General features: G+C 64.9%; 52 protein-coding genes, 1 tRNA gene and 3 pseudogenes (1 of these 56 running past the window's edge). 27 read left to right on the top strand and 29 right to left on the bottom strand.

From position 1 onward, the window contains the following. From U4012_RS33155 to U4012_RS33140, 4 genes and pseudogenes are all read right to left on the bottom strand, one after another. A protein-coding gene (locus tag U4012_RS33155) for a type VI secretion system Vgr family protein (RefSeq protein ID WP_321803924.1) crosses the window boundary here: on the bottom strand, positions 1-2375 show its 5' portion. The gene continues 133 nt to the left of window position 1, outside the view; only the first 2375 of its 2508 coding nucleotides appear in the window; it begins with the start codon at positions 2373-2375; its stop codon lies beyond the left edge, outside the window. A gap of 1291 nt (positions 2376-3666) precedes the next feature. Beyond that, positions 3667-5943 (bottom strand): hypothetical protein, encoded by a 2277-nt coding sequence (locus U4012_RS33150; protein ID WP_321803922.1) that lies wholly within the window; start codon positions 5941-5943, stop codon positions 3667-3669. 309 nt (positions 5944-6252) lie between these two features. Continuing rightward, positions 6253-6528, bottom strand: coding sequence for a hypothetical protein (locus U4012_RS33145; RefSeq protein ID WP_321803920.1), 276 nt, complete (start codon positions 6526-6528; stop codon positions 6253-6255). 178 nt (positions 6529-6706) lie between these two features. Then, a pseudogene (locus tag U4012_RS33140) lies at positions 6707-7298 on the bottom strand (recombinase family protein). Between the two features lie 345 nt (positions 7299-7643). Here U4012_RS33140 and U4012_RS33135 point away from each other — a divergent pair. Then, positions 7644-8528: a hypothetical protein gene (locus tag U4012_RS33135; RefSeq protein WP_321803918.1), complete on the top strand. Its 885-nt coding sequence runs from the start codon at positions 7644-7646 to the stop codon at positions 8526-8528. Between the two features lie 155 nt (positions 8529-8683). Then, positions 8684-10615 (top strand): hypothetical protein, encoded by a 1932-nt coding sequence (locus U4012_RS33130; protein WP_321803916.1) that lies wholly within the window; start codon positions 8684-8686, stop codon positions 10613-10615. A gap of 395 nt (positions 10616-11010) precedes the next feature. Here the strand turns inward: U4012_RS33130 and U4012_RS33125 are convergent, their stop codons facing one another. The 3 genes from U4012_RS33125 to U4012_RS33115 all read right to left on the bottom strand — a co-directional run bounded on the left by U4012_RS33125 (position 11011) and on the right by U4012_RS33115 (position 12423). Further along, the gene (locus tag U4012_RS33125) at positions 11011-11376 is read right to left on the bottom strand and encodes a zinc ribbon domain-containing protein (RefSeq protein ID WP_321803914.1); all 366 of its coding nucleotides are present in this window, start codon (positions 11374-11376) and stop codon (positions 11011-11013) included. Positions 11377-11393: 17 nt separating this feature from the next. Next, positions 11394-11783 carry a hypothetical protein gene (locus tag U4012_RS33120; RefSeq protein ID WP_321803912.1) on the bottom strand — a complete coding sequence of 130 codons (390 nt, stop codon included), beginning with the start codon at positions 11781-11783 and terminating at the stop codon, positions 11394-11396. 109 nt (positions 11784-11892) lie between these two features. Beyond that, a complete protein-coding gene (locus U4012_RS33115; protein ID WP_321803910.1) occupies positions 11893-12423 on the bottom strand; it encodes a hypothetical protein in 531 nt (176 codons plus the stop codon). Positions 12424-12894: 471 nt separating this feature from the next. On the opposite strand from U4012_RS33115, the gene U4012_RS33110 reads away from it, so the two are divergent. After that, a complete protein-coding gene (locus tag U4012_RS33110; protein ID WP_321803908.1) occupies positions 12895-13116 on the top strand; it encodes a hypothetical protein in 222 nt (73 codons plus the stop codon). Positions 13117-13351: 235 nt separating this feature from the next. Further along, positions 13352-13486 carry a hypothetical protein gene (locus tag U4012_RS33105; protein ID WP_321803906.1) on the top strand — a complete coding sequence of 45 codons (135 nt, stop codon included), beginning with the start codon at positions 13352-13354 and terminating at the stop codon, positions 13484-13486. A gap of 25 nt (positions 13487-13511) precedes the next feature. Here U4012_RS33105 and U4012_RS33100 read toward each other — a convergent pair whose 3' ends face one another. Further along, complete coding sequence (locus U4012_RS33100; protein WP_321803904.1) at positions 13512-13961, bottom strand: hypothetical protein; 450 nt, start codon at positions 13959-13961, stop codon at positions 13512-13514. 258 nt (positions 13962-14219) lie between these two features. On the opposite strand from U4012_RS33100, the gene U4012_RS33095 reads away from it, so the two are divergent. The 4 genes from U4012_RS33095 to U4012_RS33080 all read left to right on the top strand — a co-directional run bounded on the left by U4012_RS33095 (position 14220) and on the right by U4012_RS33080 (position 15759). Further along, complete coding sequence (locus tag U4012_RS33095; RefSeq protein ID WP_321803902.1) at positions 14220-14414, top strand: hypothetical protein; 195 nt, start codon at positions 14220-14222, stop codon at positions 14412-14414. Between the two features lie 485 nt (positions 14415-14899). Then, positions 14900-15070 (top strand): hypothetical protein, encoded by a 171-nt coding sequence (locus U4012_RS33090; RefSeq protein WP_321803900.1) that lies wholly within the window; start codon positions 14900-14902, stop codon positions 15068-15070. Continuing rightward, complete coding sequence (locus U4012_RS33085; RefSeq protein WP_321803898.1) at positions 15063-15359, top strand: hypothetical protein; 297 nt, start codon at positions 15063-15065, stop codon at positions 15357-15359. The genes U4012_RS33090 and U4012_RS33085 overlap by 8 nt, the downstream gene beginning before the upstream one ends. Positions 15360-15498: 139 nt before the next feature. Continuing rightward, a complete protein-coding gene (locus U4012_RS33080; RefSeq protein WP_321803896.1) occupies positions 15499-15759 on the top strand; it encodes a pyocin activator PrtN family protein in 261 nt (86 codons plus the stop codon). Positions 15760-15975: 216 nt separating this feature from the next. Here the strand turns inward: U4012_RS33080 and U4012_RS33075 are convergent, their stop codons facing one another. The 8 genes from U4012_RS33075 to U4012_RS33040 form a co-directional block, all read right to left on the bottom strand. Next, a complete protein-coding gene (locus U4012_RS33075) occupies positions 15976-17784 on the bottom strand; it encodes an AAA family ATPase (RefSeq protein WP_321803894.1) in 1809 nt (602 codons plus the stop codon). 670 nt (positions 17785-18454) lie between these two features. After that, complete coding sequence (locus U4012_RS33070) at positions 18455-18859, bottom strand: hypothetical protein (protein ID WP_321803892.1); 405 nt, start codon at positions 18857-18859, stop codon at positions 18455-18457. Positions 18860-19419: 560 nt separating this feature from the next. Then, a complete protein-coding gene (locus U4012_RS33065) occupies positions 19420-19749 on the bottom strand; it encodes a hypothetical protein (protein WP_321803890.1) in 330 nt (109 codons plus the stop codon). Beyond that, positions 19746-21461, bottom strand: a complete 1716-nt coding sequence (locus tag U4012_RS33060) for a DUF927 domain-containing protein (RefSeq protein ID WP_321803888.1) — start codon at positions 21459-21461, stop codon at positions 19746-19748. The genes U4012_RS33065 and U4012_RS33060 overlap by 4 nt, the downstream gene beginning before the upstream one ends. Beyond that, the gene (locus U4012_RS33055; protein ID WP_321803886.1) at positions 21449-21712 is read right to left on the bottom strand and encodes a helix-turn-helix transcriptional regulator; all 264 of its coding nucleotides are present in this window, start codon (positions 21710-21712) and stop codon (positions 21449-21451) included. Before U4012_RS33055 ends, U4012_RS33060 begins: the two co-directional genes overlap by 13 nt. A 95-nt stretch (positions 21713-21807) precedes the next feature. Continuing rightward, the gene (locus U4012_RS33050; protein WP_321803884.1) at positions 21808-22518 is read right to left on the bottom strand and encodes a transcriptional regulator domain-containing protein; all 711 of its coding nucleotides are present in this window, start codon (positions 22516-22518) and stop codon (positions 21808-21810) included. Further along, the gene (locus tag U4012_RS33045) at positions 22508-23731 is read right to left on the bottom strand and encodes a tyrosine-type recombinase/integrase (RefSeq protein WP_321803882.1); all 1224 of its coding nucleotides are present in this window, start codon (positions 23729-23731) and stop codon (positions 22508-22510) included. Before U4012_RS33045 ends, U4012_RS33050 begins: the two co-directional genes overlap by 11 nt. Positions 23732-23858: 127 nt before the next feature. Continuing rightward, positions 23859-23949, bottom strand: a tRNA-Ser gene (locus U4012_RS33040). A gap of 325 nt (positions 23950-24274) precedes the next feature. Between U4012_RS33040 and U4012_RS33035 the strand changes: the two genes are divergently transcribed. Further along, entirely contained in the window at positions 24275-24910 is a 636-nt protein-coding gene (locus tag U4012_RS33035; RefSeq protein ID WP_321803880.1) for an HAD family hydrolase, read from the top strand. A 49-nt stretch (positions 24911-24959) separates the two neighbouring features. Here U4012_RS33035 and U4012_RS33030 read toward each other — a convergent pair whose 3' ends face one another. Next, on the bottom strand, positions 24960-26072 hold the full coding sequence (locus U4012_RS33030) for a fatty acid desaturase (RefSeq protein WP_321803878.1): 1113 nt from the start codon (positions 26070-26072) through the stop codon (positions 24960-24962). Positions 26073-26298: 226 nt separating this feature from the next. Between U4012_RS33030 and U4012_RS33025 the strand changes: the two genes are divergently transcribed. Then, entirely contained in the window at positions 26299-27336 is a 1038-nt protein-coding gene (locus U4012_RS33025; RefSeq protein ID WP_321803876.1) for an AraC family transcriptional regulator, read from the top strand. An 85-nt stretch (positions 27337-27421) separates the two neighbouring features. Here the strand turns inward: U4012_RS33025 and U4012_RS33020 are convergent, their stop codons facing one another. The 6 genes and pseudogenes from U4012_RS33020 to cysD all read right to left on the bottom strand — a co-directional run. Continuing rightward, positions 27422-28471 (bottom strand): lactonase family protein, encoded by a 1050-nt coding sequence (locus U4012_RS33020; protein WP_321803874.1) that lies wholly within the window; start codon positions 28469-28471, stop codon positions 27422-27424. Further along, a pseudogene (locus U4012_RS33015) lies at positions 28458-28652 on the bottom strand (MFS transporter); the annotation flags it as partial. The gene U4012_RS33020 and the pseudogene U4012_RS33015, both read right to left, overlap by 14 nt. Next, a complete protein-coding gene (locus U4012_RS33010; protein ID WP_321803934.1) occupies positions 28631-28768 on the bottom strand; it encodes a hypothetical protein in 138 nt (45 codons plus the stop codon). The pseudogene U4012_RS33015 and the gene U4012_RS33010, both read right to left, overlap by 22 nt. A gap of 276 nt (positions 28769-29044) precedes the next feature. After that, positions 29045-30232, bottom strand: a complete 1188-nt coding sequence (locus U4012_RS33005) for a helix-turn-helix transcriptional regulator (RefSeq protein WP_321803872.1) — start codon at positions 30230-30232, stop codon at positions 29045-29047. 133 nt (positions 30233-30365) lie between these two features. Then, positions 30366-32279 carry a sulfate adenylyltransferase subunit CysN gene (gene cysN, locus U4012_RS33000; RefSeq protein ID WP_321803870.1) on the bottom strand — a complete coding sequence of 638 codons (1914 nt, stop codon included), beginning with the start codon at positions 32277-32279 and terminating at the stop codon, positions 30366-30368. After that, positions 32279-33199, bottom strand: a pseudogene (gene cysD, locus U4012_RS32995) (sulfate adenylyltransferase subunit CysD); the annotation flags it as partial. The pseudogene cysD and the gene cysN, both read right to left, overlap by 1 nt. A gap of 189 nt (positions 33200-33388) precedes the next feature. On the opposite strand from cysD, the gene U4012_RS32990 reads away from it, so the two are divergent. The 4 genes from U4012_RS32990 to U4012_RS32975 are packed head-to-tail and all read left to right on the top strand — an operon-like array spanning position 33389 to position 37524. After that, complete coding sequence (locus U4012_RS32990; RefSeq protein ID WP_321803868.1) at positions 33389-34498, top strand: DUF1214 domain-containing protein; 1110 nt, start codon at positions 33389-33391, stop codon at positions 34496-34498. After that, a complete protein-coding gene (locus U4012_RS32985; RefSeq protein WP_321803866.1) occupies positions 34495-35688 on the top strand; it encodes a sulfotransferase in 1194 nt (397 codons plus the stop codon). Before U4012_RS32990 ends, U4012_RS32985 begins: the two co-directional genes overlap by 4 nt. Before the next feature lie 40 nt (positions 35689-35728). After that, positions 35729-36520 (top strand): SDR family oxidoreductase, encoded by a 792-nt coding sequence (locus U4012_RS32980; protein WP_321803864.1) that lies wholly within the window; start codon positions 35729-35731, stop codon positions 36518-36520. Positions 36521-36537: 17 nt separating this feature from the next. Next, positions 36538-37524, top strand: a complete 987-nt coding sequence (locus tag U4012_RS32975; RefSeq protein WP_044847643.1) for a hypothetical protein — start codon at positions 36538-36540, stop codon at positions 37522-37524. 69 nt (positions 37525-37593) lie between these two features. Here the strand turns inward: U4012_RS32975 and U4012_RS32970 are convergent, their stop codons facing one another. Together U4012_RS32970 and U4012_RS32965 are read right to left on the bottom strand one after the other, a co-directional pair. Beyond that, a complete protein-coding gene (locus U4012_RS32970; RefSeq protein ID WP_321803862.1) occupies positions 37594-38046 on the bottom strand; it encodes a nuclear transport factor 2 family protein in 453 nt (150 codons plus the stop codon). Positions 38047-38059: 13 nt separating this feature from the next. After that, positions 38060-38539: an SRPBCC domain-containing protein gene (locus U4012_RS32965; protein ID WP_124572084.1), complete on the bottom strand. Its 480-nt coding sequence runs from the start codon at positions 38537-38539 to the stop codon at positions 38060-38062. 370 nt (positions 38540-38909) lie between these two features. Between U4012_RS32965 and U4012_RS32960 the strand changes: the two genes are divergently transcribed. After that, positions 38910-40394 carry a deoxyribodipyrimidine photo-lyase gene (locus U4012_RS32960; RefSeq protein WP_321803859.1) on the top strand — a complete coding sequence of 495 codons (1485 nt, stop codon included), beginning with the start codon at positions 38910-38912 and terminating at the stop codon, positions 40392-40394. Between the two features lie 34 nt (positions 40395-40428). On the opposite strand, the gene U4012_RS32955 is transcribed toward U4012_RS32960, so the two are convergent. The 3 genes from U4012_RS32955 to U4012_RS32945 form a co-directional block, all read right to left on the bottom strand. Further along, positions 40429-40551 (bottom strand): hypothetical protein, encoded by a 123-nt coding sequence (locus tag U4012_RS32955; RefSeq protein WP_044847646.1) that lies wholly within the window; start codon positions 40549-40551, stop codon positions 40429-40431. Then, complete coding sequence (locus tag U4012_RS32950; protein ID WP_321803857.1) at positions 40542-41774, bottom strand: MFS transporter; 1233 nt, start codon at positions 41772-41774, stop codon at positions 40542-40544. Before U4012_RS32950 ends, U4012_RS32955 begins: the two co-directional genes overlap by 10 nt. Positions 41775-42090: 316 nt before the next feature. Further along, the gene (locus U4012_RS32945) at positions 42091-43032 is read right to left on the bottom strand and encodes a LysR substrate-binding domain-containing protein (protein WP_321803855.1); all 942 of its coding nucleotides are present in this window, start codon (positions 43030-43032) and stop codon (positions 42091-42093) included. A gap of 118 nt (positions 43033-43150) precedes the next feature. On the opposite strand from U4012_RS32945, the gene U4012_RS32940 reads away from it, so the two are divergent. After that, positions 43151-44212, top strand: coding sequence for an alpha/beta fold hydrolase (locus U4012_RS32940; RefSeq protein ID WP_321803853.1), 1062 nt, complete (start codon positions 43151-43153; stop codon positions 44210-44212). A 143-nt stretch (positions 44213-44355) separates the two neighbouring features. After that, positions 44356-45108: a 4'-phosphopantetheinyl transferase family protein gene (locus U4012_RS32935; RefSeq protein ID WP_044847650.1), complete on the top strand. Its 753-nt coding sequence runs from the start codon at positions 44356-44358 to the stop codon at positions 45106-45108. 21 nt (positions 45109-45129) lie between these two features. Here U4012_RS32935 and U4012_RS32930 read toward each other — a convergent pair whose 3' ends face one another. Continuing rightward, complete coding sequence (locus U4012_RS32930; RefSeq protein ID WP_321803850.1) at positions 45130-46050, bottom strand: glutamate/aspartate ABC transporter substrate-binding protein; 921 nt, start codon at positions 46048-46050, stop codon at positions 45130-45132. A 225-nt stretch (positions 46051-46275) separates the two neighbouring features. Here U4012_RS32930 and hutH point away from each other — a divergent pair, with 225 nt between their 5' ends. The 10 genes from hutH to U4012_RS32880 all read left to right on the top strand — a co-directional run. Then, complete coding sequence (gene hutH / locus U4012_RS32925; RefSeq protein WP_321803848.1) at positions 46276-47799, top strand: histidine ammonia-lyase; 1524 nt, start codon at positions 46276-46278, stop codon at positions 47797-47799. A gap of 4 nt (positions 47800-47803) precedes the next feature. Then, entirely contained in the window at positions 47804-48499 is a 696-nt protein-coding gene (gene hutC / locus U4012_RS32920) for a histidine utilization repressor (protein ID WP_044847652.1), read from the top strand. Between the two features lie 39 nt (positions 48500-48538). Continuing rightward, entirely contained in the window at positions 48539-50227 is a 1689-nt protein-coding gene (hutU, locus tag U4012_RS32915) for a urocanate hydratase (RefSeq protein WP_321803845.1), read from the top strand. Between the two features lie 2 nt (positions 50228-50229). Further along, complete coding sequence (locus tag U4012_RS32910; protein WP_321803843.1) at positions 50230-50841, top strand: HutD family protein; 612 nt, start codon at positions 50230-50232, stop codon at positions 50839-50841. A 4-nt stretch (positions 50842-50845) separates the two neighbouring features. Next, positions 50846-52069, top strand: a complete 1224-nt coding sequence (gene hutI, locus U4012_RS32905; RefSeq protein ID WP_321803841.1) for an imidazolonepropionase — start codon at positions 50846-50848, stop codon at positions 52067-52069. 151 nt (positions 52070-52220) lie between these two features. After that, positions 52221-53597, top strand: a complete 1377-nt coding sequence (locus U4012_RS32900; protein ID WP_321803839.1) for a formimidoylglutamate deiminase — start codon at positions 52221-52223, stop codon at positions 53595-53597. 60 nt (positions 53598-53657) lie between these two features. Continuing rightward, a complete protein-coding gene (hutG, locus tag U4012_RS32895; RefSeq protein ID WP_321803837.1) occupies positions 53658-54455 on the top strand; it encodes an N-formylglutamate deformylase in 798 nt (265 codons plus the stop codon). A 730-nt stretch (positions 54456-55185) separates the two neighbouring features. Next, a complete protein-coding gene (locus U4012_RS32890) occupies positions 55186-55992 on the top strand; it encodes a gamma-glutamyl-gamma-aminobutyrate hydrolase family protein (protein WP_321803836.1) in 807 nt (268 codons plus the stop codon). A 12-nt stretch (positions 55993-56004) separates the two neighbouring features. Next, complete coding sequence (locus tag U4012_RS32885) at positions 56005-57342, top strand: glutamine synthetase family protein (RefSeq protein ID WP_044847659.1); 1338 nt, start codon at positions 56005-56007, stop codon at positions 57340-57342. A gap of 38 nt (positions 57343-57380) precedes the next feature. Further along, the coding region (locus U4012_RS32880) for an aminotransferase class III-fold pyridoxal phosphate-dependent enzyme (RefSeq protein ID WP_321803835.1) at positions 57381-57671 on the top strand (291 nt) is incomplete at its 3' end.

Genomic DNA, 57671 nt, shown 5'->3' with positions numbered 1-57671 from the left:
ACGTTCTCGATCAGCCCGCCCTTGATGCGGATATACGAGCCACCCGCGCCGATCCACACTTCCTCCGCAGCCGTCAGAATCAGACGTCCGTCCGCACTTTCGATCTTTACGTCTTGCAGGCCGACCAGTGAAACGGAGCCGCTCTGCGCCTGAATGTCCACCGGCCCCTTTGCGGCGAAAATCTTGATGCCGAGGTTCTGCGCGAACAGGCTGATCTTGTCCAGCACACTGGCCAGCAACGCCTTGCCGGCCGCCAGGTTGATGTTCCTGCCTGCCACGACGTTCGCGTGCTGGTTTGCCGTGACATGCACCGATTGCTGCGTCGACGCGGCGATCCCTTCAGGACTCGATAGCAGCATCACCGGCTTCGCAAAACCATTCGCGTTGCCGGTGCCGCCGCCGGCTGTGCGGCCACCGCCGGTCGCGCCAGCGATCGTGCGCTGCGTCGCGTCGGTGAACGACTTCAGCGCGGCCTGGCCGTCGTGCAGGCTTTCGGCGCGGTTCGTTTCGCTGGCCCTCGACGCGGCTTCGAACACGGCCTCCGCACCGGCGAGCGGCTCGGTTGCGGCCGTTACGTTCAGCGGCTGCGCGGTGGCCGGCTGCGTCGACACATAGAGGCCTTGCTCGGCGCGCACCGCGCCGTACGCGCCGGATTTCAGGTCGAACCCGTTGCCAAGGAACGTGCCGCGCGTGTTGTCGCTCTGCTCGATCAGATAGCCCAAATGCAGATGAGAGCTGTAGCTCGACGAGTAAAGGTGGACGCGGTTCTGACCGCTCGAGTCATCCATGACGAACTGGTTGAAACCGTCGCCACCATATTCGCGGGAGCGGAAGCCGGACAGCAGGCCATGGGTATGCCATACCGGCATCGTTGCGCCACCATGCAATCGCGAGATGATGACCGGCCGGTCGCAATCGCCGTTCACGAAGCCCAGGAGCACCTGATCATCTTTGCGCAACGGAAAATAACCGCCACGCCTTGCGCCTGCGTCCGGCATCGCCGCCCGGATCCACGACGTCGACTTCGTATTGCGATCGTTCCGGCTGTTCGATGTCCGGACCCGCACACGGTTGCCGTCGTCCGTGACGATTTCCTCGTTGCGGTCGGTTACGACGATCGCCGTCTGCAAGTGCATCTCCGGCTTCTGATGCTCGAACGGGCTGCGAAAGGGTGTCTTGCGGCGCTGCGCTTCGATCTCGACGTGAAAGAATCCGACGCCGCCATCGCGGTGGCTCACGGTCGTACCGGCCCCGGTGGACTGGGCCTGTTCGATTTCGCTGCGCAGGCTGCGCGGGAATCGCGTGAGCGCATCCATTCCCGGCACGTTGTTCTGGATCAGCCAGTCGCTCGCGATGATCGACAACTCGCGCTCGTCCGCTGGCAGCGCATCGAAGAGAGGATGCCCGGATACCCTGAACCAGTAGCCGGGCAGCGCGTAGCGCGGACTGCCGATCGCGAAATAGCGCTTCGTACGCGAAGCCCATTCTTCGGTTCGAATGCGGGCCTGTTGTTGTCCGACATCGGATTTGGCCCAGGTCTGCGAGCCCGTATACAGATAGTCTTCGCCTTGACCGGGCAAATCATCCAGATCCGCCGCCGGCGTGCTGACCTGTTTGTCGAGGTCCGGCCGCTTGTAGTCGGCCGTTCCGAGCGTGAGTGTCGCGCTCTGGACGTCCTGCTGTTCGCTCAACTGGGTGAGCCCGTCGAAATCCTCGTCGGTGCCCGCGTGGCTGAACTTTATCTCCGCATTCGGCAGAGAAGGTCCGAAATACAGGTCGTCCATCATGATGACCTTGTGCGACTTGCCGTCCTGCGCGAAATCGAAGCGCGGAAACACACCGACTTCCTCCAGGCTCCGATGCACGAAATTCCAGTCGGTTTCCCACTGCACGCGGTGCGAATACGAGCGCATCGCCGTGCGCAGTTCCCGACCATGGTTGCCGGAAGCTTGCGGATGCTTGTCGAATACGTCGGTGAGAATCTGCCAGCCGCTGGCTTCCTGCCAGTCGCGCCGATCGCTGCCGAGTTTCAAAAAGCTCAACCAGGAGGAGAACTGGAGCTGGAAATACGAGACGGCCCCGTCGTTTCCGACGCGACGGGCGCGTTGCACGTAGCCGTGGATCGGCAGATAGCGGCCGCCCGTCTGGCGGATCCACAGCGTGACAGGTTGCAGCATCAGGGCGTTGAGCTTGATTTTGTCGCCCACGACGGACGATGCGTCGACGGTCACCTCGAAATTGCGGCCGAGCCGTGCGTTGATCTTGACGTACAGCGGCACGAGCCAGTCGTCGCCGAGCGGCGTGTCAAGTTTGATGACGCGATCGAACTGCGCGTAGCCGCCGCGCAGCACCTTCAGCAAGACTTCCCGGCCCATTCGGTCACCCCGGTTCATGGAAAACGCGCCCGACCGTCACCGAATATCTGAACATCGGAGCTGCGTAATTGCGGCAAATTTATCTTTCGGAATAAACGGAGATATATTTGAGATGTTCTATTTAAATAGGTGTCGCTCCATCGAGCATTGGAGGCGGTGAGCCCCGCGCTTGATTGCTCAGAAAATCATACCGAAGCCAGTTCGGCGCGGTAACTGTGTGACAACGATCTTTGAAGATTTTCTCAACGCTGCTGCCGGCATCTTTTTGAGAAGATTCGATGCTTATCGAGAGATGCGGCTGGCTTTAATAAGAAAACTACGACTGTACGAAGCCCCGGATCAACGTTTTTCGGTGCGTGCACTATGTTTCGCCGATTCGGCTAGTACACGTCTGCAAGCCTCATCGACTGTCAGCGATCCCGTGATAAGTGAATACTCTGAATCAACGAAGTTCACAAATCGTTACGTAAAGTTGGGCGGCGATTGAAATTCTGGCAACCCATCGTGGTTATGCGCGAGCTGTTGCATTCGATTGGGACGAAATTGAAGGGGGCAGTGAAATTTGCAGGACCGTACGTCCATTGGTTTGATAGAGCGACGCCATTTTGTTTCGTGCAATACCTACGCGCATATATGGCGAATCTATCGGGCGGCTAGATGAATAAGGAGAATGCTGTCGAACCCGATGGATACCGACAGCACGTCTCCGAAGCGACGGGCGATCGGCAACCACACGCTGTCGGTCTGGTACGCCGTGACGAAAACGTTGATGTCGGGTCGACGCTCTAACGCCTCCAGGGGGCGCGCCGGCGTGACAGGGGCACGGAACAACCGCGCGGCGACTGGCCCATTGCCATGATCGGTCGCGGAAGCAGGGAAGAGGGCGGCCAACGCGACTTGATTCCACGTCGCATGTCGCAAAAAAGCCCCGCAAAATCGATCGATCTTGCGGGGCCTTTTCATTGATTCTGGCGGAGAGAGGGGGATAGGCTCCCCGCGTATGGCAATCCTCGACAAATCAATGGCTTGGCCCCATTGACGAAATATCAGTGTACCAACGGCTGTGTACCAGTCAAGCTTGCAACCGGTTTCAAATGTAGAACGTTGGACTCGGTCGGATAGACGATGTCCTGATCGTCGGGTTCAGTTCGGGCCGAGAGGCGTCGCGCCACTGCTTGCGGAAGCGGCCCGCTTTGAGGCTCCGCAAGCGGACGCGCCGGCATCATCGAGCCCGACGCCGACCTTAGGAGATAGGGAACGATGGACTGCCTGAACTCGGCCCTCGGTATCGCTACGGTTTCCGCTGAGCGATCTCTGCTTCCACCGCGCTTAGGCGTGCTTCCAACTCGGCAGTCAACCTGTACGCATTGCGAATCGTAGAGACCCTTTGTAGGGCGTCGTCTTCCGCTCCACGAGTTTCGCCGAGGATCTCCGCTACGAGAATCTGTATATCGACCCATTCCGGATGGCTGGAGGCGAGTCCATCGGCAATCTCAAACGCAATACGATGCTCCTTCTTTAGAAGAAAGCACATCGCAAGGTGGCGCGTCGCCTGCGCGTGGCCAGCGGTAACGATTGAGCCGTAACAACAACTATCGACCAGTGCGTTATAAAGCGGATTCTTGTCGCCACCATCTAGATCGAGCGCCACTAGGATGCAGACGCCAACATAGTCGTTGGTGTCGACAAGTTGCTTAAGCGTGGTCGCTTTTGAATGATTGTCATCGTCCTTCAAATGAAGCAGACATTGGGATTGGATCTGATTTTGAAGTTCAATATAGTTGTCTTTAAATGGAGAAGACAACGAACCAATTCCCGGTCCGCTGAGGATGCTGGCAAAAGCGAGCAAACATATAAATCGCTCAGAAGGCGACATTGGCTGAATCAGTGAATCTACATAGGCATCGTATTCCACGTTCACGTGCCCACGGTGATTCACCCTATGAACGCCTTCGGTTTTCACGAAGGTCTTGTAGCGAGCGAGCGTCGCATCGAGACGAATAGGCCAGCTTTTGGAACTGGCGCATTCTTGGAGAAACTTATTCACCGACTCATGCGGAGCACTGCCAAGCTCGCCGAGTACGTGACAGACCAACAATCGCCTTGACGCCGGAGCGCCTTGACCATAGCGGACGAGAATCTCTGCTAGCGGGTACGGCCAACCGCTTCGGCAAGAAAGAATGAGTTCAAGAATTCCCCTGAAGTCCGAATCCGAAAGTTGTTCTGCCAAAGTCGCCGCGAGAAACTGATGTACCTTTCGGAACTCGTGCTTGGATAGTCGATGGCCCGAGCCGAAATTCTCGATTTCGTCGATCGTCTCCACCGACTGTGAGGCTTGGAAAGCATTCCAAAAGAACTGCCGTGCATCGCCTCTTTGCACCTCATCGCCGTCGAGCCACTGAATGAGATACTTGCGATAAGCTTCTTCGTCGTTGATTGGAGGCGCTTCTTGCGGCGGTTGAGTGGCGATATTTTCGCCAGAGAACGGTACCACCTGCCCGCCACCAGCGGTAACACCATATATGCGCTGACCATCGGCCGCATACATTCGCAGAAATAGGACGCTATGACATGCTTTTATGAACGAGGCACTGACGCGTTCATAAAAGCTAAGTCCCTGATTTAGATCGTAGGCGTCTAGGTTCCCAATGAGTGATGGGAGCATATGCGCATCGCCGATTTCGAGATGGGCGCCGATGACGTTACGAACGTTGCGCGCCGTTTCGAGTTCGGACTGGAAATTCGAGGCGGCGACAAATTGATCAATCGAAGCCGACGACTGGCCGCTCTCCCGAACCAGTTTGTCCAATCCGTCCATTTGTTGGGGGGCTCCGACCGCAACTGGACGGGTCACAAGGCAATCGCAGAAGCTGACAATGTCTGTGACGATCCGGGCCTTGAGGATTCGAGCGATAGACTGATGAGCAGCGAACTTTGCGAGGAGTTCTCTCTGCATGCTGACCCAGCGACGTATCAGTGCGAGCTGAGCTGCCCGCGCATGCACTGGGGTCGTATTCAGTGCTGCAGTTGTATTGCTGCGGGCCATCGCCAGTGAGTCCACACCCATCTCGACTCGCTTGCTTTGATCAATTGTTCGTTGGTACTGGTGCAACGCTTCAACAACGCGTGGATCGGCAAGCTCGGGCGGGGCCGTGTACGAAACGAATCCAGCTAAGTTAAAGGGCGCCAAGCTTTCGTAAATCTCCTGAGCGCCCTCTACGAAAAACCCGATTTTCACTATCTCAATGTCGTTCCAAAGCTCAATCCGTTTGCCAAAGTCAAAGTCTTGTACGTGCGCGCCAAGCCGATCTCTAGATACTTTGAAATATTCAGCGAAGTTGCTGGCATAAGCTTCCTTTATCTCATGAAATCGCCTTGTGTCATGTCCCCCATTTTTGAGCGGTTTCCGCAGGCCTCGCGCGTGCTCGATAAAATTTTCCGCTCGCACCAGAATGTGACGGGCAAGGGTACGTGCAACGAAAGGGTCGTCGACATGTGTCGCGAGATGAAATGCAATTTGCATCTCATCAACTAGGAATTTTAATTTCTCAACTCGATTACTTATCACGATACGGGCTCCGGTATATATGCTTCTTATGACACGGTTGCTTCGCCGCTGACATACTCACCTACTGCTGGCCCGCGACCAGGAACAGACAGCGGGCATCCTTTGGCGCTAAGTGCCGGCCGCCTTACTTTGCAGATGTCTTGTTGGTCGTGCTGGCAGTAGCCGCTTTGTACCAGAAGTCGCGCAACCGGTTTCAAAAGGCAGGTCGCAGCGCGTACTGCGTACATGCCGCATGTTACTTGTTGTCCCGGGCCGCCAGCCTGCTAGCGCGCCGGCGCTGCGATGCAGTCCGCTAAGCCTAGATCGGGCTCAGCGCCCGAACGAAGCCGGCAGATCGATGTCCTCCGGGCGGCGCGACAGCACGGCGTGGACCTCAGACAAAAAGGTGTCGTTGTAGAGGCGCAGCCCGCCGCTGCGCGGGTCTTGGCTCCGATAAGCGAGACGGTGGGCCAGCAGGATTTCGGCGTGTAACGGATCGACGCTGTAGACCACTCGGCCGGATTCAGTGACCGGGATGCCGTTCGGGACGTTGCTGAACTGTTTGAACAGGCGTCGCGAGGACCGCCGGATGGTGGTGATGCTCATTTCTACGTTTTCCTTATTTTGAAACCGATTGCACAAGAGAGGAAAGCAGTCGGCATTTTGGCCGACGAGGATGACGACCCTTGCATTGGTGGAGCAGTGTCATGAGGAGGGAAGGGTGGTCTGTGGGACCGAACTGCTCGGCCGCAGCGACCAAACTGCGCGGTCCCACAGACCACCCTCACCGCACGCTGACCATATCGCCGCGCGCACGCAACCGCATGATGGTCTGGCGGCTCGTATTCAACTCGCGGGCGACGGCGGCCACTGGCTGCCCCTCGGCAAGGCGCGCCAGTGCCAACGCTTCCTGCTTGTCGCTCAACGCCTTGCCGGCCCAGCACTTTGCCGGTCTCACGCGCACGAGCGAGCCCGGCGGCGGTGCGCTCCAGCAGCAAATCACGTTCGAACTCTGCGACCGCAATCAGCACCATCATCGTCATCTTGCCGGCTGCGCTTGTGAGGTCCGCCCCGCCCAGCGCGAGGCAATGGACGCGGACGCCCACCGCCGCCAGCTCCTCGACCGTCGCCCGGACATCCATCGCATTACGGCCAAGCCTGTCGAGTTTGGTGACGATCAGCACGTCGCCTTCTTCCAGCCGATCGAGCAGCTTCGTGAATCCGGCCCGTTGTTTCGCTGCAATCGAGCCGGACACGCACTCGGCAACGACGCGGCGTGGGTCAATGTTGAAGCCGGCTGCACGGATTTCGACGACTTGATTGTCTGTTGTCTGCTCGGCTGTCGAGACCCGGCAGTAGGCAAAGACTCGGCTCAACTTCGCGCCCCCCCATCGAACAAAGATGGCCGAACATTAACCCCTTGGTGCCGTGCGTCAAGCTTGTCGTCGAGATGCCATACCCCGATGGTCAACTAACGACACGCTGCGTGAATCCGAGTTGCCGCGCCGGCAACGAGCGGCCTCTCTCAAAGAGCAACGGACACTTGATCGGCGGCGCGGGGTAACGCGTTATCGGCCCTACAGCGGGCCGGATCATGGGACGTGAGAGGCGCATATCTCCCGCCTCACGGCAGCCCAGCCATCGCCCGATTTCGGGGTTGGACGCGCCGCGTTCGGGCCGCGATACACTAGTTGCATCTGCATTCAATCGCGCGTGCAAAGATGGGCCTTATCTATCTCGATCACAACTTCGTCTCCGACATCGCGGGGCATACTCGCGTCGCCGACGCGGACGCTGAACGCGGTCGTGTCGCGGAGACCGTCAGGGCGGACGAGCACCGCTTTGCAGTATCGGTCTGGAACATGTACGAGACGGCGCGGGCTGGCCGCCAGGAAACGAAGGACGGCTGCATTGAGTTCATTACGAATATCCGGCCGCTCTACTGCGCAAACCCGCGTCTCGTTCAGGTACAGGAGGTCGTACGATATGCGGCTCTCCGGTACGACGACCACCCATACCGCATCGAGGAGGTCAGCCCATTCTTCGACACGCCAGCGCAAATGTGGGCAACCTTCGCCAGCCCGCGCAACCCCGCGATTCCTTTCGTAGGCGAGAGCTTCCGCGACGGCGTGGAGATGCTGACTAATTCCAACCTGCGCCGACATCTTGACGTCGCGCTCGATGATGGACCAGCGGCGGCTGCGGCTGGCCGTCAAGCGTTTATCGATGGCGTCGTAGAACGCGACGAGCAGCTGATCGACCAGCAGTGGTTGATGGAACTGCTGCCCGAGCGGAATCAGGCGGACAACGCATGGATTGATCAGCGGCGACGCGAAGTGTTGGTCAACTTCCTCCTTGAGCACATCGACGACGCCTACCTGCACTGCCCAGCGTTCCACGCTGAGGAACAGACCTATCGGCATCGAATCGCAGGTCAGCGCAGGCTCAGACGATCGGACGGCATTGACGTCCAGTTCGGCGTGCTGGCGGTCGCCTACTGCGACGTGATCGTCACCTCGGACGGAGCCCTCCGGGAAATGCTTGTCGCCGTAGCTGCGAGAATTGGCTCCCGATGCAGGGTGCTTTCGCGACTGGCCGAGATATAGGCAGATTGAGAAAAATATATTTCACGATCGGTTTCGGCCTGACGCCGATCGGCCGCAACGCAAAGCGGACCTCACTAAGGAGTTGGCCGCTTTGACCTAGAATCCGTGGAATTCAAATCTCTCGGCATACGCCAACCGACTAAGGAGCACGTGAGATGGCAATCGCCCAAGAGGTCCTTGAGACTGGACGCCAAGTCGCCGCCGTCTGCGCAGGGACTCTTTCAGCCGCCTTGCGAGCGGGAATCGAACGGTACGTCGGATGGCCGTACAAGGTAGCGTCTGCCAGCGTTATCGATGCTGACGGCGCGGTGTCAGATACCTTCGCAGCTGTCGTGTACGCGGCGAAGGAAACGTCGCCGGCTGCAACTCCTGCGCAAGTGCCGGCGGATTCTACGGCAGTCGTTGCTGACGCGACCGACAGTCTGACGATCGACAACTTCCGAGCAGCTTACGCGCGCGTTGCACGCGCGAAGCGGCTGAAGAAATCGCCAGCACCGAAGCTGGATACGCCGACGACGACCGTAACACTCGGCGTGATCTACGCTCAGAGGTCGGATTTGCCGCTGGAGGCTTTTGCCGAAGAGCTTGAGCGACTCAACGCCGCGACTCCGAGCAGGGAATGGCCTGACATGATCGTCGTTGCTTCGATGGGCGCGATCCAATATGCGGCGCAGTTTCCGGGAGAGTCACTGAGCGGCGACTATCTGCCGCCAGCAGAAGGTGCGCTCAACAACTACATACCGGCGGTGTACGTCCTGATCGTTCTGAGGCCGACGGGCGCGTTCACCTTCAACAAGATGATGTCTTTTGTTGTCGCTCACCTGGGCATCTTCTCGCCGGGCGCGAAGCTTTCCAACTTCATCGAATTGCTGGACGGCGTACCGAACACGGCTGTGGTGGTTTGCGGCTATCAGTACGACCTCAAGGGCAACCTAAGTCCCGTTCCACGCAATCAGTACCAAGACCGCTTTGTGCCAGCGCCGCCGTTTCAGATCACGGACCGGCGCGGGCAACACATGGCCACGATTCAACTTATCCCGTGGCAGGACGGGGGCACGATCCTTCTTAAGGGTAAATTGCCGCTGCTCGGCCTGCTGCCGTTCTTCGGGAGGCACGACATACTGAAGGCCGGAGTTATCACCCGGCCGGATGATTTACAAATTTCGTATGTCCTACCAATTACATCGGCAGATTTCGGCGACATGCTGACTCGGTTTCAGCAACGGTCAAACATGCTGGTAAATCAACCGCAGAGTCAGTGGATCGTTCAGAAGCTCGCCGACGAGGGCTCGGCGTCACCCTTCATGGCGCGTCTGTTCATGGGCCTCATGCGGCTGCGCGACGCCGTTTATCCCGATCCTGTGGCGCGCGAAAGCTTCGACAAGGCTTTTGACTTCGTCCCAAACTCGCTATTCACGGCGCGAACGGCGGCTAAAGAAATATCCGAGCTCTGGGCAGGGCATGCGCGCAAAGTCGCCGCCGGGGAAGTCGTGCGGCGGCAAGGTGTGGCAATCCACATTGACGAAAACATCGACAAGGAACTTAGGAAGCAGGTGGAGCACTTCCTCAACAGTGCCGCGCGCGTCATCAAGCAAGGCATGCAGGGACTCACGATGCACCTCGGCATAGACATCGGCTTCATGTTCAAGCAGCAACCTGCTTTTGAGCGCGGTATTGCTGCACTGAAGGCAACCGATCCGCTGCTAGCAGATTATCTAGAGAAGTGTCGGCAGACGTGGTCAGAGCGGCTTATCAAGAGTCGCAACGATCTGGAGCACAACAACTGGTCCTTGCCACGCGTCACGTATGACACCTCGGGCGCGAACATCGTCGCAGTCGAACCCGTCGTCGCCGGCCAGCCGGTCACGGAATTTGTGCAAGCGATGCTTGACCGCGTGTGTTGTTTTGTTGAGAACGTAACTGCACATTGCATACAGCAAAAGATGGCCGCGCCGATTACCATCACGGAAATCCCGTTGGCGGAGCGTCGTTCGGAAGCGCCCGAGCGCTTCCAGCTCACTCTTGCCGTAGGCGGCCAGCCTCGCTGGAATATTTCCTACAAGTCCTCTTTGTTCGAAGAAGTGTAGGAGCGGGCAATGCGTTGAGGCCGCGTCGCCCATCCAGGGGTCGTCAATGTCCGCACTTGGCCCGACATGGGACCCACACGCGGCGCGCTGCGGGCGAAACCAACCGGACCGAAGCGAAATTTCCTCGCCCGGCGAGCGAAACTCAGCTGGTCCGCCTCGTGTCCGAAAACGATGTGCAAAACATTGGAAGAGTGTACGCGAGCGCTGGGCAGGCTTTTGGACACGTCATCGGCAGATGTCCAAAAGCGGACGGTTTTGGACCGACACGCGCGGTGCGATGGATCAACGCGCCGGTCAGTTGGCTCAAACGTCGTGCCGGCGCTCCCGTCCAAAAGCGCGCACTCCGGCACGTCCCATCAAGCTTGGACCTAGGTTACCTTCCCTGACGTTGTGCCTCATTCCGCCGGATCGAGCGCCGAGCCGCAATGCTTGCATTTGACGGCTTCGTTCCGCACCGGCTCGGCACAGAACGGGCACTTGCGGTAGTCGCCAAACTTTCCGGTCTCGGCCGCGATCTGCTGCCCGTTCTTGGCGAGCAACACCACAACGAGCGCGACAACAGGCACGAGGAACGCCAGCGTCGCAGCAAGGGTGCCGTTCGCGGTCCCCTGTGTCACCACCGATGTCCCCATCACAACCACCGGGCCAAGGACGACAACGGCGAGGAAATACACCCATCCGCGCAAGCCCTTCTTCTTCGCGATGGCCGCCACGAGCAGAGCAAAGACTGCGTACAGGATGAAGCCTGTCAGTGGTTCCATGAGATGCGTCTCCTTGATCAACGTGAGCCGGCCATATTGACCAACGCGTTAAATTCGTAAGCAGCATAGTCGGCATCACACCCCGGATACGAGTAACAACTGAAAGAGGCGACGATCTGATATGAACCGTCAGGCATCGGCCGTTTCGTCGCGGTGCCGAGCATCCGCCCGTAGTTGTTTTCCGTGAATGTTTCCAAGCGTGACTCGGTCACAAGGCGCAGCTTCATGCCGCTCGAATTTTGAAGTGCGTCTCCAGCCGCTATCCACATCGATTCACAGGATTTTGCGCTCGCACAGGTGATCGGGACGGCTGTGGAGGAGCGGCTTTTCGGAGGCGATTGCAGGCCGGCACAGGCCGCAAGGCTGGCAGCAAGCAACAGAGGGAAAAGGACTTTGAGCGAACTCATTATGTGGCTCCGTGGTTTCAGGTGTTGTTGTGGAAATGAAGCTGTACAGGCAGGTCTGGCATCAGTGACGTGATGTCACGGCGACAGCCCTTACTTGTTCTGCGCCGCGTTAGCGGCGGTCGAATTCGTTTTCGGGCACGACGACCCAAGGAGGATGTGGCGCATGTTCGAGCAAGTGGACGACGCGGCAATCTCGGTCAACAGTCGCGACGTCGCCATCAGGTGAAAGGCTCTTGGCCCACGTGTCGGGCAGCGCCTCGTTAGCGAGAAATGCGGCCCATGCTTTCGGAAAGCGGGCGCGAGTGTGAATCAGCGTGTGCGCGCGCTTCGAGACGGGGTATGCGGTCCACGGCCGCAAGTAGTCCTCGTCGTGAAGGGCCGCGTCGCACACCGCGCCCGTCACCGAACACACGCCGTCGTAATGGAGCCAGCCGTTCTGTCGATAGAAGTGATTCAGTTGCCAGCCCCGGATGCGCGCGCCGCCGCTGAACCCGTTATACGGCCCTATGACCGGCCAGCGCCATTGGGGCAACCGGAACACCGTCTGCGTCTTATCAAAGGCAAGGGTGACGAACTGGAAGCGATGCACGACGGGTTCAATGTCACCACGACCTCCCCAGCGACAAATACTGTCACTCATGTTCTTCGTACGTTAGATGTCGGTTGCCCATTCTTCGAGTACGCCGGCCAAGGTTATGAGGTGCGGGGCCATGTCCTCGGGCTTGTGCAACCGGTTTCAAAAATAGGCCCAAAAACGATGACGTGGGCCTCCTTTGGTGTCATCGGCCCGTTGTTGCCTATAGGCAGCCTCTTGCCGCTTTCTCCTGAGCCCAGAAGTCAAGCGGCGGCTCCCTTAGTTCGACGTGTGCGCCGGTCGCTGTCGTGGTGACATCGAGGAGTGCCCCGGTGTAGCTCCGCACCCGGTAACCGTCCGGGCGTGAGAAGCGGTGCGCATTGGGCGTAATCTCGGCCCATTGTTCATATACGCAGGTCGAGTACACGTCGGCGCTCTTTGTGGTCTCTGCGGCAAAGGTCAGCGGCCTCTGTTCAACCGATTCGGTTGAGATGCACCCCGACAGCGAAAAGAGAAGCGCAGTGGAAGCGCCAACGCATGCGATCGATCTTTTTCTCATTCTTTCCTGCGTCGTTGTCGATGGGCCTAGCGTCGTTCGACGTGGGCACGCCCTACGTGCCGAACGACATGATCGCGCAGATCCACCAGGGCGAAGCGATCGTGCCGGCACACCTGAACTCGCCGTACAACCCGGGCAACGTCAACGTCTCGAACCAGTTCGTGCTGCCTGGCGGAACTGACCTGCGCACGCAAAGCTAGATCGCGGCGATGGCCGGCGCGTCAATCTCGCAGGCTATGCGGAGGAACGGCTGATATGGGGCGCCCTCGTAGAACGCGTATGCCGCGCGGCGCGCCGGCGCCGCAGCTTGTCGCGGGCATCGTCTTCGCCGCAGCGATGGAATGGGGCAACGTCGAGACAGTGGGCGTTGCGTTTGAGCATCGCGGTCGCACATGGGCGGTTCATCGCCCAGTGGGCTGATGCGGCGGTTTCTGCGTGTCCGACGTGCTGACCGGTCGGCGCATTCCTGGCGTCGAATGCGCGACTGTCGAATTCGCCCGGGCGACGGCGATAGCCGAGATCGACAGCATCGACGCGCCGCGATGGGTAAAGGCGCTCGGTGCCGTCTAGGCGGTACGCGTTGCCACAGGTCGCGTCAGCTCCAATTTGGCTGCGGGCGCCCCTGCGCGATGTCGTAGATGTTTTCGAGTGCAATGGCCTCGGCGGCGCGAAATATCGGGCACTGCTGGGAATTGAGTTCGCCGAGGAGGTGCCGACGCAGCCCTGCAGGCACCGCGAATCCCCTGACGTCGCGCGCGCCTTGCGCACCCTGTCGGCAGAGCGGGCATAGAGCGCGCGGCCAACGCGGGTCGCCCATTTCCGCGCCGGGCCGAACCTGGGCAGTCTCCATCACTGCCGTCAAGGCCGCACGCCGCCAGGTCTCCAGCTGGACGTCGTCGCGGACGCCCAGATACCCACTCAGCAGGTCCTGCGGGTCCATGAGGTCAATGAGGCTCTCGCGCGTGACGAACAACGTGTCCCTGAGCCGCCGATTCTCGTTCTTGAGCCTATCGAGTTCCGACGGCTGCCGGTAGACGGGCAGCACGGGAGCTTTTCGTTTGGATGGCATTTCGATGTCCTCTGGGGGAGGGCGGTGCGGCCGAATGGGGCGTGTAGGCACGGATGGTCCACTCGGGGATACTGCCAACGATAGCGTACCTTCACGCGATGCAAGTGGGTGCTCCAGCGTGACAATTACGTGAATTTTGAAGGTGGGGTATTGAAGGGAAACATTGCGCCCTTAATTTATAGGGGCCGCAGGCGCCACACGCTGTCGCGGTCAACTCTTACGTAAGGAAAAACAATGTCCCTGAAACTGAATAACGTTGGCTTCAACCGCCACGCCACCCCGGTCCACCTCATCGCGATGCTCCAAGACGACAAGGGCAACTCGATCAGCGTCAACTTCCCGTTGGAGCCGCATCATCAACTTGACAAGCTGACGATCGCGGACATCGAGCACCTCGCGCACGAAGCTGCCAAGCGGCTGCACCCGTAATCGCGCGTCGCTTTAGGCATGCGTTCCGCGCCCGCGCGCGGCGTACCGCGTGGGCGCTACCCTTCGACCCGATCCAACCGCGCGCGCATCGTGCACGGGACGAAATATGGATTGTTGGCATCTTTCGCGCGAAGATCTGCCGCGGCCGCCGATCTACCTCGCAACGAGGAAGCGGAGGTAACGCCGGGCGCGCGGGCTGGCACTTGACGCGCCCCGATTCGCGGACTAGAGTGGAATCGCCGCTGAGACAACAGCGGCTCGGGTTTGGCGACCTGATCAACTCGTGGCGCAAGCAAGCCGCGCCGTTATTCGCGCGGCTTTTGTTTTTGCGCACGCCTTTGCACGCCTTCAATGGGCGGGCCTGGGCAGGGAGACCTTCGGGTCTGCCGGTTTCCACGGGTACCGGTTCGCCAACCCCGCTCAGTGCCCGCTCACCCGTTTGGCGACGGGACCGGGTTCGTTGAACTACCCGTGGAGGCCGCACCATGCGCCAAGCCCTCGCTCGTCCCGAGCAATCGCAATCCCCCCTCGAAATCATCCGTGCAGCCCTGCGCGCGGCCGCGCTCGCTTCGTCCGACAGCGCGGCGCTCGACGTGACTGGCGACGCGCTGCGCCGCCTCGCCGAACTGGCCCGCGTGGAGGTGCATCATGGCTAAGGCGCGCTGCCGCCCCGGTGACATGGCGATCCTGCTCAGGTCGGTACACGCCGAGAACATCGGGCTGATCGTCAACGTGACCGGCCTCACCGACGTGGATGCGGGCGAGACGTATTGGCGTGTCGAGACGTGCGGCCGGCTGATCCGACTGGCCCACATCGACGACTATTCGGACGCCGGATGCGACCGAGTCTCGGATTTCACGCCTGACTCAGCGCTCATGCCGATCCGCGATGACGGCCGCGAGCCCGAGGACCGCGCCATCATCGAAGAGGCGCTGCACCGGTAACGGTCGGCGCGGCCGAATCCCCCGTCGCCAGGGGCCAAGGCAATTTCAGAACCCTAGAGGCCCCTCTTTTTTACGGGAGACGGGGCGGCGCTAACACATGGGCCGCAGTTGCGGCTCCTTTCATCGAGAGGGTGGCGCAATGAAAACGTCCTTCCTGTTGCTCGCGCAGTATGACGGCCAGGCGGTCGTGCCGATCGCCGACGTGTGCCGCGACTACTTCGCGCCGCTCACCGTCGCGACGCTCCTGCGAAAGATCGGTGCCGGCGAAATCCGCCTGCCGATCGTCCGGATGGAGAAGTCGCAGAAGGGTTTCAAGGGTGTGCACATCGAGGATCTGGCTGCGTACATCGACGAGCGACGCGCCGCCGCCGTGAAGGAGTGCCGTCAGCTTTGCGACTGACGATCACGAATCCATCGCGCAAGTTGCGGAAATGCAACTTCGATTTTAGGGGGGATGTTTGGCGGGTAGAAATGAAAAACGGGCCGAGAGGCCCGTATTCATTGATGTCCTGGCGGAGAGAGGGTCCGCCAACAACCCAATTATAGAAAGCCATTCATCTAAGTGAGTGAATTCTACCCATCTTTTTACCCACCTATCGCCAGCGCTTTGGACTAGTCACGCCTCAACTATTTCTTCAATGATTGAGAACACTGTTCCGAAGTTTACAAAATCTTCGAGCTCGCCGTGCTCACACAGCCAGTCGCAGACATTGCGCTTCTCATCCCTGTTTACGGACTTGGACTGCGGTGTCACAACCTCTTCACCTCTGATCCGGCTCGTACTTTCGGGGCAGACGTCTATGAAGCGAGGGTTGGCTGCCTCAAGCTTCTCGATTGTCTCCCTTGGGAAGAGATTCTCTACGCCAACTTGGATAGGGTTTTCTCTTATCGTTGGAACAACACGCCGAAAGACTCTGTTGTTATTGGAGTTTTGCTTGTTCGTATCGCAATCATATATCAATATTATTTTTCCCGGTATGGCCGAGGATATTTGATTGTTCCATGACCTCCATATTTTATCCAAATTCCCATATCCGTCCGCATCTGCAAGCTCAACCCGATCGAGAATTTCTTGTTTATTCAAAAGGGCAGCGGCGCGCTCCAAATATCTAATATCGTAATCGCCCTCAACATAAACTATTGGCCTCGACAGTCGGACCAGCTCGGAGCTTACATCTTCTCTGTACTTTTCCGTTTCTTTGAATGCCTTGTGGGCCTCGACAAATTCGGAAAAATCGGATGCGACGATCCTATTTCCCCGAGGCATGTCAACGATATTGAATCCATTTTCACCAAGCTTCGCCTCCATTCCCATTAGAAAAAGAGGGGAGTGCGTCGTTATGATAAACTGAACCTTCGGGAATGATGCGATCAACTCGGGAAGTACTGAAATTTGATGTTCCGTGTGAAGATGTGCGTCAATTTCATCGATAACAACAACCCCCTTTACGTCAGCTAAATCAGAGAATTCGCCACCAGAAAGATCGTAATCTCTTAAAATTGACAAAAACAAATTCAACAATTGCGCTTCGCCGGTGGATAGCTGAAACAAATTGGGGATCCATGCGGCCTCGTCTTTCATTATCGAAATTTGTCGATTTTTTCTGGTTCCAATCCCGAGGCGAATGTTTCCGGTTTCCCTCAAAACGACTTTCAGTAGGCGCAGTATCGCATCATAGATTGCATTGCTTTGGCCTCTGTATCCTGAAAAAACTTGGACCAGTTGTGGCTGCCGCCCATAGGCCAATTGCGAGCTGAGGGGCGATATCTGTATCTCAAAAGCCTGCCGGTCAAACAGGAGATCTAGCAGCCAATCACGATTTTCTTTCAGGGGTGATGTGCAAATAATGGCTCGGTTCGAGTAACCAGAAACCCTCTTTAGCTCAGTGTACCTTGCTCTTGAGGTCAAATTATCTATATTTAGCCAGCCGGGGTCTTCAAACCTATTAACTGGGAAATAAAGGGCGCACTGATTTTTTACAAATTTATTCGTCTCGTCTAGGTGTTGATTAAAATTCGCCCAGAATCGAGATGTTTCATTGATGGGGATGTTGGCCCAGTCTTTTCTCGCTGGGCTGAATGAAAAATTCTCTTCGAAATATTTCCTGGTGTTCAGGAGTTGCCACTCGGTAAGATTTATTTGCCCGGTGAAATTGATGTGGCAGAAGGAATAGTATTTTCCGCTCTTAATGTAGCTTGGGCTTCTGTATTTATAAACTTTTCCTTTCTCGACCTCGGAATCATCAAACACTTCCTGCTTGGCTGCCAGCATGCAATTCACAATATTGGAGAGAAGAATGCTTTTTCCGGATCCATTCTCCCCAACTATAATCATCGGCTTTGGATTTTCGACTCCGTCGTAAAATTCAATTTTCACGTGATCAATTGGTCCGGTATTCTCTATCTCAATATCCTTGAAATACATAAAGCGCTCCTCTTTCGCGAATAATTTTTTAATAAGGCTGCTGATGCACGGTTGTCAACTAGCCAGCAATTGACAACCGCGAGCCCAGCCTGCCAACCAAATCAAATTGATACACGTAGGATCGAACAGGGGGTCGCGCGTTACCCGCATGGGGGCCCGCCGGGTAGGGACCCAAAAATCGGGCTGCCCGGTCATGCATCGCAGGCACGTTCATCGCCTTCCGGATCGACGTGCACCGGAACGCCGGCAAATCGGATATACCTCCCGCCTGCATCAGGCCGCGAGCCTCCCAAAGCGGCGCTATGCGCTTGCGCACCAGCGGGCAAGCTGACTAGATAGCGTGCGTCGCTTTGAGCGCGACAAATAGCGCCACGTCGACGGCGATCTGCCATGCGATGAAGCGGACTTTAAGCCCATGCAGCGCCCGCGTTAAATCCGGCGCCATGACGGGCGTGCGATTCCCCTTTGCTTGCATAGGCCGAGTATTCATCACGCTCACCCCCGCTTCGGTTCAAATTTCTATTGTTGTTACGTCGACGCCACATTGCAAGCCAGCGCACTTGCTTGGCGACGATGCCCAGTCGCTCCGTTGCTGCCGGGCCAATCCCCAACGGCCGCGGACCACCACCGCTAGCGCCCGAGGCAGGACACGCATGCCGCACCTTCAATTTCAGCACATTTGCGATGCTCCGTGACCATCGGATGGCGGCGATCGAAACAGGGGGGCAATATAGACGCGCGAACCTTGATGAGCTCCGAACCATAGCGCGTCACCATCGGTATGCGCGGTGAATCCAGAACAATGAAAATTCATCGATCGACCGCCCCCGATCTTCGTCCAAGCCCAATAGACCGTGTCGTGATAGTTCGCGAAGGTGTCGTAGCCTGGTGCGTAAACCTCGAGAATTCCGTCGCTATGGGCGACCAGCAGTTTGATATCTTCCCCGAGTACCTGCTGAGGGTCCCGCTTGCCGGATAGCCGGGCGCCGAGGATTGCCGCGTAGACACGATTCAGCCGATCACGGCCCGCATCCCCTTCCTGCACATCAGACACTAGCCTTGTTTGTTCGTGCATGTAGGTTCTCCTGACATAAGGCGTCTATGGGTTAGCGTTCTCTCAACAAGATCCTGCCGCCGACATACAAGCGCCCGAATTTGGCCCGGCAACCTGCGTTTTCGTTGCGCTCGCGTTTAATTGCGCATCACCGCACAGCCAAACGCCAGCGCAACACCGCGTACGACAGGCACACGGCATGGTGATCCGCGCCCCCCCCTTGCCAGATAAGGCACAGCGCGATCGTCACACCGAAACACCGATTTTCGCGACAAATAGAAAGACGGGACGGCTGAAAATGATGAAATGCAGTTCGACGGAATACTAGAGACTGTACATGTATATATGAGAATTAACATTCCATCTCTACCTTTCCCGCAACTCCTGTACCGGCGTTGCTCTCTGCCTCGCTCTGCCGGAAATCGCGTGTTCCGGTGTTTTCGTGTTCCGAATCCCTCAAGCCCTTGTCGGATAAGGGCTTGAGGCGCAACACCATAGGTGTCTAGCGCGTGTACCGCGCGCCGATAGACGGGTTCCAGCCGCACAAACAAAAACCCCGGCCATCTCTGACCGGGGTTCATTCAGGCTCGACACGCGCGCCGCCTATCCCACCTGCGCTGCACGCATTGCCGCCTATCCACTCGAGCGGATTCTCGATTCAGTTCGTCTTCGATGGCGTCGCGAAGCTCGCCCTCTTGCTCATCCGTTATCCATCGGTGCAACGCCGACGCAAATCGCTCGATTCGGTCCTCGCCCAGCTCGACCCCGTAGACCATTGAGAATGCACGAATGGCGAATTCCGCGTCGTGCATGGTAGGCATATCGTCGCTCGGCCGATACCAGCGGTAAAGCCCGCGCATGATGGCGCGCATCTCGCGCCGCCCGTAGTCGTAATCCGGCCCGCGCGTCATTCTCCACCCCACATCGCATCAGTGAATACGTACACGCGCATGCGCCTAGCCTCGCCAGGAATGCGCTGAGGCTTCGTCGCCTTGCCGCCTGAATCGATCGAAATCCAGCCGTGGGCGCGCAGCACTTCCCGCACAACCTTCGGCGAATAACCGTCGCACAGCTCGCGCTCGAACACGCTGGGAAGCACCCAGTGTTGAACGGCCGATACCGGCTCGCCCGATTCCGCCACCACGCGCTTTCGATACCCCGCTCGATTGATCGTCGGGCGCGACTCTGCGTCATCCAAATTCGTGAATCGGCTTTCGCCGTGCGCCTCGAAAAACGCCCGTACTTGCCGTAGAATCGCCGCCGCCTCACCGCTACCCGAGCCACCGCGATCCTCGAGCCAGCTTCGGAAGCAAGCCGATGCAGCCTCAAGGGATTCGCCGGACGGCCACCCGGTGATTCCTGCCTCAGTTGCCAACTCTCCAGCTACACCGACGAGCGCAAATCGTTCCAGTGAGCGAAGCACCTGCCCATCTGCGCCGTCCGGCGTGTTTTCAGTTACAAACTTCCTGATTTCCCGTGACGTACGTCGACAAATCCCGTCGCGATCGGCGGCAATCCACTCGATAAACTGTCGACCGGCCACACCGTAATTGCTGCGCGCGCCGTCGACAATCTCCGCCGACAATTCTGCACCGCCCTTGTAGCCGTGCAACTCATCGAAAACGCCGCGCCCTTGGCCGGCATTCGCATCGATATCGATCATGCGCACTTCCTGCCCGGCCCGCACTCGCTTGCCCGCGCTCGCCATATGCTGGGCAAGCGCAACTTCGCCCGTCATCAGGAAAACGAGCCGCCATGCGCGCGCCTCGCGCGCGTCTCCGCTGCGATCCGCGCGACGCTTGCCTTCGCCGTTCCCCAGCATATAGGCGACTTCACCCACTGCATGCGCATCCATCTGGCCCACCTCATCCAGAACAAGCAGCGCGTCGTTATGCTCGGACGCAACAGCTTCCAGGGCGTTGTCAGTGGCCCGGCAGCTTTGCATGTAGCTCGGCGCACCGAAAACGCTCACCGCCGCGCGCGCGAGCGTCGTTTTTCCGATGCTCGACGATCCGTAGAAATTGAACCCGCCAGAACTCACCCCGGCGACACCGACCAACGGACCAGCAAACGCGCTCGAGATCGCGAACATCAGGCGCGGATTGCCACGGCCGAACCGGGCAATGTTGCGTTGCCAACTTTCCTGCGTGCCGCTTTGTGCGAAATGCGCCTTCGCGGCTTTCGGCGGATCATAGAACAGCAGCTCATCTGGATTGCCCAGCACGTCGCCGCTCGGCGTCACGTACGCGCCGCAGTGCCAGCCGGGCTGCGTGACCTGGCGCACGTATGCGCTCGGCCGCGACTCTGTCAGATACGCGCTCAACTGGCGGCGCGCAGCGTCGCCGCTGCTGACGTGAACCCGCTTACCATCCAGATAAGATGCGAGCTCGACACCGCGCCCGAAGATATCGGACGAGCTGGCGACCCAGCGGCGCGCAACCCCATCCCATCCGGAAGCCGCGAGCAGACGGCCGCTGATATCACCGTCAGCGTTGTGCACGTACGCCACAACATCAAGCGGGCCGCACACGAACATCGGATCCTCGCCTCGAGTGGCGCGCCACACGCCTCCGGCATTGCGAAGAAAGCCGGCCGGCACTGCCGCCGCCTTCAGTTGCTCCATACGTCACCCCGCAGCTCGCGCGGCTGAGACTTCGCGCCGCTTGCTACAGCATCGGGAGCGCGCCAGTCGGCTGGATCGCGAAGCCATGCCTCGATTTCCGATGCGCGCCACGCGACCGCCTTCAATCCAAGTCTGATCGCGCGCGGAAACGTACCGTCTCCCATGCGCCGGTAGATTGTCGCGCGGCTAAGGCCCGTCATCGCCTCGACGCGCGTACGCTTGATAACCGCCAGCCCTTCGATCCCGTTCATACATAAGCTCCATTAAGCATCGGCGAGACAGATCGCCGACATGAAGCGAATTCTTGATGAACGGCGGCGCCGCGTACACGCAAATAGCGCGCGCGCTATTTTCCTTCCAATTTGCGGCGAGTCTTGCCCCACGCTTCGCGGGTAATTCGCGGGATCCAGATGTAGCCGTCATGGATCAATTTCTCGGCCGAATTGATCCATTTCCGCACCTGGCCGTCGTCGGCTTTAAGGCCCTCGCGCGACAGCACTTCGGCGATTTCCTTAACACGCTTGCCGGCTTCTATGCCATCGAACGCCCGCAAATACTGCGCATAGCTCTCAGTCTGGATGCTCGATTTCGGCGCCGGCGCGATTCCGGCGTCCCGCTGGCGGTCTGCGAACGACTGTCGAATCGCGTCCAATTGAGCCTCAATCGGCGCGCGCAGATCGAGCGAGAATGCTATCGTCGTTTGGGAGGCGGGGTGGACAAACAGTGAATCCGAATCGAAACCCAGCTTCTGCGCCAAAACCGGAGAGTCTAGGCGGCGCACCACATCGACGGCCGATTTAAACCTAACTGGTGCATCGAGCTCATGCGCGGCGATCTCCGCGGCGGAATAGACGTGCCCGACGCCCCATTTCACCAAGCACGCGCGCAGCGCGTGATCATCCAGTGACGCGGCGGCGCGGTATTCGCTTCGAAAAGCCTGATTGCGCCTCAGGAATTCCCACGCCCATCGATCAGCGCTGAAACTGTCGTCCGGGTAAGTGGCCGGGTCGCGCCAATTTGCGCGTCGCTCGATATGAGGATGCAGGTCAAGCGGCACGTTCGCGCACCTCCCCGATCTGAAAAACCTGGCCCGGCTGGCTCGCTGTGAAATCCGCCCACGCCTGCATCATCAAGCGCCGGCGGTCGAACATATCCCCGCGCTGATAAGCTCGCTCGGTTTCGCTGCCCACGATATGCGCGAGCGCCGCCTCAGCCAGTTCGCGCGGAAACTGCGTGCGCTCGGCCGCCCAATCACGGAAGCACGACCGGAACCCGTGAACAGTCAAATCGGTGCGTTTCAGTCGCTTTAGCACGGCAAGCATCGACATATTCGATATGCCCTTGCCGGCACGCGTGCCGATGAACACGTGATCGTTATCCTGCTCGCGCGGCAGCGTCGATAGCAAACGTACCGCGGCGTCGGACAGAGGAACGCGGTGCGAGCGCTTCGCTTTCATCCGCTCGGCCGGGATCGTCCACACGGCCGCGTCCAAATCTATCTCCGACCACAATGCACCGATGCTTTCGCCAGTGCGGCACGCCGTGAGAACCGTGAACTCCAGGCATCGCGTCGCCGTGCCCGCCGCGCCAGCAAGCGTCGCCATGAATGCCGCGACGTCCCCGTATGGCAGCGCGGCATGATGCTCAACGCGTTTCACCTTGGACGGCTTCGGCAACAGCTTGTCCATGTGCCCCTTCCACCGAGCCGGGTTCTCGCCGGTACGGTAGCCGCGCACGGTCGCCCAATCCAGCACCGCCTCGATACGCTGACGCACTCGAGTAGCCGTTTCGGTTTTCGTAGCCCATAGGTCGCCGATCGCCTCGATGATTTTCTCAGTGGTGACGTGATCCACGGGAAGGTGTCCGAACACTGGTCCTGCATAGGTAGTGAGCGTGTTTGTCCACTGATCGGCGTGCTTGGCGTTGCTCCAGGCGGCGCGGTTTGCATCAATGTATTTGTCCGCGCACGTCGCGAACGTCGGCGCAGCCGGTTTGAACGCTGCCCGCTCGATGATGCGCTGATCGATCGGATCAACGCCATCGGCAACCAGCCGGCGACACGCGAGCGCTTTTTGCCGAGCCTCAACGAGTGTGAACGTGTCAACGCTGCCGAGCCCCATCTCGCGCCGCCGCTTACCGATTGTGAATCGGAACACCCACGACTTCGTGCCCGCCGGGCTGACTTGTAGCCAGAGGCCGCCGCCGTCGCCGAGATAGCCAGGCTTCGCGTGTTTGATCTGCTGCGCAGTTAGCTTGTGGATTGCACCCATCTTCCTACCCATGTTTTTGGGCGGGAATATACGCGATTTCGTGAGACCGAACAAGCAACAAAAAACCCCCGAAGCCTTGTGCTGTCGGGGGTTTCGAGAACATCGCAGAACTGCGAAGTATGTGTCCTGGCGGAGAGAGGGGGATTCGAACCCCCGATAGGCGATTAACCTATACACGCTTTCCAGGCGTGCGACTTAAACCACTCATCCATCTCTCCGGAAGAACGAGAGTATAGCAAACTCTGGCGGCCTCCCGCCACTCCCTTCGACGATCGGCCGGAACCGGCCCCAAAACCTTCCAGCGACGCTCGCACGACGTGCATTCGGTGCGGGTGTGGGGGCGGCCGGGGAGACGTGGCTGAACCGGGTCAGCGGGTCGTTGCTGCCGATGCTCGCGGGGTATGTCGCGTTGTATCGGAAAAGCGCGAACTGACGCGATCGCGTATCGAGCCGTGCCGCCAGTCGCGCCGCTGCCCGCACCCGCACGCACGGCGTCCCGACTCTGCTATCTTCCCGGGCATCTCATCGCTTTCCCGCCTCTCCATGACCGACCGCATCGTCGCCGCATTCGATTTCGACGGCACCATCACGACCACCGACAGTTTCCGTCATTTCGTCCGCTACGCGGTCGGCACGCCGCGTTTCGCATGGGCCGGGTTGCGCGCGCTGCCGTGGATCGTCGCGATGAAGGCGGGCCTCTTGTCGCGCGGCGATGCGAAGGCGAAGTTCGCATGGTTTGCGTTCGGGCCGATCCGCGAGGACGCGCTCGACGCGCTCGCGCGCCGCTTCGTCGATGGTTATCTGCCGAATCTCGTGCGTCCGGACATGCTGGAACGGGTGCGCGAGCATCAGGCGCGCGGGCATGAAGTCGTGCTGGTCAGCGCGTCGCCGTCGCTGTATCTGGAGAAGTGGGCGAAGACGGTCGGCATCGGCACGGTGCTCGCGACGCGACTCGCGTTCGAGCGCGGCACGTTTACCGGGCGGCTGAACGGCGAGAACTGCTGGGGGCCGCAGAAGGTCGTGCGCTTGCGCGGCTGGTGGGGAAATCAGCCGCCCGCGAAGCTGTTCGCGTACGGCGACAGCCGCGGCGACAAGGAAATGGCCGAACTCGCGAACCGGGCATGGATCCGCGGGCACGGAGCGATGCCGGCGATCGGCGCTGAAGGACTGACCGACTGACCGACTGACCGACTGACGTGACCCGCGCGGCGAGCCGCGCCGCCCGCCGTTACGCGTCGGCGCGTTGCGCGCCGCGCGTACCGCGAATCGGACGATACGCGCCCCAGCGATTGGCGCGCCTGAACGTGCCGACATCGTTGAACCGCACGCCGACTTCACGCAGCGCCGCATGCGCAGTGCGCGCGGTCAGCTGCCGGATGTAGAACGGATCGCGCACCACGAAGTGATGGATCGCGTGCGTGCTGCCGAAGTTGAAGCAGAACAGCTGGAACGGCAGCATCCACCACGGGTTGAGCACCTGGGTCTGCTGGATCACGTTGCGCGAATCGATGTCGCCGAAGTAATGCATGTTCGAGCTGACGAAGTTGATGCAGAAGCTGCGTACGAAGTTCGGCCCGAGCCACACGACCGCGAGGAAATCGACGACGCTCATCACGCGCTCGACGACGGCCGGCACGGTCACCGCGTAGCCGAACGCATGCAGCGCGAACAGGCCGGCGTGATACACGATGAACGCGTGCCACAGCGCGTAGTACGCGTGACCGACCGGCATGTAGGACGAAACCTGCTCGATGCGCAATTGCGCGCGCTCGGCCGCATCCTGCACCGGCTGCGCGGCCACGTACTGCTTGACCTTGCGGCGCATCGCATCCGGCCGCAGCACGACGGCGAGCATGCCGTCCGCGATCATCAGCAGGCGCTTCACGCCCCAGCGTTCGCCGTTGGTGATGCCGAATTCCTCGAGATCCGATTCGCCGCCCGATACCTTGTGGTGATGCAGGTGCATGCGCCGGCGCGTCCACGGGTTGATCGTGCCCGGCCGCGTGAGCCAGCACAGCGCCATCATCAGGTGATAGGCCCACGGCGTCTTCTTGAAGTACATCAGGTGGATCAGGTCGTGCTCGAGTTCGTGGATCAGCGACGTGACGAACGCGGCGAGCGGCAACGCGACGTACCACGCGATCGCGCCGCGCGCATACAGCCACGCGATCGCGACCATCGCGCCAACCGACACGGCCATCACGGTCGCGCCGACGAGGTTCTGGTTGTCGAGCAGCGGAAAGCGCGCGCGGATCGCATCGCTCGCGGCGTTGACCTCGCGGCGGACATACGCGACCTTGTCGGCGTCGTGGCGAAAGACGGTTCGTGCGGGTTGGCTCATCGACCGGAATCCGTGCGGAAAGAGTGGGGCGCAATGCCGATGTGACAAGCATAGGCGCGCCCCGGAGCGCACGCGAGGGCCGCCGGTGCCAATGATGGTGTCATTTCGGGTCACGGTGGCCGGTGCACGGGCGTGCGATGCCGCATCGGGCGGCTAGAATGCCGCTGCGGTGTCATTACGGGCCAGCAGCGCTACAATCCGCCGAAACCGCTCCGGAGTCCGCCGCATGGCCCTGTCCGCCCCGGATGCCGCGCGCCAGCTGAACAAGGCGACGGTATCGTCCGCGTATGCGCTGTTCATGCTGATGCTCGCCGAGGAGCGCGGCATCGATGGCGGCCGGATTCTCGCCGGCTCGGGCGTCGAGCGCGAGCGGCTCGCGCAGCCCGACGCGCGCATCACGCCGCTGCAGCAGGCGGCGATCGTGTTCAACCTGCTCGAGGCGACGGGCGATCCGTCGATCGCGATCGAGATCGGCCTGCGCAGCAGCCTCACGAAATCCGGGCTGATCGGCTTCGGGCTGATGAGTTGCGCAACGCTCGGCGAGGCGATCGCGCTCGGCATCCGCTACCTGCCGACGCGCGTGCCGTTCTTTTCGGTGCGGCTCGCCCAGCTCGACGGGATCGTCGACATCGACGTGCTCGAGGCGTTTCCGCTCGGCCGGTTGCGCCAGTTCGCGGTGGAAAACTTCCTGGTCGAGACGGCGATCCTGTTCAACTCGCTGCTCGATCCCGCGCCGGGGCGCACGCTGCAGTCGCGTGCGGAGCTGCATTTCGAATGGCCCGAGCCGCCGTGGTTCGAGCGCTATCGCGCGCGGCTGCCGCGCTGTCATTTCGACGCGAGCGCGAACCGTATCCGCTGCGACGCCGCGCTGCTCGACGAGCCGATCGGCACCGCGAACGCGCAGACCGCGCAGATGATCGTCCAGCAATGCGAGGCCGAACTCGCGCGGCTCGGCTATGCGGAAAGCATCGTCGAGCGCGTGCGCAACCTGCTGATCTGCGGCGAGACCGGTTATCCGTCGGTGGACGAAATCGCACGCGAACTGCATGTGTCGGCGCGCACGCTCAAACGCAAGCTCGCGGAATTCGGTGCGACCTATTCGGCGCTGCTCGACGAGATCCGGTTGCGCGATGCGCTCCGGTTGCTCGAGGGCACGCGCCTGCCGGTCGACGAGATCGCGGCGCGGGTCGGCTATACCGACCGCGCGAATTTCACGCGTGCGTTCAAGCGCTGGACCGGCGTCGCGCCGAGCGAGCGGCGCTGACGGCGCGCCGGGCGGCGCGGGCCGGTGCCGGCCGTGCGCCCGGCGTCGATGAAGCGATCATTTGATCCATCGGTCGATGGACCCGTCAGACGATCGCCACCCAGTTCGCCCCGCGGCCGCCCGGCACGCGGGCGTGCAACGCCAGCGTGCCGTCGTCCGGCGCGATCGCGTACACCGATACGTATTCCGACTGCTCGCCGCACGCGACGAGCCAGCGTCCCGACGGATCGATCGCGAAGCCGCGCGGCTGCGTTTCGGTGGCCGTCGCGTGTACGGGGTCGAAGGCGCCGTCCGCATCGTGGCGATAGCAGAGCAACTGGCTCGACGTGCGTTCGCTCACATACGCGAAGCGCTCGTCGGGCGTCAGGTGGAGATCGGCAGCCCACACGGCGGGCCCGGTCGGCGCGGGCGGGCGCGCGTGGCCTTGCGCGAGGCCGGCGACGGCCGGGTGGCGCGCGCTGACCCGTGCGTCGCCGAGGCGGCCGCTGTCGGCGTCGCGTGCGAAAGTCGCGAGCGTCGCCTGGAATTCGCCGACCGCGACCAGCATCCGGCCGTCGCGCGCGACGCGCAGGTGGCGCGGCCCGAAGCCGCCCGGCACGCGCGTTTCGCCGTGCTCGACCGCACGCAGGCCGCCGGCATCCTCGATCAGCGCGAACGTGAAGATCCGGTCCGAGCCGAGCGAGCTCACGTACGCGAAGCGGTTGTCCGGCGACACGACGACCGCATGTGCGTTCGCGATGCCGTGCGCGACCTGCAGCGCTGCGCCGTCGCCGTCGCGCACGCGCGCGGCGTCGTAGAGGTTCAGCGAATGGCCGCCGTACGACGCGCCGAGCAGCCAGCGGCCGCTGCGGTCGAGCGACAGGTAGGCGAGGCTCGCGTCGATCGCGGTCGCGCCGATGCGGGCGAGCGCGCCGGTGGCCGCCGCGACGCGGAACGCGACGATCGTCGGCTGCTCGCCGCGCGTCGCGACGTACAGCCGCGCGCGATCGGGCTGCACGGCGACCGGCATCGCGACGTCGCCGGCCGGGTAGCGGGCGAGCGGCGCGAGCGTGCCGTCGAACGTGAGCGAGAACGTGGCGAGGTCGCCGTCGACGGCATTCGGGACGACGACGGTCAGGCGGTCAGTGTTCGGCATGGCGGAGCATTGCGGTGTACGTGAAGGACTCGTCGGCCGGCAGGCCGCGCGGCGGATCGCTGCGCCGGCGCGTGCGCGCGAACGGCGCGGCGACCGTGGCGACTAGGAACGCGATCGCGAGCGCATCCCGGCCGCCCGCGTTCGAACCCGTATGTTGCTTCAGATAGCCGAAGGCCGTCGGCAGCGGTCGATATCGGTCGCGATGAACATGATCGGCACGAGCGGCAGCACGTGCCATTTCACTTTTGAGACGGCGGATGCGAGCGGGGCGCGGCCGGGCAGGGCGGGCGAGGTCAAGGGAGTCTCCGGGCGGGCGGCGAACGGGGCAGCGGCCTGCGTTCGCGTCGGGTGGGGATCTAAGTAGTATGTTGTCGTATGACATGGTACGCCGGAGATCCTGATATGACGTCACGGGTTTACCCGAAATATATCCAAATATCGGGAAATGTCGGGAGGTTGTCTCCGCGCGCAATCACATCTGATGACGGATGACGTGAGTGGGCAGGCATGCCGCTCGGTGCTGCCCTGCGGCGGACTTCTCCCCGGCAACCTGCCGGCTTCGTGCGCGGCCCGCTATGCCATCGACACGACGCTGTTCAGCAGCATCTTCACGAGCACGGCCTGCCGTGTCGCGCCCGTCTTCGCGAAGATTCCGCGCAGATGCGCACGGGCGGTGTTCTTCGTGATGCCGGTCGCGGCGGCCGCTTCGTCGAGCGTCAGGCCGTCGACGAGCAACAGCGCGATCTCGGTTTCCATCGGCGTGAGGCGGAACAGCCGGTGCAGCATGTCGCGCGAGGTGTGCGGCGACGACGCCGGATCGCGGACGAACACCGCGACGGCCGGCCGGTGCTGGCGGTCCTCCGCGCCGTGAAAGGGCGCGAGCGGGCGCAGCAGCACGTTCAACGGCATCGCGCCGCCGGGGCGCGACAGCGTGGTGGCCTCGATGCGGCCGAGCGCACCCGCGCGGAAATGCTCGAGCGCGGCCTGCAGCGCCTTCTGCAGCCGGCGCTCGTCGAGCGGGCACGATGCATGGAGCCGCTCCTGGCGCAGGCACAGGCCGTCCTGCTGCTCGAACAGCCGCTCGGCGATGCGGTTGTGCTTGATCACGCGACCGTCCTCGTCGAGGATCGCGGTGCCGACGTCGAGCCGGTCGACCGTGCCCGCGTACAGCGCGCGTTCGGCGTCGAGCACGTCGAGCGCCGCGTGCAGCTCGACCGCGCGCTGCAGGTGCGGCAGCAGCGTCGCGACCTGCGCGCGTTCGGCCGCGTCGAAGTCGCGCGCATGATGCGGGCGGCTCACGAAGAACGCGCACTCGACGCCGCGCTCGCCGCGCAGATTCGCACCGAGGATGAAGCGCAGGTCGAGCGGCTGCAGGTATTGCCGGTAGAAATCGTGCGCGCACCAGCGCGTCGCGCCGAACAGCGTGTCGGCCGTGAACACCTGGCCGGGCGGGTGGTCGAGAAACGGGCACAGCGCGTAGAACTCTTCGCTGTACGATGGTTCGCCGGGCAGCAGCGGGCCGTGGGTCGATGCGTTGATGATGAGCCCGCGCCGCGTGCCGCGCGGGCTGCGCAGCACGAGCGTCGTGAAGCTCGCGTCGAGCCGCACGCGCATCGCTTCGAGAAAGCCTGCCCAAGGCGTCGTCTCGGACGGGCCCTGATAGACGAGCCCGAGCCACGCGCTGAGTTCGCGGGCCGTCCATGCCGCGTCGTCGAAGCTGTCGTGTGCGGCCGTGTCGCCGGGCGCCAGCGCGATCCGCATGCTCGTGTTCTCCTGGGTCGGGGTGAATGCTCCCGAGCCAGCATACCGACCGGCCAGCCGCCCGCGTCATCCGAACGGAGTAGACGACGCGGGCCGTGCCGGAGCGACGCAGCGTGCGTCGCGCTGGCGACGCTTACGCGGTGCGTTCGCGCAGCAGGTACGCGACGATCCGTTCCGCCGCGGCCTCCGGCGACTCGGCCACCGTATCGATGCGCAGTTCCGGCTGCGCCGGCGGCTCGTACGGCGAGTCGATGCCCGTGAAGTGCTTCAGTTCGCCCTTGCGCGCCTTCTTGTACAGCCCCTTCGGATCGCGTTCCTCGGCGACCGCGAGCGGCGTGTCGACGAACACTTCGACGAACTCGTCGGGACGAACCAGCGCGCGCGCCATGTCGCGTTCCGCGCGGAACGGCGAGATGAACGACACGAGCGTGATGAGCCCGGCATCGAGCATCAGCCGCGCGACTTCGGCCACGCGCCGGATGTTCTCCACGCGATCGGCCTCGGTGAAGCCGAGATCGCGGTTCAGGCCGTGCCGCACGTTGTCGCCGTCGAGCAGGTACGTGTGCTTGCCGAGCGCATGCAGGCGCCGCTCGACGAGGTTCGCGATCGTCGACTTGCCCGCGCCCGACAGCCCGGTCAGCCATACGATGCGCGGCGTCTGCGCCTTCTGCACCGCGCGCGCGTCGCGATCGACGTCGACGGCCTGCCAGTGCACGTTGTGCGCGCGGCGCAGCGCGAAGTGCAGCATCCCGGCGCCGACCGTGTCGTTGGTGAAGCGGTCGATCACGATGAAGCCGCCGGTGTGGCGATTCAGGTCGTACGGATCGAACGCGACGGGCCGGTCGAAGCTCAGGTTGCACACGCCGATCTCGTTCAGCGCGAGCGTGCGCGCGGCGAGATGCTCGCGCGTGTTCACGTCGATCTTGTACTTCGGCGTCGCGCAGGTCGCGCCGACCGTCTGCGTGCCGAGCTTCACGAGATACGGCCGGCCCGGCAGCAGCGGCTCGTCGTGCATCCACACGAGCGTCGCCTCGAACTGGTCGGCGACTTCCGGCGGCGCGTCGGCACGCGCGATCATGTCGCCGCGGCTCACGTCGATCTCGTCGGCGAGCGTGAGCGTCACCGCTTCGCCGGCGCGCGCGACATCGGCTTCGCCGGCCGGCGTGATCACCGACGCAACGCGGCTCTCCTTGCCGGACGGCAGCACGCGCACGCGTTCGCCGACGCGCACTTCGCCCGACGCGATGCTGCCGGCATAACCGCGGAAGTTCAGGTGCGGACGGTTGACCCATTGCACGGGCAGCCGGAACGGCTCGTCGCGCGTCACGCGCTCGACGAGCGGCAGCGTGTCGAGATGCCGCATCAGCGGCGGGCCCGCGTACCACGGCATCCGAGCGCTCGATGCGATCACGTTGTCGCCGCGCAGCGCGGACATCGGAATGCTGACGATTTCGTCGAGGCCGAGTTCGGCCGCGAACGCGCGGTAGTCGGCGTCGATACGCTCGAACACGGCGCGGTCGTAGTCGACCAGGTCCATCTTGTTGATCGCGAGCACGACGCGCTTGATGCCGATCAGCGCGACGAGATGGCTGTGGCGGCGCGTTTGCGTGAGCACGCCCTTGCGCGCATCGATCAGGATCACCGCGAGATCGGCGGTCGACGCGCCGGTGATCATGTTGCGCGTGTACTGCTCGTGGCCTGGTGTGTCGGCGACGATGAACTTGCGTCGCGCGGTCGCGAAGAAGCGATATGCGACGTCGATCGTGATGCCCTGTTCGCGCTCGGCCGACAGGCCGTCGACGAGCAGCGCGAAATCGAGTTCGCCGCCTTGCGTGCCGACCTTCTTCGAATCGGCTTCGAGCTGGGTCAACTGGTCGTCGAACAGCATGTTCGATTCGTAGAGCAGGCGGCCGATCAGCGTGCTCTTGCCGTCGTCGACGCTGCCGCACGTGATGAAGCGCAGCAGGTCCTTCGTTTGCGCATCGTCGGCGTGCATGTCGGGCGTCGTGTGCGCAAGTGCCTCGGGGGCGGTGAGAACGTGTGCCATCAGAAATATCCCTCCTGTTTCTTCTTTTCCATCGAACCGGCCGAATCGCTGTCGATCAGCCGTCCCTGGCGCTCGGACGTGCGCGTGTCGCGCATCTCCTGCAGGATGTCGTCGAGCGAGCTCGCGTCACTGTCGATCGCGCCCGTCAGCGGATAGCAGCCGAGCGTGCGAAAGCGCACCTTGCGCATCTGCGGCACTTCGCCTTCGCGCAGCGGCAGGCGTTCGTCGTCGACCATGATCAGCGCGCCGTCGCGCTCGACCACCGGCCGCTCCTTTGCGTAGTAGAGCGGCACGATCGGAATGTCGTGCAGCCGGATGTATTGCCAGATGTCGAGTTCGGTCCAGTTGGAAATCGGGAACACGCGCAGGCTTTCGCCGCGGCGCTTGCGCGCGTTGTACAGCGACCAGAGTTCGGGACGCTGGCGCTTCGGATCCCAGCGGTGCTGCTCCGAGCGCAGCGACACGATGCGCTCCTTCGCGCGCGATTTCTCCTCGTCGCGGCGCGCGCCGCCGAACGCGGCGTCGAAGCCGTAGTGGTCGAGCGCCTGCTTGAGCCCCTGCGTTTTCCACACGTCGGTGTGCACGGCCGAGCCGTGCGTGAATGGATTGATGCTGTTCGATACGCCGTCGGGGTTCACGTGCACGCGCAGGTCGAGGCCGAGGCGCGCGGCCGTCTCGTCGCGAAACGCGATCATCTCGCGGAACTTCCACGTCGTATCGACGTGCAGCAGCGGAAAGGGCGGTTTCGCCGGGTAGAAGGCCTTCATCGCGAGATGCAGCATGACCGAGCTGTCCTTGCCGATCGAATAGAGCATCACCGGGTTTTCGCTTTCCGCGACCACCTCGCGCATGATGTGGATGCTTTCGGCCTCCAGTCGCTCCAAGTGGGTCAACATCGTTCGTCTCCTTGTTGCATGCCGGCGCCGCGCGACATGTGCGGCGTTTCGTGCATGACGCCAACGGTATCGAGCGAGGGCGGTGCCGTTCTTCGTCCGGGTGGACTAACACGCGGCGCGGCGGGCAGCGGATCTTTCCTTAGTCCACCCGGACGAAGTGGCGCGCGAGGCGCTCGCTTAAGGTGAGCGCTCGACCATCGGCGGAGACGACACATGACGGACGACACACGCGCCACGCAGTTGCTTTCGGGCCAGACCTGGGCCGATTTCTGCGACACCCTGAAACGCTGCGGCGAGCAGATCCTGCGCGCCGAGGCGCCGGACGATCCGCTCACGCGCGCGGAAGGATTCCGCTACCTGAGCCGGCTGATGCGCATCGCGCTCGAAATGCACGTCGAGTTCGCGGACGGCGCGTGGCCCGGCTTCTTCTCGCCGTCGCACGAGACCGCGAAGATCGGCGCCGACAATCCGGACAACCTGTACCAGTACGCGCGCCTCGACGGCCGCTGCGAATATCGCGTGACGGGGCGGCGCGGCACGGTCGCGTACCTGAGCTTCGGCACGCAGAAGGGCGGCTACGAGACGGACGGCAAGATGCTGCAGACGGGTTTTCTCGACGCGAAGCAGCTCGAGCTCGCGCCGGACGGCAGCTTCGAGATCGTGCTGTGCGAAACGCCGCGCGCGGGCAACTGGGTGCGCATGGAGCCCGGCACGAACGCGCTGCTCGTGCGCCAGACTTTCCTCGACCGGCGCGCGGAGACGCCCGCGCAATTGAAGATCGAACGCATCGGCGCGCACGATCGCCCGGCGCCGCTCGATCCGCTTGTGCTGCAGGGCGGCCTCACGCGTGCCGCGCAGTTCGTCGAGCAGACGGCGAAGCTGTTCGCCGACTGGGCCGCGAGCTACGGCTCGCACGTGAACGCGCTACCGCCTGCGGACCAGGCGCTGTGCCAGTCGGTCGGCGGCGATCCGAACATCTACTACTACCACTCGTGCTGGTCGCTCGCCGACGACGAGGCGCTCGTGATCGATGTCGACACGGTGCCCGACTGCGATTTCTGGAACGTGCAGCTCAACAACTACTGGATGGAGTCGCTCGACTACCGGCACTTCGACATCTGCGTGAACAAGCACAGCGCGCGGCTCAATGCCGACGGCGGCGTGACGGTGGTGGTCGCCGCGTCGCGGCCGGGCGGTGCGAACTGGCTCGATACGGCCGGGCATCGCACCGGCACGATCTGCTGGCGCTGGGTCGGCGCCACGCAGCCCGTGCATCCGCGCACGCGCGTCGTCAAGCTCGCCGCGCTGAAGGAGGCCGCATGAACGCGCCGCTCGACCCGATCCGCACCCAGCTCGACGCCGACGCGCTGATCGCCGAGGCCGTGTCGCGCACGGGCGGCCTCACCGCGTTCGGCGACGGCCCGTATCGTGAGGCGCTCGACGTGATGTGCGCGTCGCTGATCGACGAAGCGAAGCTGTCGGCGCGCGGCGCGGCGATGATGCGCGAGAAGCTCGTCGGCCAGCTCGTGAACCGGCTCGTTATCGAGGATTACTTCGGCCGTCATCCGGAGATCGCCGACATCGAGATCGACGATCCGCTCGTGATCGTCGGGCTGCCGCGCACCGGCACGACGCTGCTGCAGCGGCTGCTCGCGGTCGACCCGCGCTTTCATTCGGCCGCGTGGTGGGAAACGCGCTATCCGGCGCCGCTCGCCGGCGAGACGCTCGACGCGCCGAGCGTGCGCATCGCGCGCGCGCAGGCCGAGGTCGCGACGATGATCGACTGCATTCCGCAGATCCTCGCGATCCATCCGCTCGACGCGATGCTCGCCGACGAGGAGTTCATGCTGATGGAGCATTCGTTCGTGTGCGCGATGGATTCGTACGCGAACGTGCCGGGCTATACGGCGTGGCTCGCGAAGCAGGACCTGACGCCGGTCTACACGTACCTGAAGCGGATGCTGCAGTTCCTGCAGTGGCAGAAGGCGCAACGCGGCGTTGCGCCGGCCGCGCGCTGGCTGCTGAAGACGCCGCAGCATCTGCATGCGCTCGACGTGCTGTGCCGCGTGTTTCCGCGGGCACAGGTCGTGCTCACGCATCGCGACCCGGCACAGACGATTCCGTCGATGGCGAGCATGGCGCACACGCTGTGGCAGATGTATGCGGACGACCCGGATCCGCGCACGGTCGGCGCGCAGTGGAACGCCGGCATGGCGCGCGCGATCGGCGCGGCGATGACGGCACGCGACGCGCTGCCGGCCGAGCGCTTTCTCGACGTGCGGTTCGAGGACACGGTGTCGGATCCGCTCGGCGTGGCCGAAGCCGTGTACCGCTTCGCGGGCATGTCGCTGGACGAGCCGCAGCGCGCGGCGATGACGGCCTGGATGGCGCGCAACGGCCGCGACAAGCGCGCCGCGCACGATTACTCGATCGCGCGCTTCGGCTTCACCGATGCGCAACTGGCGCACGACTTCGCCGCGTATCGCGCGCGGCACCTGCGGGCGGCCGGCTGACGGCGTGCCCGCGAGACGAACCATAACCAGGAGACAACCCATGTTGCTGAAGGACAAGATCGTCGTGATTTCAGGGATCGGGCCGGGGCTCGGTGTGAAGCTCGCCGTCGAGGCGGCACGCGAGGGCGCGCGCGGCGTGGTCGTCGCGGCACGCACGATGGACAAGCTCGACGATGCGGAAGCACGGATCCGCGCACTCGACGTCGCGTGCGACGTGCTGAAGGTGCGCACCGACATCGCCGAGCGCGCGCAGTGCCGGCAGCTCGCGACGCAGGCGGTCGAGCGCTTCGGCCGGATCGACGCGCTCGTGAACAGCGCGTTCGCGCACGGCACGTTCCCGGAGCCGGTCGAGGAAGCCGATCTCGACGGCTGGCGCGCGGTGTTCGACACCAACGTGTTCGGCACGATGACGCTCACGCAGGAAATCGTGCCGCACATGAAGCGGCAGAAGCGCGGCGCGATCGTGATGATCAACTCGCAGGCGACCCGCAAGCCGTTTGCAGGGGAAGCGGGCTACGCTGTATCGAAGGGCGCGCTCGCGGTTGCGGCAAAATACCTGGCGCGCGAGCTCGGCGTGCACGGGATCCGCGCGAACAGCATCCACATGGGCTGGATGTGGGGCGTGCCGACGCAGACGTATTTCCGGCAGGCGGCCGCCGAGTACGGCACGACGGAGGAGGCGATCATCGCGCCGATCGCGTCGAACATCGCGCTCGCGAAGCTGCCGACCGACGACGACTGCGCGCGCGCGGCGCTGTTCCTCGCGTCGGATTACGCGAACGCGGTGACCGGCGCGACGCTCGACGCGAACGGCGGCGATTTCATGCCCTGAGGACGGAGCAACGGATCATGCAGGAACGACAACAGGAACAGGGGCGCCACTTCTTCGCGTTCAACGGCGACGCGGACGGCCTGTGCGCGCTGCAGCAGCTGCGGCTCGCGGAGGGCGAACGCGGCACGCTCGTGACCGGCGTGAAGCGCGACATCAGGCTGCTCGAGCGCATCGACGCGCGGGCCGGCGACCGCGTGACCGTGCTCGACGTGTCGCACGACCAGAACCGCGACGCATGCGCGCGGCTGCTGCGCGATGGCGCCGCGGTTCGCTACTTCGACCATCACTTCGCGGGCGAGCTGCCCGGCGATCCGCGTTTCGACGCGTATATCGACACGGCCGCCGACGTCTGCACGAGCGCGCTCGTGAACCGCCGTCTCGGCGGCCGGCATGTGCGCTGGGCGATCGTCGCGGCGTTCGGCGACGAACTGCCGGCGCTCGGCGACGCGCTCGCGCGCGAATACGGGATCGACGCAGCCGAACGCGGCACGCTGGCCGAACTCGGCCTCTACCTGAACTACAACGCCTACGGCGAATGCGTCGGCGACCTGCATTTCGATCCGGCCGTGCTGGCCGACGCGATGCTGCCATGCGTCGATCCGCTCGACTTCGTGCGCGACACGCCGGTGTTCGCCGCGCTGCGCGACGGCTATCGCGACGACATGGCGCTCGCGGGCGCACTCGCGCCGTTGCGCGACGTGCCGGGCGCGACGCTGATCAGGATGCCGGATCATCCGTGGGCGCGGCGCGCGACGGGGATGCTCGCGAACGAGCGGATGCGCAATGCGCCGCATGCGGCGCTCGCGGTGCTGTCGCCACGCGCGCAGGGCGGGTTCGTGGTCAGCGTGCGCGTGCCGGACGGCCGGGCGCTCGGCGCGGACGAATTCTGCCGCGGCTTCCCGACCGGCGGCGGGCGCAAGCGCGCGGGCGGCATCAACCATCTGCCGGAAACCGAATTCGACGCGTTCGCCGCGCGCTTCGAAGCGGCGTTCCGTCTCGACTGACCCGAGGGCCTGCGACACGCGCGCCGTGCAACGATGCCACGGCGCGCGCGTCGTGCGACGTGTCGGTGTTCAGCCGGTCGCGTTCGCAAGCACGGCCGGCACGTTGTGGCCGTAGCAGCGTTCCTCGACGCGCTCGGCGATGCGCCAGCCCTGCGCGGTGCGCACGAACCGGTCGACGTACCACAGCCCGAGAAACATCACCTGCGTGCCGCCGTCCGGCAGCGCGACTTCCATCGGATTGAAACAGATCGTGCGGCCGCGCGCGGTGTCGCCGTCGAGCGTGATCGACAGGTTGCCGACCATGTGCTGGTACTGCGGGAACTGCGGCAGCACGGTGCGCAGCCACGCCTTGACGTCCGGATACGTGCCGGCGATGCCGCCCATCGCGCGATAGTCGATCGTCGCGTCGCGCATGAACACGGTATCGAGCGCGTCGAAGTCGCGCGCATCGATCGCGCTCGAGTACGCGACGATCAGCTCGCGGAGGTCGTGATGATCGGAGAGGGTCTGCAGGTCGGGCACCGGTTGCGCTCCGTCACGCGCTTTTGCGCCGGCGGGCCGCATGCAGCGCTTCCGCGCGCTGCTTCACGTCGCGCGCGCACTGGTCGAACCCCTGTTTCACCCAGCCGCCGTGCTCGCGCATGATCGTTTCCGCGTTGAGGCCGAGGAACTGGTCGGTCGTGAAGTAGCGGCAGCGCTCGGCGCCGTCGGCTTCGACGTACTGGTCGCGGCGCGCGGCGTCCTTGTTGTCGTCGGTCGGGCGCTGCTCCCACGACAGCAGGCGTTCGGGCTCGTATGCGACGAGGATTTCGTTGACGGGAATCACCGTCTCCGTGCCGGGAATGCGCACCTGCATGTGCACGAAGTCGCCGATCCGGCCGGTCGTCTCGAGGCCGACGCAGAACGTGTTCCATTCGCCGTAGCGCGGGAAGTCGGTCAGCACTTCCCAGACGACGGCAGCGGGGGCGTCGATCGCGACGGTGATCGAGGTGACGAGATTGGCTGGTTTGGTCATGGCGGGTATCGAATATGAGTGAGGGAGCGGAGGGGGCCGCGGCTGCGCCCGCACGGGCGGGTACGCGCCGCGACAGCCGGAACGGGTCGCGCCGGCGCCGACCGGCATGGCGGACGCGCCGTGCAATGCATGGGGCTGACCGGCGGCCGGCGCGCGTCGCACATCGCGGCGAACCCGACATCGAGCGTAGGCCGGTGCGTGCGGCGAAGAATCGTCGGAACGGACTAAGGCGTTTCACCGGGCCGGCGATCCGGTGTCGGCGTCGGTACGCGACGCACGCGCGCGGTACGCCGTGCGGTTCGAACGTCGACATCGCGCGAACCTGCCGCGACAATACCGGTCACTCTTCAGATTCCTGCTCGAGGTGCCCGTGCCAGCGAAGTCGACCATTGCTCCTGCCATCGTGTGGTTCCGCGACGATCTGCGCGTGACCGACCAGCCCGCGCTGACGCGCGCGGTCGCGTCGGGCCGGCCGCTCGTATGCGTGTACGTCGACGACACGGGCGAAGGCGCGGGGCGCGCGCTCGGCGGGGCGGCGCGCTGGTGGCTGCATGGGTCGCTCGCCGGACTCGATGCGGCGCTCGCGCGTCATGGCGGACGCCTGCTGCTGTTGCGCGGCGATGCGCCACGCGAGATCGAACGCGTCGCGCAGGACACGGGCGCGGCAGCGGTGTACTGGAACCGCCGCTATGCGCAGCCGCAGCGCGATGCCGATGCGGCGTTGAAGGCGTCGCTGAAGGCGCGCGGCCTCGAGGTCGAGAGCAGCAACGGCAGCCTGCTGAACGAACCGTGGGACGTGCTGACGGGCGCCGGCACGCCGTTCCAGGTGTTCACCGCATACTGGCGCGCGGTGCGGCGCGATCGCACGGTGGCGGCGCCGCTGCCGGAGCCTGAGCGGATCGCGTTTCATCCGTGGCCGGCCGGCGTGCGCGAACGCGCGCTGACGCTCGACGCGCTCGCGTTGCGTCCGCACGCGCCGGACTGGGCGGGCGGCCTGCGCGACGCGTGGCCGGCACCCGACGAAGCCGGCGCGCAGGCGCGGCTCGACGCGTTTTCCGTCGAGTCGCTGACCGGCTATGCCGATACGCGCGACCGGCCCGACCGGTCGGCGACGAGCCGGCTGTCGCCGTGCCTGCGCTTCGGCAACCTGTCGCCGCGACAGGTGTGGCATGCGGTGCAGGGTGCGGCACAGGCGGGCGGTGCGGCCTGCGCGGCCGGCGCCGAGAAGTTCCTGAGCGAACTCGGCTGGCGCGAATTCAGCCATGTGCTGCTGTATTACTTTCCGGCGCTCGCGACCGACAACTTCCGGGCGCAGTTCGACGCGATGCCGTGGCGCGACGATCCTGCCGCGCTGCGCGCGTGGCAGCGCGGGCTGACCGGTTACCCGCTCGTCGATGCGGGGATGCGCGAGCTGTGGACGACCGGCTGGATGCACAACCGCGTGCGGATGGTCGTCGCATCGTTTCTCGTCAAGCATCTGCTGATCGACTGGCGGGCCGGCGAGCGCTGGTTCCACGACACGCTCGTCGACGCGGATGCCGCGAACAACCCGGCGAACTGGCAATGGGTGGCCGGCTGCGGCGCCGACGCCGCGCCGTATTTCCGCATCTTCAATCCGGTGACGCAGGGCCGGAAGTTCGACCCGCAAGGGGCGTACGTGCGCCGCTGGGTGCCGGAACTCGCGGGCCTCGACGCGGTGACGATCCACGCGCCGTGGGAGGCGTCCCCGATGGAGCTTGCGGCGGCCGGCGTGCGGCTCGACGTCGACTATCCGGCGCCGATCGTCGATCACGACGGCGCGCGCCGTCGCGCACTCGATGCGCTGGCCTCGTTGCCGAAGCGTCGCCAGGCGTGACCGGCCGTCGCTGCGCGCGGCACGGTTCGCCGCGTCAGTCGCAGAACGCCGCGTGCTCGAGCAGCGCGAGCGCGACGCCCGAATCGAAGTAGGCCGCGCCGCACCACGCGACGAACGCGAGCGCGCCGGCGGCCAGCGCCGCGCGCATCACGCCCATGCGGCTTTGCCCGGCACCGGCCGCGCGACGCGCGCGTCGTCGATCGGCAGGTGCAGCAGCGCGGCCAGCACGCCGAGCGCGATCGAGCCGATCCACAGCGGCAGGTACGAATGCGTCGCGTCGTACACGAGCGCGCCGAGCCAGACGCCGAAGAAACTGCCGAGCTGGTGCCCGAAGAACACGAAGCCGAACAGCGTCGCGATGTAGCGCACGCCGAACACCTGCGAGATCACGCCGTTGGTCAGCGGCACCGTGCCGAGCCACGTGAAGCCCATCACGGCCGCGAACACGTAGACGCTCGCGGGCGACAACGGCGCTGCAACGAACGCGGCCATTGCCAGCGCGCGCACGAGGTACAGCACGGACAGCACGTACTTGCGCCGCAGCAGGCTGCCGAGATGGCCGCATGCGTAGGTGCCGGCCACGTTGGTCAGCGCGATCAGCGCGAGCGCGACGCTGGCGTGGCGCGCCGGCAGGCCGTGATCGAGCAGGTAGGCGGGCAGGTGGGTCGCGATGAACGCGAGCTGGAACCCGCACGCGAAGAATCCCGCGTTCAGCAGCCAGAAGCCGCGATGCGCGAACGCTTCGCGCACCGCCGCGCCGATCGACTGGTCGGGGCCGTCCGCGCGGCTCGCGGCCTGTGCGGGCCGGTCGCGCACCAGCACGGCGAGCGGCGCGAGCAGCGCGGCGACGAGGGCGAGCGCGACGAAGGCATGCTGCCAGCCGATGCCGCCGATCAGCACCTGCGCGACCGGCACCATGCAGAACTGGCCGAGCCCGCCGATCGCGCCGGCGACGCCGAGCGCCCAGCCGCGCCGGTCGGGCGGAAACAGGCGGCTCAGCGCGCCGTAGATCGACGCGAAGGCCGACCCCGACAGCGCGACGCCGATCACGAACCCCGCGCCGGCCGTGAACACGCCGGCCGACGCGGCGAACGCCATCGTGACGAGCCCGGCCGCGTACAGCAGCATGCCGGCGACGATCACGCGCACCGACCCGAAGCGGTCGGCGATCATGCCGGTGAACGGTTGCGCGATGCCCCAGATCAGGTTCTGCAGCGCGAGCGCGAGGCCGAACGCCTCGCGCGACCAGCCGTGGTCGAGCGTGACGGGGGCGAGGAACAGTCCCTGCACGTGGCGGATGCCGAGCGCGGCGCCCATGATCAGGCCGCCCGCGAGCACCGGCAGCCAGCGGCGCCGGGCGTCTTGTTCGATCGGGGTCATGCGTGTCTCCGGATGGATGCGTGCGGCGCGGCGGCCGCGTTCGATCCGATTAGACGATCCGGTGCCGGGGCGCTCAAGCGATCATTCGGTCGCGTTCGCATGCGTGCGGGGAATGCGATGCGGTTCGGACATGATGTCGGCGACGCGGGCTGTACACGCCGGATGCGTGAAGCCGCTGCGCCGCATGCAGCCGGCGTGACAGGCGGCCGATGCAGCGGGGACGGGGCGTCGGTGCATTGCCCGTGGCGGCGTTCATGTACGTGCGCAAGGCCGCGCCGGCGCCGGCTCGATGCGGAATTTCGCTCGCGGCTCGCGGCTACCGCTGCGCCACGTCGTACGCGCGCATCGCCGCGTCGCATTCGGCCGCTTCCGCGACAATCCAGTCGCGCACGTCGGCGACTTCGCGGCGCGGTGCCGGATCGTGCCGGAACAGCCAGTAGCCGTACGCATCCGACAACGCCTGCGAGTGCGGGCCGAGCACCGCGAGCCGGCCGTCGGCGAGCATCGGCGCAACGAGCGCGAGCCTGCCTAGCGCGACGCCCTGGCCGGCGATCGCGGCGTGGATGACCTGGTCGTACTGGTTGAAGCGCAGCACGCCCTTCGGGCGCGCGTCGCCGAGCCCGGCCGCGTGCAGGTGCGCACGCCACTGCAGCCGGGTTTGCGGCGGCCCGTCGAATTCGAGCAGCACGTGCTCGGCGATCGCCGCCGCGTCGGTGACGGGCCGGGCGGCCAGCGCGGGGTGCGCGACCGGCACGACGATCTCGTCGAACAGGTGCAGCGCGCCGGCCGGCGCGCGCTCGCGCGGGCAGTAGCGGATTCCGAGGTCGATGCCTTCCGCGCGCAAATCGAGTACCTTGTCGTTCGCGGCCACGCGCAAGTCGATGTCGGGCAGGCGCGCCTGCAGGCGCCCGAGTCTGGGCAGCAGCCACAGCGCGGTGACGCCGATGCTCGCGGTGATCGTGACGGGTTGCCGCTCGCGTGCGGCGGCGAGCGACGCGACGGTGTCCTGCAGGCTGAGCAGCGCCGCATCGGCGGCGCGGAACAGCCGCTCGCCTTCCGGCGTGAACGCGATCTTGCGATAGCCGCGCTGCAGCAGCGCGACACCGAGATGCGCCTCGAGCGCGTGCACTTGGCGGCTGACCGCCGACTGCGTGACGCACAGGTCCTGCGCGGCGAGCGTGATGCTCATGCGGCGGCCGACGGCGACGAAGCCGCGCACGAGGTCCAGCGACGGGAGACGAACGAGCGGCGTTGACATGCGTAGGGCTCATGCGAACGGAGCAGCAAGATTGGTTGAGAACGTCCGGCGCGTCAAGTTCAATGGAGGCTGGCCGATCGGGCGGGCGCCGGGCAGGCGGCGCCGCACAGGAGACACGATGACGATTTCGAACGAAGCAGGCGGGGCCGCGTGCAGCACGCGCGCGCCGGAACAGGCGCCCGGGCGCCCGGCGGGCGCGTTGCCGCCGGAGCCCGTGACGCTGATCGCGGCCGACGGTTATGCGCTGCGCGGCTACGTGTGGCGCCACCGCGGCAGCACCGTGCGGCCGGTGACGGTCGTCAATTGCGCGACGTCGGTGCGCTGCGACTACTACTTCCGTTTCGCGGCCTGGCTGTTCGCGCAGGGGCGCGACGTGCTCGTGTACGACTATCGCGGGATCGGCGGCTCGCGCCCCGCGCGGCTCGCGAAGCTGCGCGCGAACTGGCTCGACTGGGGGCGGCTCGATTGCGAGGCCGCGCTGCAATACGCGCGCGATGCATTTCCGGGCCAGCCGCTCGACGTCGTCGCGCACAGCATCGGCGGCTGCGTGCTCGGGCTCGCGGCGTCGAACGCGTACGTGCGTCACGTGGTGACGGTGGGCGCGCAGTATGCGTACTGGCGCGACTATCGGCCGGAAGAGCGGCGGCGCATGTGGTGGAAATGGCACGTCGCGATGCCGGCGCTCGCGGCCGTATTCGGCTACGTGCCCGCGAAGCGGCTCGGCTGGATGGAAGACACGCCGCGCGGCGTCGCGCTGTCGTGGGTGCGCGCGCAACCGCGCTTCGAGGACGCCTTCACGCACGGCCTGCTCGCCGAACCCGCGGCGAGCCGCGCCGCGCTGCCGGCCCGCTTCGCGCGGCTGCCGGCGTCGATGCTCGCGATCGGCCTCGACGACGACGGGTTCGGCACGGTCGACGCGATCGAACGGCTGATCGGCTACTACACGGGCAGCGACGTCACGCACCTGCGGATCGCGCCGCGCGACATCGGCGTCGACGCGATAGGCCACTTCGCGTTCTTCCACAGCCGCTTCACCGACACGCTGTGGCCCGTCGCGCTGGACTGGCTGCAACACGGCGCGTTGCCGGCCGATGCGCCGGGCCGCGTCCACGCGCGCCATCCGGCGCAGCGTGCGCGGCTGGCGGGAAGCGGCGTGCCGGGTGCCGTCGCGCACGGGTGAACGCGCGCGCAGCCCGGCCATCGCGTCGATGAGACGGTCGCACCGGCTGCCGCTGCCGACGATCGCGGTCGCGATGCGCGTGGTCTCCGCCCCGTACGATCGATTAACATCGAACGTTTCGTTCGCCTGGCTGCCGCGTGCCGATGTCCATTCCACCCGATTCCGAGATTGCCGACGACCTGTCCCGCGCGTGGCGCGTGCACCTGCTCGATGTGCCGCCGGCCGCGTCGCGTGCCGGCGTGCAGGTCGCGCGCGTCGATTTCGACTGGCGCGTGCCGCTCGCATCGCCGGCCTACGCGGCGCTGAGCGACGCGGAGCGGGCGCGTGCCGGGCGCTATCTGCGGCACGAGGATGCGGTGCGCAGTGCCGCGACGCGCGCCGCGCTGCGCGACGTGCTCGGTGCGGCGCTCGGCATCGCGCCGAAGGACGTCGCGATCGTCGTCGACGCATCGGGACGGCCGTCGCTGGATCCCGCGCATCGCGCGTCGCTCGATTTCAACGTGTCGCACGCGGGCGATCACGCGCTCATCGCGTGGGCGGCGACGGGGCGCGTCGGCGTCGATATCGAAAGCTGCAACCGCACGACCGACTGGCGTGCGCTGACGCGCGAAGTGTGCGCGGCCGCCGAGGCTGCGTATCTCGACGGCCTGCCGCTCGCCGCCCGCGCGGACGCGTTCATGCGCGTGTGGGCCGCGAAGGAGGCGCTGCTGAAGGCGCTCGGCACCGGCATCGTCGGCGGGCTGCGCGCGTTCGCGGTCGTGCCGCCGCGCGATGCGGCGACGCCCGCGACGACGATCGTCGAGCCGGCCGCGCCCGCCGCCGGCGTGGCCGCGTTCGACGCGGGCTGGCTCGACGCGGCGCCCGGCTACGCGGCGTGCGTCGCGTGGGCGCGCTGACCGCGTTTCAGCGCGCGACGCTCATTCGAGCGGTACGTCGTTGGGCGCCGCGTAGCGCGCCTTGATCACGTCGCTCATCGGGAACTCGAACGCGAGCCCCTTCGGCGGCACCGGCTTCATGAACCACTTGTCGTACAGCGCGTTGATCTCGCCGCTCTTCATCAGCTGCACGAGCACGCCGTCGACGAGCGCCTTGAACTGCGGATCGTCCTTGCGCAGCATGAACCCGTACGCTTCCGACGATTGCGGCGTGCCGACGATCGCCCAGTCGGCCGGCTTCGCCGCGAGCTGGCGCACGCCGGCGAGCAGCACGTCGTCCATCATGTACGCGGCCGCGCGGCCCGATTCGAGCGTGAGGCGTCCTTCGCCGTAGTCCTTCGCGCTGATGATCTGCATGTTCATCTTCTTTTCCTCGTTCATCTTGCGCAGCAGGCGTTCGGACGTCGTGCCCTGGTTCGTCACGACCGTCTTGCCGGCGAGATCGGGGAAGTCGCGGATGCCCGAGTTCGTGCGCGTGAGCAGGCGCGTCGTCGCGACGAAGAAGGTGGTCGAGAACGCGACCTGCGCGTGACGCGCGGCGAGGTTGGTGGTCACCCCGCATTCGAGATCGACGGTGCCGTTCTGCACGAGCGGGATGCGGTTCTGCGACGTGACCGGGATGAAGCGCGCCTGCAGGTCGGGCTTGCCGGTGCGCGCCTTCACGGCGGCGATCACGCGGTCGCACAGGTCCTGCGAGAAGCCGACCACCTTGCCGCTCGCGTCGACATAGGAGAACGGCACCGACGTCTCGCGATGGCCGATCGAGATCAGGCCGCTTTGCCGCACCTTCTCGAGCGTGCCCGACAGCGGTTCCGCGGCGAGCGATGCGCCGCACGCGAGCGCGCACGCGGCGACGAGCAGGCCGCGGCCGAGGACGGTAGTCAACCGGGGCGGGATGGTCATGGCGGATCTCCGTGGGCGGATCGTAGGGAAGCGTCGATTCGTATGTTGCCAAAGACAAAATAATTGCAACATATGTTGATTGCGAGGCCTGTCGGGCCGGTCCGGCGCGCCGCGCCGGACATCAGGGAAACTCCCGAGTCGGAATTATGAAAAACAGGTTGTCTAGACAAGTCGCGGTGGCTACACTGCAATCCATCCCGAACTTGTCTAGACAGGATTGCTCACATGATTACGTTGACCCCCGGCCACCTGACCCTTCCGCAACTGCGCAAGATCGCTCGCGAATCCGTGCAGCTCAAGCTCGACCCGGCGAGCTTCGCGAAGATCGACGCGGGCGCGAAGGCCGTCGCCGACATCGCGGCGAAGGGCGAGCCCGCATACGGCATCAACACGGGTTTCGGCCGCCTGGCCAGCACGCACATCCCGCACGACCAGCTCGAGCTGCTGCAGAAGAACCTGGTGCTGTCGCATGCGGTCGGCGTGGGCGAGCCGATGGCGCGCTCGTCGGTGCGTCTGCTGATGGCACTGAAGCTGTCGAGCCTCGGCCGCGGCCACTCGGGCATCCGTCGCGAAGTGATGGACGCGCTGATCACGCTGTTCAACGCCGACGTGCTGCCGCTGATCCCGGTGAAGGGCTCGGTCGGCGCATCGGGCGACCTGGCACCCCTCGCGCACATGTCGGCCGTGCTGCTGGGCGTCGGTGAAGTGTTCATCCGCGGCGAGCGCGCCAGCGCGCTGGACGGTCTGCGTGTCGCGGGCCTCGCGCCGCTGACGCTGCAGGCGAAGGAAGGCCTGGCGCTGCTGAACGGCACGCAGGCGTCGACCGCGCTGGCGCTCGACAACATGTTCGCGATCGAAGACCTGTACCGCACCGCGCTGGTCGCGGGCGCGCTGTCGGTCGACGCGGCAGCCGGCTCGGTGAAGCCGTTCGACGCCCGCATCCACGAACTGCGCGGCCATCAAGGCCAGATCGACGCGGCCGCGTCGTACCGCGACCTGCTCGAAGGCTCGCCGATCAACCAGTCGCACCGCGATTGCGACAAGGTGCAGGATCCGTACAGCCTGCGCTGCCAGCCGCAGGTGATGGGCGCGTGCCTGGACCAGATGCGTCACGCAGCCGACGTGCTGCTGGTCGAAGCGAACGCCGTGTCGGACAACCCGCTGATCTTCCCGGATACCGGCGAAGTGCTGTCGGGCGGCAACTTCCACGCTGAACCCGTCGCATTCGCGGCCGACAACCTCGCGCTGGCCGCAGCGGAAATCGGCGCGCTGGCCGAGCGCCGCATCGCGCTGCTGATCGACGCGACGCTGTCGGGCCTGCCCCCGTTCCTCGTGAAGGACGGCGGCGTGAACTCGGGCTTCATGATCGCCCACGTGACGGCGGCCGCGCTGGCATCGGAAAACAAGACGCTCGCGCACCCGGCGTCGGTCGACTCGCTGCCGACCTCGGCGAACCAGGAAGACCACGTGTCGATGGCGACGTTCGCCGCGCGCAAGCTCGCCGACATCGCGGACAACACGAAGCACATCCTCGCGATCGAACTGCTGGCCGCCGCCCAGGGCGTCGACCTGCGCGCGCCGTACCACACGAGCCCGAAGCTCGCGCCGGTGATGGAAACGATCCGCGGCAAGGTTGCGCACTACGAGCTCGACCACTACTTCGCACCGGACATCGCGGTGATCGCGAAGCTCGTCGGCGAGCGCGCGTTCGCGAAGGTCGCGCCGTTCGCGTTCGCATCGGAACAGTAAGCCCATGAGCGCGCCGGTCTACCAGGAGATCAAGGATTTCATCCTGGGCCGCATTCACGCCGGCGAGTGGGCGGAGGGCGACCAGGTGCCCTCCGAGAACGAACTGGCCCGCGAGTTCAAGGTTGCGCGCATGACCGTCAACCGCGCGTTGCGCGAGTTGACGGCCGAGCAGGTGCTGACGCGCATGAAGGGCGCCGGCACCTACGTCGCGCGGCCGAAGTACGAGTCGACGCTCGTCGCGATCCGCAGCATCTCGGAAGAGGTCGACGCGCGCGGGCATGCGTACCGCGCCAGCGTACTCGGCCTCGAGACGATCCGCGCCGACGAGGCGCTCGCCGACGAGATGCAGATGGCCGTGCGCGCGAAGCTGTTTTATTCGCAGGTGTTGCACTTCGAGAATGACGAACCCGTCCAGCTCGAAGAACGGTGGGTGAATCCGGCGGTCGCGCCGGATTATGCCGAGCAGGATTTTACGAACACGACGCCGAACCTGTACCTGATGCGCGCGGCCCCGCTGCAGCGCGTCGAGTACCGGATCGAAGCGGCGGCTCCGGCGCCCGAGCGGCGCGAGCAGCTGCGGATGGACGACGTCGAGCCGTGTCTGGTTTTACATCGGCGCACCTGGTCGCAGGGCGTCGTCGCCTCGGTGGCGAATCTGTGGCACCCCGGCAGCCGTTATCGCTTCACCGGGCATTTCTGATTCCTATTTGATAGTCATTTTCCTTCGGGAGCAGTCGTCATGAACCATCCGAAACACATCGATCCCCGTCTCGATCCGACCCGCACGATCCGCGCGCCGCGCGGCAGCGAGAAGGTCTGCAAGACCTGGCTGGCCGAAGCGGCCTACCGGATGATCCAGAACAACCTGGATCCGGAAGTCGCCGAGCATCCGCACGCGCTCGTCGTGTACGGCGGCATCGGCCGCGCGGCGCGCAACTGGGAATGCTACGACCAGATCCTCGCGTCGCTGAAGGATCTCGAAGAGAACGAGACGCTGCTGATCCAGTCGGGCAAGCCGGTCGGTGTGTTCCGCACGCACAAGGATGCGCCGCGCGTGCTGCTCGCGAACTCGAACCTCGTGCCGCACTGGGCGACCTGGGATCACTTCCACGAGCTCGACCGCAAGGGCCTGATGATGTACGGCCAGATGACGGCCGGCAGCTGGATCTACATCGGCAGCCAGGGCATCGTGCAGGGCACCTATGAAACCTTCTTCTCGGTCGCGAACCAGCACTTCAACGGCGATCCGTCGGGCCGCTGGATCCTGACGGGCGGCCTCGGCGGCATGGGCGGCGCGCAGCCGCTCGCCGCGACGATGGCCGGCTTCTCGATGATCGCGGTCGAATGCGACGAGACGCGCATCGACTTCCGCCTGAAGACGCGCTACGTCGACAAGAAGGCGACGACGCTCGACGAAGCGCTCGGCATGATCGACGAAGCGAAGCGCACCGGCAAGCCGGTGTCGATCGGCCTGCTCGGCAACGCGGCCGACGTGTTCGCGGAACTCGTGACGCGCGGTATCACGCCGGACTGCGTGACCGACCAGACGAGCGCGCACGACCCGATCAACGGCTACCTGCCGCAAGGCTGGACCGTCGCGCAATGGCGCGAAGCGCAGAAGGTCGATCCGCAGAGCATCGTGAAGGTCGCGAAGCAGTCGATGGCCGTGCAGGTGCGCGCGATGCTGACGCTGCAGGAGCGCGGCGCCGCCACGCTCGACTACGGCAACAACATCCGCCAGATGGCGCTGGAAATGGGCGTCGAGAACGCATTCGACTTCCCGGGCTTCGTGCCGGCCTATATCCGCCCGCTGTTCTGCGAAGGCAAGGGCCCGTTCCGCTGGGTCGCGCTGTCCGGCGATCCGGAAGACATCTACAAGACCGACCAGAAGGTGAAGGAGCTGATCCCCGACGATCCGCACCTGCACAACTGGCTCGACATGGCGCGTGAGCGCATCGCGTTCCAGGGTCTGCCGGCGCGGATCTGCTGGGTCGGCGTGAAGGATCGCTATCGCCTCGGCCAGGCGTTCAACGAGATGGTGAAGAACGGCGAACTGAAGGCCCCGATCGTGATCGGCCGCGACCACCTCGACACCGGTTCGGTCGCGAGCCCGAACCGCGAGACGGAATCGATGAAGGACGGTTCGGACGCCGTGAGCGACTGGCCGCTGCTGAACGCCCTGCTGAACACCGCAGGCGGCGCATCGTGGGTGTCGCTGCACCACGGCGGCGGCGTCGGCATGGGCTTCTCGCAGCACTCGGGCGTCGTGATCGTCGCCGACGGTACCGCCGAAGCACACGAGCGTCTCGGCCGCGTGCTGCTGAACGATCCGGCGACGGGCGTGATGCGCCATGCGGATGCCGGCTACGAACTCGCGCAGCAGACGGCCCGCGAAGCCGGCCTGAAGCTGCCGATGCTTGGCCGCTGAGCATGACGGCGCTCGACCAGGCGCCGGTGAACGCGACGATGATCCGCGCGGCGGATCTCGTCGCGTCGCCGTGGAAGAACGGCGGCGGCGTGACGCGCGAGATCGGTGCGTTTCCTCCTGGCGCCGCGCTCGATGCGTTCGCGTGGCGCGTGAGCGTCGCGGACGTCGGCGCGGCCGGTCCGTTCTCGCGTTTCGAAGGGATCGACCGCACGCTCGTGCTGCTGTCCGGCGCGGGCATGACGCTCGCGGAAGCGGGCGGTGCGAAGCACGTGCTCGACGCGCCGCTCGCGCGTGCGGACTTCGCTGGCGAAACGGCGATCGATGCGACGCTGCACGACGGCGCGACACGCGACTTCAACCTGATGACGCGCCGTTCGGCCGCGCGCGGGACGCTCGACGTGTGGCCCGAAGGCACGCACCGCGCCGAGCGCGCCGATACCGTGCTGCTGTTCTGCGCGACGGGCGCGGTCGGCGTCGAGATCGACGGCGCGCACTACGCACTGCAGGAAATGGACACGCTGCGGCTCGACGGGCCGCAGCGTGCGTTTGACGTCGTCGTGAGCGGAGGCGGCGCGCTGCTCGCCGTGTCGCTCGCCGTCGGCGAACGAGACTGAACGCATGAAACCGACTGTCTGGCATCACCTGAGGCTGTGTCCGCACGGCCATCCCGACGAAACGATCGACGACGCGGCGATCGCCGTCGACGAAACCGGCACGATCGTGTGGCTCGGCGCGTTGTCCGCGCTGCCGCACGGTTATGCGCACTGGCAGCGGGAAGACCTGCACGGCGCGTGGGTGACGCCGGGCCTCGTCGACTGCCATACGCACCTCGTGTACGGCGGCACGCGGGCCGACGAGTTCGCGCAGCGCCTCGCCGGCGTCAGCTACGAGGAGATCGCGCGGCAGGGCGGCGGGATCGTGTCGACGGTGCGCGCGACGCGCGCAGCCGACGAGACGACGCTGTTCGTGCAGGCCGCCGCGCGCCTGCAGCCGCTGCTCGCCGACGGCGTGACGGCGATCGAGATCAAGTCGGGCTACGGGCTCGACCTCGCGAGCGAGCGCAAGATGCTGCGCGTCGCGCGCCAGCTCGGCGAGCGCTTCCCGGTCACGGTCTACACCACGTTCCTCGGCGCGCACGCGCTGCCGCCGGAATATGCGGGCCGTGCGGATGAATACATCGACGAAGTGTGCGGCCGGATGCTGCCGGCGCTCGCCGACGAAGGCCTCATCGACGCGGTCGACGTGTTCTGCGAGCGCATCGGCTTTTCGCTCGCGCAGACCGAGCGCGTGTTCGAGGCCGCGACGCGGCGCGGGCTGCCGGTGAAGCTGCACGCGGAGCAGTTGTCGAACGCGGGCGGCACCGCGCTTGCCGCGCGTTATCGCGCGCTGTCCGCCGACCACCTCGAATTTCTCGACGAAGCCGGCATCGAGGCGATGAAGGCGGCCGGCACGGTCGCCGTGCTGCTGCCCGGCGCGTATTACTTCATTCGCGAAACGCAATTGCCGCCGATCGAGCTGCTGCGCAAGCATGGCGTGCCGATCGCGCTCGCGACCGATCACAACCCCGGCACCTCGCCGCTCGAATCGCTGCTGCTGACGCTGAACCTGGGCTGCACGCTGTTCCGCATGACGGTGCCCGAGGTGCTGCAGGGCGTGACGCGCCATGCGGCGGCGGCGCTCGGCCGCGCGGATCGTCACGGTGCGCTCGAGATCGGCCGCCAGGCCGATTTCGCGGTCTGGTCGGTCGGCTCGCTGTCGGAGCTCGCGTACTGGATCGGCCGGCCGCTGTGCGAGCAGGTCGTGCGCGGCGGCGCGACGGTGTTTCGCCGGATGAACGGCTAGTTTTAGCGGAGGGCCGGACGCGGCGCTGAAGCGCCGGTCCGGCCGATCGCCACGGAGCGGAAGCGGGCGCCGACGCGCCGCCTCCTGCCAACCGGGGCTTGGGACCGGACCGACGCTTCAGTGCGCCGAATCCGGCCAACAAGGACTCACGATGACCGACTCTATGTTGTTCGCGGACCATGCCCGGCTGCCCGATGGCTGGCGCCGCAACGTGCTGCTGCGCTGGGACGCGGCCGGCACGCTGACCGACGTGACGCCCGACACCGACGCGCCGGCCGGCGTCGCGCGCGCGGCCGGGCCCGTGCTGCCCGGCATGCCGAACCTGCATTCGCACGCGTTCCAGCGCGCGATGGCGGGGCTCACCGAATATCGCGCGAATCCCGCCGACAGCTTCTGGAGCTGGCGCGACCTGATGTACCGCTTCGCGCTGAAGATCACGCCCGACGCGCTCGCGGCGATCGCGCGCTGGCTGTACGTCGAGATGCTGAAGTGCGGCTACACGTCGGTGTGCGAATTCCACTACGTGCATCACGCGCAGGACGGCTCGCGCTATCCGCAGATCGCGGAACTCGGTGCGCGCGTGGTCGATGCCGCGCGCTCGGCCGGCATCGGCATCACGATGCTGCCCGTGTCGTACCAGTTCGCCGGCTTCGGCAACAAGCCGCCGCGCGACGACCAGCGCCGCTTCATCAATACGCCGGACGGCCTGCTCGAGCTGCTCGACGCGATGCGCCGCGTCGCGCCCGAGCACGGCGGCCTGCGCTACGGCGTCGCGCCGCACTCGCTGCGCGCGGTGTCCGAGAATGGCTTGCGCGTGCTGCTCGAAGGCCTGCCCGACGACGCGCCGGTGCATATCCATATCGCCGAACAGACGGCCGAAGTCGACGATTGCGTGCGCGCGTACGGTGCGCGTCCCGTGCAATGGCTGCTCGATCGTTTCGACGTCGATGCGCGCTGGTGCCTCGTGCACGCGACGCACGTCGATGCGGGCGAAACGGCCGCGCTCGCGAAGCGTCGCGCGGTGGCCGGCCTGTGCCTGACCACCGAGGCGAACCTCGGCGACGGCGTGTTCCCGGCGCTCGACTATCTCGCGCAGGGCGGCGTGATCGGCGTCGGCTCGGACAGCCATGCGTCGGTCGACTGGCGCTCGGAACTGCGCCTGCTCGAATACGGGCAGCGGCTCGTGCATCGCGCGCGCAACGTGCTCGCGAGCGACACGCAGGCGCATGTCGCCGACCGGCTGTTCGACGCGTCGCTCGCGGGCGGCGCGCAGGCGAGCGGGCGGCGCATCGGCGCGCTGCGTGAAGGCTGCCGCGCCGATTGGCTCGTGCTCGATCCCGATCATCCGGCGATTGCCGAGCACGACAGCACGGCGTGGTTGTCGGGAGCGGTGTTTGCCGAGCACGGCGACACGCCGGTGCTCGACGTCTATACCGGCGGCGAGCGCGTCGTGAGCGGCCGCCGCCATCGCGACGAAGCCGCAGCTTATGCCGACTACCGCGCCGCGCTGGCGCAACTGCTGCGCTGAATGCGCGGCATCCGGCGCACGCCGCGCGCGTGCGCCGGCCGACTTTTACGGTGAGGCGACATGACTGAACAACCGGCTGTATTCACGCTGAAGCAGGGCACGCTGCCGCTGCTGATCTCGATTCCGCACGCAGGCACCCACATCCCCGACGACATCGCCGCGACGATGACGCCCGACGCGCGCTTCGTCGACGATTGCGACTGGCACCTCGAGCGCCTGTACGGCTTCGCGGCGACGCTCGGCGCGTCGATCCTCGTGCCGTCGCACGCGCGTTACGTCGTCGACCTGAACCGTCCGCCCGACAACGAGAACCTGTATCCGGGGCAGGACACGACGGGGCTCGTGCCGGTCGATACGTTCGACAAGGCGCCGCTGTATCCGGCGGGCGCGCTGCCCGGCAACGACGAGATCATGCGCCGTCGCGACCTCTACTGGCGCCCGTATCACGACGCGCTGCAAGGCGAGATCGCGCGCCTGAAGCGCGAGCACGGCCGCGTGCTCGTGTGGGAAGCGCATTCGATCCGCTCGCACGTGCCGCGCTTCTTCGAGGGCCGCCTGCCGGACTTCAACTTCGGCACGTCGAGCGGCGCGAGCGCCGCACCGGGCCTTGCCGAGGCGCTGGCCGCATGCGTGAGCGCGCACGGCGGTTATACGGCCGTCGCGAACGGGCGTTTCAAGGGCGGCTACATCACGCGCCACTACGGCGTGCCCGCGACCGGCGTCGAAGCCGTGCAGCTGGAGCTGTCGCAGATCACTTACATGGAAGAGACGCGTCCGTATGCGTACGACGAAGCGCGCGCCGCGCGGATCGTGCCGCTGCTGCAGACGCTCGTCGAAACCGCGCTCGCGCATCGCTGATCCGTCGGCGCGCGCGGCGTGCGGCGGCACGGTGCGATGTCGCGCCACGGCCGGCCGGCTGGCAAGGCGCACATTGGTGCATCGCACAAAACGGCATCGACCCGAGCGGTCGATGCCGTTTTTTTTTTCGTCTGATCGATGTCGGGATCGGTACCTGAAAATTTGACGCAATTTTTAGGTGATATAAGCTGAATGTCAGGAAGTCGTCACGCGCGCCCCGGCCGCGACGGCGTCGATCAGCGCCGCACCGCGCCGGAATCCGTTGCGAGACACCTTGCCGACGTGTCGTCGCGCGGCATTGCCGCCCCCGCTTCATCGCGACACGTGTCCTGCCTTCATCAGTCAGTCGAGTACGATCGTGAAAGCCGCCAGCCCTTCGATACGCCGGACCCGAAGTCCGTCGGCGGGCGCGCCGCCTCAGGCCGGGCCGATCCGGCATGCTGAGCGCGGCACGCGCGCCGCCCCCATACGCGAGCCCCGCTTCTTCGCTGTGCCCCATCGCGGCCTGCGCCGCTTCAATGTCGTCACCGCACACGTGTTCAGCGCGGTGCAGTGCGACGGCAGCGCTTCATTGTTGCCCTAGCGTCCTTTTCCGCTTTCGCATCGGATCGCACCGCCCGTTGCCGCACCGTCCGAGCGGCACGATCGCGCGTGGACGCGTGCAGCGCCATCGCGGGCCGCCATCGTCCTGCGCGTCCGCAAGCGTCGCGCATTTATCGCGGAGGCGATCATGCGACCGCGCCCGCTCGTAGCCGTCACCGCCGATCGCGTCATGCGCGGCGCCCATCCGAACCACACGGCCGGGGAGAAGTATCTCGTCGCGCTGGTCGACGGTGCCGGCGCGCTGGCGTTCGTGCTGCCCGCGCTGGGTGCGCGGCAGCCGGTCGACGCGATCGTCGCGGCGATCGACGGGCTGCTGCTGACCGGCAGCTATTCGAACGTCGAGCCGCATCACTACGGCGGCCCGGCGAGCGCGCCCGATACCCTGCACGATCCCGCGCGCGATGCGACCGCGCTGCCGCTGATCCGCACGGCGATCGATGCGGGCGTGCCGGTGCTCGCGATCTGCCGCGGCATGCAGGAGCTGAACGTCGCGTATGGCGGCACCTTGCATCAGCGACTGCATGCGAGCGCGGGCTTCCACGATCATCGCGAGCGCGACGGCGATCCGCTCGAGCGGCAGTACGGCGCCGCGCACCGCGTGCAGCTCGCGCCGGGCGGGTTGCTGCAACGGATCGCGCACGGCGCGCACGACGCGATGGTCAGTTCGTTGCACGACCAGGGCATCGCGCGGCTCGGCGCGGGCCTCGCGGTCGAGGCGAGCGCGCCCGACGGGCTGATCGAGGCCGTGAGCGTGCGCGGCGCGCGCGCGTTCGCGCTCGGCGTGCAGTGGCATCCCGAATGGCGCCACGCGGAGCAATCGCTGTCGCGCGACATCTTCGCGGCATTCGGCGCGGCGTGCCGCGCGCGCATGACCCACCGCATTCATGCGGCCGGCGGCACCATGCCGTCGCCGGCTGCATCCGACATCGACTGAACGAGGCCGATCATGCAACCCGAACTGAGCGAATTCCTGCGCCAGCACCGCATCACCGAAGTCGAGGCGATCATTCCCGACATGGCCGGTATCGCGCGCGGCAAGATCATTCCGCGCAACAAATTCGAGTCCGGCGAATCGATGCGCCTGCCGCAGGCCGTGATGGTGCAGACCGTCACCGGCGACTATCCGGAGGACGGCACGCTGACCGGCGTGACCGATCCCGACATGGTGTGCGTGCCCGATCCGTCGACGATCTGCCTGATTCCGTGGGCCGTCGACCCGACCGCGCAGGTGATCCACGATTGCGTGCATTTCGACGGTTCGCCGGTCGAGATTTCGCCGCGCTACGTGCTGCGCCGCGTGCTCGACCTGTACAAGGAAAAGGGCTGGAAGCCCGTAGTCGCGCCTGAACTCGAGTTCTATCTGGTCGACATGAACGCCGACCCCGACCTGCCGCTGCGTCCGCCGGTCGGGCGCACGGGGCGGGCGGAAACCGGCCGTCAGTCGTATTCGATCGAGGCCGTCAACGAGTTCGATCCGCTGTTCGAGGACATCTACGAATACTGCGAGATGCAGGGGCTCGACATCGAGACGCTGATCCATGAGGTCGGCGCTGCGCAGATGGAGATCAACTTCGTGCACGGCGACGCGCTGTCGCTCGCCGACCAGGTGTTCCTGTTCAAGCGCACGGTGCGCGAGGCGGCGCTGCGCCACAATATGTATGCGACGTTCATGGCCAAGCCGATGGAAAACGAGCCGGGCTCCGCGATGCATATCCACCAGAGCCTCGCCGACGTGCACACCGGCCGCAACCTGTTCGCCGACGACGGCGGCGTCGTGTCGCCGATGTTCCAAAGCTATCTTGCGGGCCTGCAGAAATATACGCCCGCGCTAATGCCGATCTTCGCACCGTACATCAACTCGTATCGCCGCCTGTCGCGCTTCATGGCCGCGCCGATCAACGTGCAGTGGGGCTACGACAACCGTACGGTCGGCTTTCGCATCCCGCAGTCGACGCCGGTCGCGCGGCGCATCGAGAACCGGATTCCGGGCGTCGACTGCAACCCGTACCTCGCGTTCGCGGCGACGCTCGCCGCCGGTTATCTCGGTCTCACGCAGCAGCTCGCGCCGACCGAGCCGATCGCGTCCGACGGCTACGACCTGCCGTACCAGCTGCCGCGCAACCTCGAGGAGGGCATCTCGCTGATGGCGGCGTGCACGCCGCTCGCCGGCATTCTCGGTGACAAGTTCGTGAAGGCGTACCTGGCGCTGAAGGAAACCGAATACGAAGCGTTCTTCCGCGTGATCAGTTCGTGGGAACGCCGCCATCTGCTGCTGCACGTGTGAGCGTGCGCACGACCGCATCAAGGAACGACGGAGGAAACATGACGTACCGTAACGAACCCGCGTGGATCCAGCCCGCCGCGTTTGCTGCCCGCACGACGCAGGCACGCTCGACCGCCGAATACCGCGCGCTCGACGCCGCGCACCACATCCATCCCTTCTCGGACATGGGTGCGCTCAATCGCGCGGGCAGCCGCGTGATCGTAAAGGCCGACGGCGTCTATCTGTGGGACTCGGACGGCAACAAGGTCATCGACGGGATGGCCGGCCTCTGGTGCGTGAACGTCGGCTACGGCCGCAAGGAACTTGCCGATGCCGCATATCGCCAGCTT

Source organism: Burkholderia sp. BCC1988 (assembly GCF_905339895.1).
GTDB lineage: Bacteria > Pseudomonadota > Gammaproteobacteria > Burkholderiales > Burkholderiaceae > Burkholderia.
The sequence above is the reverse complement of the archived record's forward strand: the minus strand, read 5'-3'. Positions and strand labels throughout refer to the sequence as shown.

What these genes read in the sequence shown, in the direction of transcription:
- U4012_RS32980 (WP_321803864.1), top strand. Translation starts at nt 35,729, where the DNA reads ATGTTGCTGAAGGACAAGATCGTCGTGATTTCAGGGATCGGGCCGGGG.
- U4012_RS33145 (WP_321803920.1), bottom strand. Translation starts at nt 6,528, where the DNA reads ATGAGCATCACCACCATCCGGCGGTCCTCGCGACGCCTGTTCAAACAG.
- U4012_RS32955 (WP_044847646.1), bottom strand. Translation starts at nt 40,551, where the DNA reads ATGGGCGTGATGCGCGCGGCGCTGGCCGCCGGCGCGCTCGCGTTCGTC.
- U4012_RS33070 (WP_321803892.1), bottom strand. Translation starts at nt 18,859, where the DNA reads ATGCACGAACAAACAAGGCTAGTGTCTGATGTGCAGGAAGGGGATGCG.
- U4012_RS33035 (WP_321803880.1), top strand. Translation starts at nt 24,275, where the DNA reads ATGACCGACCGCATCGTCGCCGCATTCGATTTCGACGGCACCATCACG.
- U4012_RS32965 (WP_124572084.1), bottom strand. Translation starts at nt 38,539, where the DNA reads ATGACCAAACCAGCCAATCTCGTCACCTCGATCACCGTCGCGATCGAC.
- hutC (WP_044847652.1), top strand. Translation starts at nt 47,804, where the DNA reads ATGAGCGCGCCGGTCTACCAGGAGATCAAGGATTTCATCCTGGGCCGC.
- U4012_RS32890 (WP_321803836.1), top strand. Translation starts at nt 55,186, where the DNA reads ATGCGACCGCGCCCGCTCGTAGCCGTCACCGCCGATCGCGTCATGCGC.
- U4012_RS33120 (WP_321803912.1), bottom strand. Translation starts at nt 11,783, where the DNA reads ATGAGTTCGCTCAAAGTCCTTTTCCCTCTGTTGCTTGCTGCCAGCCTT.
- U4012_RS33005 (WP_321803872.1), bottom strand. Translation starts at nt 30,232, where the DNA reads ATGCGGATCGCGCTGGCGCCCGGCGACACGGCCGCACACGACAGCTTC.
- U4012_RS33045 (WP_321803882.1), bottom strand. Translation starts at nt 23,731, where the DNA reads ATGGGTGCAATCCACAAGCTAACTGCGCAGCAGATCAAACACGCGAAG.
- U4012_RS33095 (WP_321803902.1), top strand. Translation starts at nt 14,220, where the DNA reads ATGTCCCTGAAACTGAATAACGTTGGCTTCAACCGCCACGCCACCCCG.
- U4012_RS32975 (WP_044847643.1), top strand. Translation starts at nt 36,538, where the DNA reads ATGCAGGAACGACAACAGGAACAGGGGCGCCACTTCTTCGCGTTCAAC.
- U4012_RS32990 (WP_321803868.1), top strand. Translation starts at nt 33,389, where the DNA reads ATGACGGACGACACACGCGCCACGCAGTTGCTTTCGGGCCAGACCTGG.
- U4012_RS33055 (WP_321803886.1), bottom strand. Translation starts at nt 21,712, where the DNA reads ATGAACGGGATCGAAGGGCTGGCGGTTATCAAGCGTACGCGCGTCGAG.
- U4012_RS33060 (WP_321803888.1), bottom strand. Translation starts at nt 21,461, where the DNA reads ATGGAGCAACTGAAGGCGGCGGCAGTGCCGGCCGGCTTTCTTCGCAAT.
- U4012_RS32950 (WP_321803857.1), bottom strand. Translation starts at nt 41,774, where the DNA reads ATGACCCCGATCGAACAAGACGCCCGGCGCCGCTGGCTGCCGGTGCTC.
- U4012_RS32935 (WP_044847650.1), top strand. Translation starts at nt 44,356, where the DNA reads ATGTCCATTCCACCCGATTCCGAGATTGCCGACGACCTGTCCCGCGCG.
- U4012_RS33115 (WP_321803910.1), bottom strand. Translation starts at nt 12,423, where the DNA reads ATGAGTGACAGTATTTGTCGCTGGGGAGGTCGTGGTGACATTGAACCC.
- U4012_RS33090 (WP_321803900.1), top strand. Translation starts at nt 14,900, where the DNA reads ATGCGCCAAGCCCTCGCTCGTCCCGAGCAATCGCAATCCCCCCTCGAA.
- U4012_RS32910 (WP_321803843.1), top strand. Translation starts at nt 50,230, where the DNA reads ATGACGGCGCTCGACCAGGCGCCGGTGAACGCGACGATGATCCGCGCG.
- hutH (WP_321803848.1), top strand. Translation starts at nt 46,276, where the DNA reads ATGATTACGTTGACCCCCGGCCACCTGACCCTTCCGCAACTGCGCAAG.
- U4012_RS32945 (WP_321803855.1), bottom strand. Translation starts at nt 43,032, where the DNA reads ATGTCAACGCCGCTCGTTCGTCTCCCGTCGCTGGACCTCGTGCGCGGC.
- hutG (WP_321803837.1), top strand. Translation starts at nt 53,658, where the DNA reads ATGACTGAACAACCGGCTGTATTCACGCTGAAGCAGGGCACGCTGCCG.
- hutU (WP_321803845.1), top strand. Translation starts at nt 48,539, where the DNA reads ATGAACCATCCGAAACACATCGATCCCCGTCTCGATCCGACCCGCACG.
- U4012_RS33110 (WP_321803908.1), top strand. Translation starts at nt 12,895, where the DNA reads ATGCGATCGATCTTTTTCTCATTCTTTCCTGCGTCGTTGTCGATGGGC.
- U4012_RS32930 (WP_321803850.1), bottom strand. Translation starts at nt 46,050, where the DNA reads ATGACCATCCCGCCCCGGTTGACTACCGTCCTCGGCCGCGGCCTGCTC.
- U4012_RS33025 (WP_321803876.1), top strand. Translation starts at nt 26,299, where the DNA reads ATGGCCCTGTCCGCCCCGGATGCCGCGCGCCAGCTGAACAAGGCGACG.
- U4012_RS33065 (WP_321803890.1), bottom strand. Translation starts at nt 19,749, where the DNA reads ATGACGCGCGGGCCGGATTACGACTACGGGCGGCGCGAGATGCGCGCC.
- U4012_RS33125 (WP_321803914.1), bottom strand. Translation starts at nt 11,376, where the DNA reads ATGGAACCACTGACAGGCTTCATCCTGTACGCAGTCTTTGCTCTGCTC.
- U4012_RS33130 (WP_321803916.1), top strand. Translation starts at nt 8,684, where the DNA reads ATGGCAATCGCCCAAGAGGTCCTTGAGACTGGACGCCAAGTCGCCGCC.
- hutI (WP_321803841.1), top strand. Translation starts at nt 50,846, where the DNA reads ATGAAACCGACTGTCTGGCATCACCTGAGGCTGTGTCCGCACGGCCAT.
- U4012_RS33085 (WP_321803898.1), top strand. Translation starts at nt 15,063, where the DNA reads ATGGCTAAGGCGCGCTGCCGCCCCGGTGACATGGCGATCCTGCTCAGG.
- cysN (WP_321803870.1), bottom strand. Translation starts at nt 32,279, where the DNA reads ATGGCACACGTTCTCACCGCCCCCGAGGCACTTGCGCACACGACGCCC.
- U4012_RS33080 (WP_321803896.1), top strand. Translation starts at nt 15,499, where the DNA reads ATGAAAACGTCCTTCCTGTTGCTCGCGCAGTATGACGGCCAGGCGGTC.
- U4012_RS32940 (WP_321803853.1), top strand. Translation starts at nt 43,151, where the DNA reads ATGACGATTTCGAACGAAGCAGGCGGGGCCGCGTGCAGCACGCGCGCG.
- U4012_RS33030 (WP_321803878.1), bottom strand. Translation starts at nt 26,072, where the DNA reads ATGAGCCAACCCGCACGAACCGTCTTTCGCCACGACGCCGACAAGGTC.
- U4012_RS32900 (WP_321803839.1), top strand. Translation starts at nt 52,221, where the DNA reads ATGACCGACTCTATGTTGTTCGCGGACCATGCCCGGCTGCCCGATGGC.
- U4012_RS33135 (WP_321803918.1), top strand. Translation starts at nt 7,644, where the DNA reads ATGGGCCTTATCTATCTCGATCACAACTTCGTCTCCGACATCGCGGGG.
- U4012_RS32885 (WP_044847659.1), top strand. Translation starts at nt 56,005, where the DNA reads ATGCAACCCGAACTGAGCGAATTCCTGCGCCAGCACCGCATCACCGAA.
- U4012_RS33075 (WP_321803894.1), bottom strand. Translation starts at nt 17,784, where the DNA reads ATGTATTTCAAGGATATTGAGATAGAGAATACCGGACCAATTGATCAC.
- U4012_RS33020 (WP_321803874.1), bottom strand. Translation starts at nt 28,471, where the DNA reads ATGCCGAACACTGACCGCCTGACCGTCGTCGTCCCGAATGCCGTCGAC.
- U4012_RS32985 (WP_321803866.1), top strand. Translation starts at nt 34,495, where the DNA reads ATGAACGCGCCGCTCGACCCGATCCGCACCCAGCTCGACGCCGACGCG.